Raw genomic sequence first — 56,565 nt, 5'->3', positions numbered from 1 at the left:
TGCGAGGTTGCCGCGGTCGTGGCTGTAGCGGTAGTCGCGTTTACGGACTCCACCCGAGGCGGTGGTGATCTGGCCGTGGAGGCTGGCGCCGTAGGGCGGAGAGGTCACCAGCAGCCCGACGCGGGCGGTGTGGGCACCGGCGAGGCGGGTGAGGGTGTGGCGGGCGTCGCCGTGCAGGACGTGTCCGGTGCCGGTGGCGCCGGATTGGGCGGCCAGGGCGAGGTTGGCCTGGGTGACGTCGACCCAGCGTTGTTCGTATTCGACGCCGAGGGCGTCGCGCCCTTGGTGGACGGCTTCGACGAGGGTGGTCCCGATCCCGCACATCGGATCGAGCACGTGGTCGCCGGGGGTGGTGAAAGCGGTGATGGCGTGGGCGGCGATCGCGGGCAGCATCTTGGCGGGGTGGGCGGTGGATTCGGGAATGTAGCGTCCCCGCCGCTGGGTTCGCGCGACGTGCTGGGCGGTGGGCCACACCGTCAGCGGCAGCTCGCGCAACGCGGTGCTGCTCCGGGGAGTTGGCATGGACGGTGGGTGGATGTGGTTCATGCCTGGCCTCCGGTCGGGTCACCCTGGGCGAGGAAGATCAGGACATCGGCGTGCGCCGGAACGTGGACCGGGTTGCGCGCCGACACGCGCTCGGTGGCCGCGCCGTGGTCGTCGGGGATGAGGAGGCGGTTGCCTTCGATGTGGGCGAGGACGGCGATGATGTGCTGCAGGTAGGCCAGGCCGGCGGTTTCCGCGGCGGTGATGATCGCGCCGGTGTGGTTGGCGAACCGTCCCGGGCCAGCGGGGTTGGCGGTGATCACGGCGAGTGCTCCGCCGGGCCGCAGCCACCGCGCCCAGGACGCGTACGGTTCGCCGGCCGAGGTCAGTACCGGCGCGGGAAGCTGGCAGGCCACCACCAGATCCACCGACCCCTGCGGCGGCATGTGCCCCGCGCGTTGCCGAGACCTGGGGGACCGGTGACGGATCGGCGGGGTGCCATCGGCGGATGTGGTGGGAATCGGTGCGGTGCGGAGGTGTCGGCCGGTCGCGGAGTCGAGGTGGGAGGCATACGCATCGGTGTCGGCCGAGGTAACGACGATGCTTTCTCGGTCGGGACCGAATTCCTCGATTACGCGATCGGTCAGCCGCTGGGAAATACTTCGGGTTTCTCCGGGTGAGGTGTTCGGCTGGGGGCCGCACAGCCAAATGCCCAAGGGAACGGGAGCACCGTGACTCCGAGGTTCCTCTCTGTTCTGTGGCGGCGCTGGCGGACCCGTGAGAGTGGCGGAGTTCGGGGGCATGGGTGTCATGCGTGGTTACTCCGTGATCGGCTACGGCGAAAGGTTCTGACGCCCTTCTAAAGCGCACCCGAGCCGCTGGATTCACATCACACTGAGCCTTTCCGGGTAACGGTTGGTCGCTGTGGGTGATCATGTTGTGCGGTCGTGTTCGGTGTGAAGGATGACGAGGGCGGCTTTGACGATGGTGCCGATTTTCCGGGGGCACAGGCTTATGTTGCGGAGTGCTTTGAAGGTCGTTTTGAGCACGGAGTTTCCGCGTTCCCCGATGGCTCGTTTGCCGTTGTGGGTCTTGTTGTGGGCTTTCTGGTCGTCGGTGAGTTCGCCGCCTTTCGGTTTCTTGAAGGCGACGGTGATGGTGCCGGATTCGCCTTCGTAGCCTAAATCGCCCAGGACGGGCAGGTCATCGCTGGTCCAGGCGGTGAGGGCGGGCATGATTTCGGGGTGGGCGCGGAGCGCGGTGGTGTCGTGCTCGCGGCCCGGGCGCACCTGGGAGGTCCATAGCGGCCAGCCGTCGGGGGCGGTGATGACCTGGATGTTGCCTCCGTGGTTGGAGTGTTTTCCCGACCACCACAGGTCCACGCCACGAGTGGGGCCGGGTGTACGGACCCGATCGGTTTCGATCAGGGTGCCATCGATGGAGATGTGGCCGTGGCCTGCGATTTTCGCTGCCAGCAGTGCTGATTCCAGTGCTGGAGCCTGGGCGGCGAGCACTGCGAATCCCTCATGGAGATAGGTGTATGCGGTGGAGGAGCTGATCGTGTGATCGACGGCCAGCTGTTTCACGCGAGTGCCGTCGAGAAACCAGCGCAGCACCAGGATCGCCTGCTTGTATGTGCTCAGCGATCTCCGGTGCTTGCGGGTGCCGCACCGCAGGCGTTGGGTGTGCAGCAAGCTCGACAGGTACAGCACGGTCAGGTCGCGTACCGGCAACGTCGCGGTGTATGTCACACTCATCAGGCGCGGAACTCCTATGAAGTTGATCTGTGGTAGGACCAAATTCATACCCGGGGTTCCGCGCTTTAACTTTGCATCACAACAACTTCGGCGTGTCACCGCCACACGCACCAGCCGCAGCCACGACGACTACCCAGAGCCACAGATGCTTACCCGGAAAGGGTCACTGCCCATATTTTTTTTGAATACGACCACGTCCGGTATCTCTATGCCGGTGCGGGCATGGTCTGGAGTGCTGTCTTCGACGCCGTGATCGATACTGCGCTGGCGCGCCCCGCTCTTCTCGGATCTCTGCGTCCAGCAGCGTCTGATCACCAACCACCGACCATGTGCTGGTGGTGCGTTGCGGATGCCGGCACCGCGACCGAACTTGGCCCCGTCGGTGTGGGCGGCTGATCATTCGCGCCGTCGCGGGCGGAGCGCTGGACCCTTCCGGGCAAGACGAGAGAGTGGTCCCGCCGCACACCACACTCGTGAACCACAAACGCAGCTACGTGATCGAGTTCCGTGCTACATGACGCGTCGAAGACCGAATGGCAGCCCTTGCCGGAGGAGCGGGTCCGTCTCCGCGGCGCGGTGGCAGTGCGGTGCGATGCCAAGGGCAGCCTGGACGTCGACTGAGGTCTCGCGGCTAACCCGCAGCGTCTCGATGATCCCGCTGCGCGTCTCGGTACCCGGACATCTCTCGAGCGTCTGGAACGGAGGAAACGAGACAGGGGTCTGGTGGGGCGTCGGGTGGGCAGGGACGGAACGCGCGCCTCTACGACGCACCTGGTCGCGGCCTGGCAGGGGGTTCTGTCGGTTGCCCCGGCCACGGGGTACGGGTGTGGTTCGCGGTTGGCGCCGGCGGGGTCGGCAAGGGGCCTCCGGCAGGGGCGGTCAAGCCCCGGAGCCGGGTTTTCAAGATTTTTCTCTGGAGATCGTTGCTGTGGCTCAGGGGTCTTGTTGTCGCCTTACGGTGTCCTTGCATCGCAGGTCAACCCCACCCTTACATCCTCTTGCGGTGCTGGGTGTGCTGCTTACGGATGACCAACAGCGGTCCTTACACGGTTCGGGTGGTGATCGTCATGTGAGGGAAGGGTAGGTCGGGTTCGGCGGCATGGACGGTGTCGTTGTTCGCCCCGGCCGCCGGGTGTTGGTGGCCGGTTCGTGGGAGGGCCGTGCCGTCATGACCGAGATAGATCTCGACCTGGTGGAGACCGATCAGACTTTCCTCGACGTTGACTTCGGGGCGGCGCCGGAGTGCGGTGAGGAAACGGTGTGTGATCTCGACGAGGTCTACGAACCGCTACCACCGCTGTCGGTGCTGAACGCCGCGGAGAACGCCTTCCGTCTGCTGTCCAGCGGCCCGGATCCCCTGGCGGTCGATGGTGCTGTGCTGGGGCGTGGGCTGCCCGCTCGGCGGATTCCGTTGGGTGAGTTGCGGTCGGTGTTGCTGCATCCGGCGACCTCGCATGCCGCGCGGGAGGCCGCTTGGCGCGAGCTGGTGTGCTCGGCTCAGGAGCGGGGTGCGGCGTGGGTGGTGGGTGCGGTGGGGGTGGCGCTGCCGGGGTTGCGCAACATCGCCGGGCAGCTCGCCACCGGCTACACCGGTGATGTCACGGAGGTGGATGCGGCGGTGCTGGCCGGGTTCACCGAGCGGATCAAAACGATCGATCCGGATGCGGGCATGCTGGCGGCCCGGTTGGTGTGGGCCGCGCAGCGCGCGGGCGCGAAGACGCGGGCGGCCGAGTGGGATGTCGCTGGTCGCATGGTGGCGTTGCCGGAGTCGATCGAACCGCCGCCGACGAGTGGGCATCCCGATTTGGTGCTGGCCGAAGCCGTCCGGGACGGATGTCTCACCGAGCGGGAGGCCGCGGTTATCGGGGCGAGCAGGTTGGAAGGTCTGTATTTGCGGGATCTGGCAGGCCCGTTGGGGTTGACGTATCGGCAGATCTGTTATTTGCGGGAAAAGGCCGAACGCAAGCTCGTCGCGTATCTCACCGATGGCGCGGTGGAAAAGATCTCCGCCGCCGATTGTGAATCCGCGGCGTAGGACTCGCTTTAGAAGGGTGAGGGAAAAGCGGGGTCGTGGGATCCGTGCACGAATCCAGTCCGCCGATCGCGATGCGGAATGACATGGCTCTGCTTTTTCTGCCTGCCAGTGAGGGAGGAACTTCCGTGTCGCCGCTGCGTCGTTTTTTCGACTGGGGTGTGTGGTGCCGGGGGTCGTGGAAAGGGGACGTGAGCATGCTGTTGCCGTCACCGCGCCGCCGCGTTCTCTTCGCGGTGCTGCGCGGAAGGGTGCGCTGGTGCGTGATCGTTGTGGTGGTCGCCGCGGTGATCTGGAGTGCGGGGACCGGATGGGCGTGGGCCCAGGCGCCGAAACCACCGGGAGATCTGCATCAGGTTGTGGAGAACCTGCGCGGTTATCTGGTGGGGTTTCTGGTGGCGTTGGCGACGTTGTTCCTCACCATCGGCGGCGTCCGGTATCTCGCCGCGGATGGGGATCCGGGGCAGGTCGAGCGGGCGAAGAAGAGCCTGCGGAACTCGCTGATCGGCTATGCGGTCGCGGTGCTGGCCGGGCCGATCCTCTCGGCCCTGCAACAGGTGGTGGGCGCCCCATGACCCACTCCCATCCCGCTGCAGGGGTTTCGGCGGCCGGTCGCCGCATCACCGCCACCTCGATCCAGAACCTGGTGTTGATCCTCGCCGCAGCGGTGGCGCTGATGCTCACCGGTCACGCTCCAGCGCAGGCCCAGCCGACCCCTGCGCTTGGCGAAAACCATATCCGTGCAGGTCATGCTGCGTGGTGGTACTCGTGAAGGATGCCACTCAGCCGGTCGTGTCGACCGATGTTGAGGGGGGGCGAGTTGCTCCGGTTTGGCGGCTGACGTAGGCAAAGGATGTAGCGGGCGCGCGTTCGCGATGCCTTGGTGGGGTCGGTGGGAGTTGTAGAAGTTTTCGAACTCGCGCAGGGCATGGAGGAGATGCCGCTGGTTCCAGATCAGGGTGCGGTCCAGGAGTTCGCGGCGGCAGGTCTGCACCCATCTTTCCATGATTGAGTTCATTCTCGGCATCTGGACGCCGCTGAGCACGACCTCAACCCTCGAATCCGACAGGACGGTATCGAACAGGGCTGGGAATTTGCCGTCGCGGACCAGGAACCGCGCCCGGCAGTCGCCGTCCTCGAGGTCCATGACGAGATTCTTTGCGGCTTGGATGACCCACGGGGCCGTCGGGTGTGCGGTGGCGCCCAGGATCCGGATCCTGTGGGCCTCGGAGAGTCATCGCCGCAGGTTAAGCGGCGTATCGGTATTCGTTGATGATGCCGCCGAGGACCCGCGTGCGGAGGACTTTGCGGGCGTTGATGTCGGGCATGGGGGCGGGCTGCTGGTGTGCGTTCGGTGGTAGCTGGTTGCGGGCCCTGTGGGGTCGGTGCTCGTTGTAGTGCCGCTGGTACTCGGCGAGGACTTTTCGCGCGTGGGTCTCGTTCAAGATGAGGATTTGGTCGAGGATCTCGTCGCGCAAGGTTCTAATGATCCGCTCGCAGTGCGCGTTCATCCGCGGCGCCTGTGGAGCGCTTTTGATCACTTCTATGTCCTCGGCCTTGAGGACGGTGTCGAAGGACGGGGAGTACTTGTCGTCGCGGTCTCGTAGGAGGAAGCGCAGCGACTCGACGCGCGTGCCCAGGTTGACGGCGAGATTCCGCGCCTGTTGCACGGTCCACTCTCGGGTCGGGTGCGCGGTGACGCCGGCGATGTGCAGGCGGCGTGTGCCGTGCTCAAGGAAGGCCAGCGCGTATAGCCCCTGGCCGAGCGCGGTGTCCAAGTGGAGGAAGTCGCAGGCGATGATGGTGTGGGCTTGGGCAGTGAGGAATTCGCGCCAGGTCGGTCCGGATCGGCGTGGGGCTGGGTCGACCCCAGCGGCGCGCAAGATCTTCCACACTGTCGAGGCGGCGATCGGGTGTCCGAGCCGAGCCAGTTCGCCTTGGACTCTCCTGTGGCCCCATCGCGGGTTCTCCCGGGCCAGGCGGACGACGAGCTTTTTGAGTGTCGCCTCGGTGGGCGGGCGGCCGGTTCGCTTGCGTTGGGCGCTGTAGTCCCACTTGGCGGCGACGAACCTGCGGTGCCAGCCGAGCAGGGTTGCTGGGGTGATGGGGAAGACATGAGCCCAGCGGCGCCGCGGTATGAGTGTGGACAGCGCCGCAAACCAGAGCCGGTCTGCCGGCTCGTACCGGACGGACCCTTGGATCTGTCGGCGCAGCACCGAGTTCTCGTGCCGCAGGACGAGCAGCTCGGCATCCTTGGCCGTATCACGACGCAGGAGCACGGCCGGGACGGACAGCAACTTCCGGGTCACCTTGTACAGCAACGACACGATCACTCGGGAATGATCCCAGTGAATGCCGAGTTGTTGTTTTCACCTGCAGCGATGACTAAACGAGCCCCACAGGTGTTCCCGGTGTTGCATCGCGCGGAGGTAGGAGTTGGCCACCCGATCCGCGGCTTCGCCCCCTCCCCACTGGCACAGGGCTGCCCCACTATGCCCACCGCCGCTGCTGGTGGGGTCGTCTTGTTCGGTGTAGCCGAGGTGGTGGTCTTTGATCAGCACCGGCCGCTCGGCGCGCGGCTGCTCGATGAGTCCGGTGTGGACCGTTCCGTCAGGGTCGACCCGGCGGCGGGAGGTGTAGCGGCCGTGCACGTAGGCCCAGCGTAGCCGGGGTTCTTCAGCACACCCAACACGCGGGCGTGGGTGAGTTTTCCCCAGCGCAGCTGCCCGGCCCAGACCCCGCCGTAGGCGCGCAGCGGGAACCGCCGCTCGGTGAAGGCGGCCACTGCCCCGTAGGCCGAGCCGGTCCGCTCGAACACGGTGAACAGGTCACGGATCGCGGCCTGGACCTCGGCATCGGGTTCGATCACGACGTCGCCGGCCTCGTCGGCTGCGAAGACGGCGTCGCAGGCGTTGGTGCACTTCGCATCCCGGTCGGAGCAGGAAGCGCAGCGAGTCCATGCGGCACCCCAGCGTCGTGGAGAGATTCCTGGCCTGCTGGACGGTCCACCGGGCGGTGGGATGGGCGGGCTTCTCGCGGTGACAACGCTGTGACAAGTCCGAGGGCTTGGGCTGCTCCGGTCTGTCTGGAGGTGGGTGTCTGTGGCCCGGTGCGGAGCGCGCCGGGGTATCACGCTGTCAGTCCTGTTGCTCTGGATGTGGGGATCTTTGGGCAGCGGGGAAGTTTAGGGTGAAGATCGCGCCGCCGCCGCTGGCATTGGCGGCGGTGGCGTGCCCGCCGTTTCGGTGGGCTATGAATGGGAAATCGTGACCGTGGCGTCGAAATCGATCTGCAGCAACCCGTTCAGGTCCGCCGCCCGCACCCGCCGCCCACGCCCGCCCCCGTGCCGCCGCTCTCGCGGACAGCACCCCCGGCAGATGCGCTTCGTCGATCCGGTCGAGCATTCGCCAGGTGGTCGGCATACTGGCCACCGGCCCGCACACTTGGTGCTGGTCACCGAAGACCTCAATATGCGAGACACAGTCCGCGCCATCAGCGATGGCCACCGCCATATCCGTGAACACCCGCCCGGGCGCATGCACCCACGGACCGGCATAGGTATCGGCCAACGCCTCATTCACCCCTGCGATCAGTCCGGTGTCCTCGGCCAACTCCCGCAACACCCTCTTTGTCAGGCTGGTGTGAGACACCCTGAGTGAGTCCGGGGTCTTGAGCGAGGGCGGGATCGGAGATCCTTGAACACGTGTCCACACCACCTGGCAAGCAGCCCCGGCCGTCCACCCCTGCCAACCAGGCCGACCCCGCACCGCGTCCCACGCGGCGAGTGTTCAGCACGGAGTACAAGCTGGCGATCGTCGCTGAGTACGAGAACGCCCCGAATGGGGAGAAAGGCGCGCTCCTGCGGCGGGAAGGCTTGTATTCCTCCCACGTCATCGAATGGACGCGAGCCCGTGACGCCGGTGTCCTCACGGTGGCACCGGACACACCGTCGGGCCCGGCGCGACGGAGGAAGTCCGCCGAGCAGATCGAATTGGAGAAACTTCGCCGCCAGAACGAGAAATTGAAGGCGGAACTGGCGAAGACGCAGATAGCGCTCGATATCATGGGAAAAGCGCGCATGCTCTTGGAAGGACTCTCCGAGAGCACGGACAACGACGGGCCGCCGAAGACATCATGACGACCGCGTTCGCCGAACTCCGCGATGCCGGAGTGTCAGTGAAGAAATCGTGCGTGCTGACGGAAATATCCCGCGCCACCCACTATCGGCACGCCCACCCGCAAGGCCGGCCGCACGGACCGTGGTTGCCGCGCACACCACCACCGCAGGCGCTGACCGACTCCGAGCGGGCGCAGGTGCTGAACCTGCTGGCCAGTCCCGCCTACCTTGATCTTGCGATCCCGCAGGTCTGGGCGCGTGAGCTGGACGAGGGCCGCTACTGATGCTCGATGTCCACGATGTATCGCATCGCCCGCGCCGCGGGCCAGGTCCGCGAGCGTCGCAAGCAGGCCACGCATCCGCCCCGGGTACGCCCAGAGCTTGCCGCTCGCGGTCCCAGCGAGGTGTGGTCCTGGGATATCACCGCGTTGAAAGGACCACTGAAAGGAGTTTGGTACAAATGTTACGTCATCATCGACATTTTCTCCCGCTATGTTACGGGGTGGTTGGTGGCCGCGGCTGAGGATGCGGTGGTGGCGAGAGATTTTCTCTGCGATGCCGTCCGTTGCAACGGGATCGAGCCGCACACGATCCACGCTGACCGGGGCGGTGCGATGGTGTCCAAGCCCGTGTCCGAGCTGCTCGTCGAATTAGGCGTGTTGCGGTCGCATTCCCGACCCCGTACGTCGAATGACAATCCGTACTCGGAAGCACAGTTCAAGACCATGAAGTACGTGCCGGATTTTCCTGAGCGGTTCGGGTCGCTGGAAGACGCCCGCGCCTTCTGCGATGGGTTCTTCCTTGCCTACAACCACGAGCATCGGCATTCCGGCATCGGGATGCACACCCCGGCCTCGGTGCATTTCGGCACCGCCGAGCAGGTCCATGTCCAGCGGCAACTCACCCTCGATCGGGCCCACGCGGCGCACCCCGAGCGGTTCGCCCGCCGTCCCAGGCCACCTCAGTTACCCGAGGTCGCCTGGATCAACCAGCCAGTCGATCAAGAACAAACCATCGAGTAGGCACACCCTGTCTCACTTGACTTGACAACTACGTGCGCCGTGGAAAGCGCTGCGTGACCGAGTGGAGGTGGAAGACCTGCACCGCGAGCCCCGTCGCAGCAGGGCTCGCGTAGCTGGCGGCAGCCCGACCCGAGGGGTGTCGGTGAGGGCGGGAGCAGCCGTGACAAAGCCGGGGCGGTCCAGTACTGCCAGATGGATCGGGCCCGGCGAGCGCGACGCAGAGGTGTACGAGAGGAACCGGCGTTTACGTCCCGTAATGAGTCACCGGCCCGAAATCTGGCGGATCTGGGCCGGTCGCGGCGCGCACCCGCTCCCTCATCGCGGAGCGGGGAACTCCTGGGCAGGTCTGTGTTTGCAGGCTCAGGAGGCCACGGTGAATAGCCTGCGGCGTAACCGTGGCGAGGCCGCCGGGACAGAGTCGGGCACCTACTGCGATGAACGGTCAGCAGTGAACACGGGAACCGTTCCGGTCCTCGCCACCTGCCGTGCTGCCAGCGCGGTCGGAGTGGCTGGGTCCACCGCCGGCTGATCGGGCCGGAACGGGGCGGAGCCGCTGTAGTACTCGGAGCCAGGGAAAACCTGGCACGTGGGGAAGGGCGGCAGCGGTTTCGAGAAGGGACGGAGACTGCAATGTCAGAAGACGCGCCGCCGAACGGCAGCGCTCCGGCTGGAGAGGTCCCTGCGGGGGCGTCGGGCCGGGTACTGGAGATGCAGACCAAGCTTCACCGTTGGGCGGCGGCCGATCCTGGCCGCAGGTTCGACGACCTGTTCAACCTCGCTGCGCCACGAAAGCGCCTTGTCATATCCCCGGTCAAGCCGGGAGGAACTCGGAGGGAGGTTCCTGGGTCCGATGGCTAACCTGAATCCGAAAGGTGCAGGGAACAATAGCATGCCAGGAAAGTAACGCTCGCGTTCAGGCGTATGAAGCGAGGCGTTGCGGGACCCGTGCGATACGGATAAAGCTAAACTGCCTAGACCTCAATCTCCAGAAGGTGCAAGAGCACGCCCACCGGAAATAACGCCTGATACCGGTGCCGCAACCTGCATCGGCATCACGAGGTGGCCGATGCAACCTCCGGGATGTGGAGCGATGCCCAACGAGGGCATTCAAGGAGATAAGTGAGGATCCTAAGTCGCACTATTACGTATGACAGGGACGAACGTGGGATCACCTAAGGGGCGCGAGCCCTAAGGTGACAGAGGCCCCGCAGTAGTCGTAGGAGTAACGCCCTACCAAGGAGGACGGGAAGGCCGTCCGCAGGGCCAAGGGGGCCAGGTGATCGGATACTCGAAGGCTGGGAGGTATGCGAAATTGCAGAGCGCCGAAACAGTGCTGGGTGTCCTCCGTGAACGCGGTAGGCGTGGCCTGCCGTGCAATGAATTGTTCCGACAGCTTTTCAACCCGCAGATGTACTTATTGAGCCTTTCCGGGTAACGGTTGGTCGCTGTGGGTGATCATGTTGTGCGGTCGTGTTCGGTGTGAAGGATGACGAGGGCGGCTTTGACGATGGTGCCGATTTTCCGGGGGCACAGGCTTATGTTGCGGAGTGCTTTGAAGGTCGTTTTGAGCACGGAGTTTCCGCGTTCCCCGATGGCTCGTTTGCCGTTGTGGGTCTTGTTGTGGGCTTTCTGGTCGTCGGTGAGTTCGCCGCCTTTCGGTTTCTTGAAGGCGACGGTGATGGTGCCGGATTCGCCTTCGTAGCCTAAATCGCCCAGGACGGGCAGGTCATCGCTGGTCCAGGCGGTGAGGGCGGGCATGATTTCGGGGTGGGCGCGGAGCGCGGTGGTGTCGTGCTCGCGGCCCGGGCGCACCTGGGAGGTCCATAGCGGCCAGCCGTCGGGGGCGGTGATGACCTGGATGTTGCCTCCGTGGTTGGAGTGTTTTCCCGACCACCACAGGTCCACGCCACGAGTGGGGCCGGGTGTACGGACCCGATCGGTTTCGATCAGGGTGCCATCGATGGAGATGTGGCCGTGGCCTGCGATTTTCGCTGCCAGCAGTGCTGATTCCAGTGCTGGAGCCTGGGCGGCGAGCACTGCGAATCCCTCATGGAGATAGGTGTATGCGGTGGAGGAGCTGATCGTGTGATCGACGGCCAGCTGTTTCACGCGAGTGCCGTCGAGAAACCAGCGCAGCACCAGGATCGCCTGCTTGTATGTGCTCAGCGATCTCCGGTGCTTGCGGGTGCCGCACCGCAGGCGTTGGGTGTGCAGCAAGCTCGACAGGTACAGCACGGTCAGGTCGCGTACCGGCAACGTCGCGGTGTATGTCACACTCATCAGGCGCGGAACTCCTATGAAGTTGATCTGTGGTAGGACCAAATTCATACCCGGGGTTCCGCGCTTTAACTTTGCATCACAACAACTTCGGCGTGTCACCGCCACACGCACCAGCCGCAGCCACGACGACTACCCAGAGCCACAGATGCTTACCCGGAAAGGGTCATTGGCCTACGGGCGCCTGTACTCTAACCACGGAGCCATGACACCTGGGGTCGATGGAGAAACCGCGGATGGCATGTCAATGGCTAAGATCGAGCGCGTCATCGACGCGGTGCGCCACGAGCGCTTCCGATTCAAGCCAGCCAAGCGCATCTATATCCCAAAAAAGAACGGGAAGCAGAGACCACTTGGCCTGCCTTCATGGTCGGATAAACTCGTCGGCGAAGTGATCCGTCTCTTACTTGAGGCATATTACGAGCCGCGATTATCCGACCGTTCGCACGGTTTTCGTCCAGGCAAGGGATGCCATACCGCGCTCAGTGAAGTGGCGGATCTATGGACTGGCACGACCTGGCTTATCGAGGGTGATATCTCAGACTGCTTCGGGAGTTTCGACCATGAGGTCATGCTCTCTACGCTGGCCGAAAGAATCCACGATAACCGGTTCCTCCGGCTGATCAAACAGATGCTGCAAGCCGGATATCTGGAGGATTGGGTGTGGAACGAAACGCTTAGTGGGGCCCCGCAAGGTGGTGTGGTTTCACCAATCCTCTCCAATCTGTACTTGGATCGGTTAGACAAGTTCGTCGAAACAGTTCTGGTACCGCAGTACACCCGAGGAGAGAGCAGGGCACCCAACCCTGCATATGCAAGGGTGAGAATGGCGGCGGTGCGCGCTCGGAAACGCGGTTTCGCGCCCGCGGCACGCGAGTTGCGTAAGCAGTTGCGGGGCACGCCTAGCAAGGACCCTCAGGATCCGGGCTACAGGCGGCTTCGCTACTGCCGTTACGCCGATGACACCCTTCTCGGGTTCGCTGGCCCGAAGGCCGAAGCCGAGCAAATCAAGCAGTGCCTGGCGCAGTTCCTGCGGGATGATCTCAAGCTGGAACTGAACCCGGACAAGACGCTGATCACGCACGCCCGTACCGAGGCTGCGTCGTTCCTCGGCTACGAGATCACTGTCCAGCACAGCGCGACCCGTCCGTCCGTCAACGGCAGTGTCGCACTGCGCGTTCCACGGCAAGTGATCAAAGCCAAGTGTGCCCCTTATCTGAAGCACGGAAAGCCCGAGCGCCGAACCGAGTTGCTGAATCGTAACGACCTCACGATCGTCAGCACGTACGGAGCGGAATTTAGGGGACTCGCCCAGTATTATCTGCTGGCCGGCGACGTCTGGAGACTGAGCCGGCTGAAATGGGTCGCACAGACCTCGATGCTCAAAACGCTGGCCGCCAAGCACCGTTCGACGGTGTCAGCGATGGCCCGCAAGTACAGGGCCAAGATCTCGACACCAGATGGACCCCGGACGTGCTACGAAGCCAGCGTCCCACGAGCAGGCAGAAAACCACTGGTCGGAAGGTTCGGCGAAATCCCGCTGAAACGGCAGAAGAAGGCGGTTCTGCAAGACCGCCCGGTAGTCCGGCCCGTTGCCCGCAAAGAGCTGATCACACGGCTCCGCATGGGCAGATGTGAACTATGCGAGCAGAAGGACCAGGTGGAAGTCCATCAGGTCCGAAAACTCGCCGACCTCACCGAACCTGGACAACCACAGCCCCCGTGGGCGCAACACATGGCCAAGAAGCGGAGAAAGACCCTCGTGGTCTGCCCCCGCTGCCATGAGGACATCCATACGGGGCAACCAACCGCGTTATTAACGGAGTAGTCACTGGAGAGCTACGTGCACCGAAAGGTGCCCGCGTGGTTCGGACCGGGGGCCGCTGGAGCAGGACCGTGGCGACACGGCACCTCGCCAGCGGCCTACCGGTGTTGCACGACCCGGCGACGCTGATCGTGGCGTTCAACCGGGTCGCGGGCAACCAAGGAGCCCGGACCGCCGGCGTGGATGGCTTGACGGCCTTCGACGTCGAACGGGACATCGGCGCCTTGGAATTCCTCGACGGTCTGCGTTCGGACGTGAAGTCCGGCGAATTCCGGCCCCTGCCGGTGAAGGAGCGAAAGATCCCCAAACCAGGTGGGTCAGGGAAACTGAGAAACCTCGGTATTCCCACCGTGGCCGACCGGATCGTCCAGTCTGCGCTGAAACTGGTGCTGGAGCCCATTTTCGAGGCCGACTTCCTGCCGATCTCCTACGGGTTCCGGCCTAAGCGGCGTGCTCAGGACGCGATCGCCGAGATCCAACGCTTCGGCACCAAGGGCTATCTCTGGGTGCTCGACGCCGACATCGAAGCGTGCTTTGACGAAATTTCGCAACCCGCTCTCATGGACCGGGTGCGAGCCAGAGTCAAGGACAAGCGGGTCCTGGCATTGGTGAAAGCGTTCCTCAAAGCCGGGATCATGACCGAGTCCGGCAGTACACGAGAGACGCACACCGGCACGCCGCAAGGCGGCATCCTCTCGCCGTTGCTGGCCAACATCGCGCTGTCTGCGCTCGATGAGCATTGGCACCGCGACTGGTTGCCCGGTGGGCGGATGGAAAGCCCGTACCAGCGCAGGAAACGTCGTCGGCACGGCCAGGCCAACTGGCGGATCGTCCGCTACGCGGACGATTTCGCGATCTTGGTCCACTGCTCCGCCGAGGACACCCGCAGCATCCAGGACGAAGTGGCCCAAGTACTCGAACCCCTGGGATTGAAGCTGTCACAAGCGAAAACCAGGATCGTGAACATGGCCGATGGGTTCAGCTTCCTCGGGTTCCACATCCAGTGGCGCCGCAAACCAGGAAGTACCAAATGGTACGTCTACACGTTCATCGCCGACCGGCCCATCCGATCGGTGAAGGACAAGATCCGTGCCCTGACCCGCAGGACGTCACAGGCAGACCCGAAGGACGTGCTGATCCGGCTCAACCAGATCGTGCACGGCTGGGCCAACTACTTCCGGCACGCAGTCGCGAAATACACCTTCCACATGCTCGGGGATTTCCTCTGGCGTCGCGTGATCATGTGGCTCAAGACAAATGCATCGCTGGTCGTGGAAGGACATCCGCAAGCGGCTTCTCGGCCCGCACGGGGCTTGGTTGCCGATCACCGCGGACGACATCGAGTTGATCAACTTGTCGCGGACACCGCCGATCACCCGGTACCGCTACCGCGGCAACACGATCCCCAGCCCTTGGCCAACCTGACAACCACCCGACCACAGCAACCGTGGAGAGCCCGGTGCTCAGTAATGGGCACGCCGGGTTCGGCGAGCGGCCTGGAGAAACGGACCGGCGGCAACACCGGCACCGCGCTCCAGGCCGACTCAACCGACATCCCCACCCCGGCATGCGACACCACACCACGCCCATCGGCGCTGACCCTGACCCGCTTCGGCCGCTTGCTACCCTTCACCCGCGAAGTGCCTTCCCGTTCGGCGGACTGGACCCTCAACAAGTCCCAGTTTCCCTTACGAGACAGGCACTTCGCCCTACTCCCGATCCATGTCACACCAACCCGCGCGAAACAGCTGGGCTAACAGGACGCTTGCAGTCATAGTGTGGTAGCTACTCATTCAAGTGGGTGTCACTGGGTTGACGACCCGCCTACCCCTGACCGGCTACTCGGAAGGGTAGTTGCAGTCGTAATGGCGCTGGCGGAGGCTTTCTGTGGAAGCTCGTTCGCGCAACTTTCGACCTTCACATGGACGTTGGGGCACGAGGATGGCCGCCAATGGATGTGGTCATCGACGGATGCGTCCGCATCACCACAGATGGAGAGGTTTAACAAATGACAGAAGCGCCCCAGGACGCAGTAGCATTCCGCAACGAAGCGGAGCTCAGACGACGCAATCGGGCCACCGTCGAAGAATATCTGCGAGTTACCGAAGGTGAGCCTCGCTTGCAACGTCATCATTTGTTCACCGATGACGGCACCGAGCGCGGCGGCCTGTGGACGACGGACACCGGTGAGCCGGTATTCGCGACCGGGAAGGACAACCTGTATTCCATGGCCGCCTGGTCGTTGGAGTGCTTCCCGGACTGGAAGTGGATCAATGTGGAGATCTACGAGACGCAGGATCCGAACCGGTTCTGGGTCGAATGCGACGGCGAGGGGCAAATTCTCTTCCCCGATTACCCACCAGGGCATTACAAGAACCATTTCATCCATTCGTTCCTGCTGGAAAACGGCAAGATCAAAGAGATCCGCGAATTCATGAACCCGTGCCAGCAGATGCGCGCGCTGGGGATCGAGGTACCGGTGATCAAACGAGGTGGTATACCCGCATGAGACCTCCACATCGCGGTTACAACACGAGGGTGCCGTGTGCGACCACGACCGCCGCACCGACCACCTCCACCTGATCGATCAGCTCGCCTGCGCCCTCGACCGTCGCGTACATGGTCGAGGGCCGGCCGATTTCGACACCCTGGCGAATCGTGATCTGGCTGCCGAATGCGATCCGGCCGTACCGGGCTAGGTGGACCGCCAGTGGACCTGCGGCCGAGCCGGTGGCCGGGTCTTCGGCGACCCCGTACGCGGGTGAGAACATCCGCAACCGCCAATTGGTGCCCGCGCCGGCGAAGCAGAGCGCGGCCATGTCGGGGAATTTGGCGAGCACCCGGAGGTCCGGGTGGATCGCCTCCAGCGCCGCCACGTTGCCGAGCCCGACGTAGACGTGCCGAGGCCCGTTCCGGTAGGCATCGACCGGTAGCTCGGAAGCCGGGACGCCAAGACCTTCCAGCAGTTCGTCAGCATGCTCGTACGGTTGCCAACTCGGGATCGGCTGCAGCATCCTGGCGGCGACGATCTTCCCGTTCGCGCGCTCGAACCAAAAGGTGATCACCCCGACTTCGGTCTCCAGTCGGATCGTGTCCTGGTTCGTCTCCGCACCAAGCACGATGGCAGTCCCAAGCGTGGGGTGCCCGGCGAAGGGCAGCTCGTTCACCGGTGTGAAGATCCGGACCCGCGCGTCGGCAACCTCGCGGGCGGGAAGCACGAACGTGGTTTCCGACAAATTCATCTCCCTGGCGATGCGTTGCATCTGCTCTGTGGACAGGCTGGCGGCGTCGATGAAAACAGCCAGCGGATTGCCCTCCAGCGGAGTTGCGGTAAAGACGTCGGTGATTACGTAAGCGTGGTTCGGCACCGTTCTCCTCGTCGTGCGTTGTCCGGAAGTTGCGCATCAATGCCTCAGTCGCCTGCGGCGGCTTCGCCAGCCAGGGCGCCGAAAACGAGTGCTTGCCCGAGAGTGCCACCGGTACCCGGGTAGGCGAACCCGAACGGACTGGCCGCGACATTGCCCGCAGCGTAGAGCCCGCGAATCACACCACCTTCGACGTGCAGTACCCGCCCGTGCGGGTCGGTGCGGGGACCGCCTTTCGTCCCGCCAACCCCGGCATGAACCGGCAGGGCGTAGAAAGGCGGTTCGGTGAGCGGCCGCAGGGTGGGATGCGTCGCCTGTGGATCTCCCATCGCCCGGTCGTACGCGTTGGTGCCGCGCCCGAACTCCGGGTCGAGTCCGTCCTTGGCCGCCGCATTGAACCGTTCGATGGTCTGGATCAGCGTCTCGGCGTGGACGTCGATGAGATCGGCGAGTTCGGCGAGAGTACCTCCGCACGGAAGCCAGTCCGGGGCATAAGCATCTCGCCGGACCGGGCCGACGGTGTAGTCGCGCCGGTGAATCGCGTCGAAGATCAGCCATGACGGGTCCCGCTCGAAGCAGAATTCCGTTGGCTCGAACGCGTGCAGCGCCCGGCCGACGTCGTTGTAGTTCTGGGCTTCGTTGATGAACCTGCGGCCACGCCGATCTACCATGAGCGTGCCAGGGCGCGCGCGTTCGGCGAACAGCATCCGGTGCAGCGATTCCCCGTCGATCTCCGCGTCGGGGTCAGGCGTCGTTGGACACCACCACGCCTCGGACATGTTGCCGAGTGAGGCCCCCATGGACATCGCCATTCGCAGGCCGTCACCACGCGCGCCGGGTGCGCCCACACAGCCAAGCACCGGCATCCGCAAGAACGCGTTGACGAGTGCGGTATCCCGCTCGAAACCACCGCTTGCCAACAACACCCGACCACGCAGCCGCTGACCACGGGCGTCGACACCGGTCACCGTGCCATCGTCGCAGACGAGTTTCGTAGCCCTTGCTGTAGTCCGAAAGCTGACACCCGCCGTGTGGGCCGCGATCAGCAGCGCGGCCACGAGTGCCTGCCCTCCGGTGACCGTACCGGTTCGCCGTCGTTGGTTGACCACATCCAGCGAAAGCTGGCCAGCGGCCAATTCGGCGAGCATCGCAGGCAGGCGCCACGGCAGCGGCGGCCGCAGTTGGTGGGTGAGGCTGGGCTCGATCTGCAGCGCGCACGGTTCGAGGGAGCGACCGCCTTCCATGCCGCCAGGCAGCTCGGAATGGCAATCCGGATATGGCAGCAGGCTCCATTGCAGCGGGGACGTGCCTTCCAACCACCGTAGTATTCGTGGTCCCGCGTCGAGGAACCGGTTGACGAGGCGGGGGTCGACGTCGCCGACCGCGAGCGAGCACAGATACCTGTGCGCCTTCTCCGCGCAGTCGCGGCCTCGCCCTGCTGCTTCTACATGGTTGTTCGGCACCCACACCGCACCGCTGGAGAGCGCCGTCGTCCCGCCCAAGGTCGACGTCGCCTCCAGGACGGTGACGTCGGCGCCAGCCGCCCGCGCGGCGAGGGCCGCGGACAGGCCGGCCGCGCCGGAACCGATCACGATGACGCCAGGACGCATGACCGGCCTCCGAGACGTGATTCCAACTGCATGCTGCGCGTCCTCTCAGCCCGTGCTTGTCCGCACGCCGGTCCGCGCAGGACCAGAAACGCCCGACAAGCCACGTTGTGCGGGCACAGACCCGGTAGCCGGCACCAGGGTGCCGAGAAGATCGCCGAGAATACTCATTCCGTCGATGGTCAACACCGACTCCGGGTGGAACTGAATCGACCGGAAACCCGGCCCGCACAACGCATGCACCCGCCCTGAATCGGGCTCCCGGCTGATGACGACCGGCCCCGGAAGATCCCGGTGGTACAGGTGGTCGCTACTGGACTTGGCGACGAATGTGTTGTAGAAAGCGACAGTTCTTCGTTCCCCGAGAAGGTCGATGTCGATCTGCTCACCCTGGTTCGGAACTACCTCGGGGACCACGTCCAAGCCCAGCAGTCCGCAGAGGACCTGGTGCCCTAGGCACACCGCGAGAAATCGACGTCGATCGTGAAGGAGCCGCCGGGTGATCCGGCGCAGCGTGGCGATCTTCGGGTCATCGAGCATCCGGGGATCGCCTGGCCCGGGGCCGAGCACGATGAACTCGTCGTCGTCCATCTCGAAAGACTCGTCATAGCTGCGGATGGAGACGGTCAGTCCCAAAGCGGTCAGCTGGTGACCCAACATAGCGGTGAATGTGTCCTCGCCATCGATCACGAGCACGCGACGGCCGACCAGTTCTGGCACCGTGCGCACGTGACCGCGATCCGTTGTCAACCAGAACCGCGCCAAGTTCTTGTTGCGTCCGTCCAGCGCTTTTCGAACCAACGGATTCGCGTCGAGGGACAATCCGCGTTCTCGCTGATGCGGCGCGTCGACTCCGCCCTCGAACGCCGCGAGCATTCCGGCCAACTTCGCTCGGGTCTCAGCGACTTCGGAACCCGGGTCGGAGTGCCGGACGAGCGTCGCGCCGACGCCAGCCCGCAACCGACCATCGCGTTCGATCTCCGCGGTGCGGATGAGGATCGCTGAGTCCAGTGTCTGGTAACCCGCCCCATCGTGACCGATCAGTGCGATTGCCCCGCTGTAGTAACCGCGTCCCGACGGCTCGTACCGCTTGATCACCCGGCAGGCGTTTTCCAGCGGACTTCCGGTGACCGTTGGCGCGAACAACGTTTCCCGTAGAATGTCCCGAACGTCCAGCTTCGTCTGGCCCTCGATCAGGTATTCGGTGTGCGCCAGACGGGCCATCTCCCGCAACCGCGGGCCGACCACGGTGCCACCCCGGTCGCAAATCCTGGCCATCATCTTCAGTTCTTCATCGAGAACCATGTGCAGTTCGTCTTCTTCCTTGCGATCCGCCAGAAAACGCAGCACGTCCTGCGCCGACGGCCCCTCCGGCGGATACCGGTAGGTGCCGCTGATCGGATTCATCACCACCGTGCCCCGATCCAGGCTGACGTGCTTTTCGGGGCTAGCTCCGACGAACGTTCGGGAACCCGTGTGGACCACGAAAGTCCAGTACGTACCCTGCTCCGCAACGAGCAACCGTCTGAACAGACTCAACGCGTCGCGTGGCGAGAAGTCGGCGAGAGTGGCCGTGAACGACCGCCTAATGACGAAGTTCGAGCCAGCGCCGCTGCCGATCTCGTCGCGCAGGACGCTCCGGACGACCTCTGCGTAAGTCTCGTCGTCGGTGTCGAAGCGGGCGTCCTTCAACTCCACCGGCTCGTCAGGTAGTGCGCCCAATGCTTCGGTGACGTTGACCGTTCCTTGCGACCGGACCACCATCTGCAGCATGGGTGCGCCATCATCGACGCATTCGAAGCCGCGTTCGGTTAGCTGTCTATACGGAACGAGCACGAGCAATTCCTGGCGCGCTGGCCCCGTGGAAGATGGTGGGATCCCCAAGTCTTCGATCGAACAGACCTCGGTGACCTCGCCAAGCAGAATCTCGAGACTGTTCCCCATTTCCGGCCGCTGCAGCACGGCGAAGGGGGGCGGGTTCGAAACGAGCAGTTCTTTCAACCCGGCGACTACGCGTTTGGCCATGAAAACTCCTTGACTACGGTCCTACGCGAAACGGCGCGCAGCACGTACTCGCACCGTGCACCCAGTCCTCCAGGGCCGCCAGCGACTGCTTACCGCATCCAAATCTTCCGTTGACGGCATGCAAGATTTCGGCGTCTTGACTCTACATTGCTCGGCGACCGGAACCAACGCCGAAAAAAACAACTACTCGTTTTAGCGGTGTTGCGAGGCTCGTATCTATCGCAACCCGTCGGACGCCAAGACACGGGCTACCCGTTCGAGTAGTGCAACCGAAAAGGGCATTGCGCGCACCCGTAGATGAATTATGTTCGCAGTGAGTTTTCACATTGAGAATCGCTGTCCGGGCGAATCGAGAAAACCGCGCCGAACATCCTCGGCACCTGCGCGATGGGGCCGGGAAACCCACCGTTGAGGAGGCTTCCGTGAGCATACCGCCGATCGGCGCATACCCCATGCCAACAACTAACGATGTGCCGCGCAGCATGGTCGATTGGAACGTTAGCCAGTACCGAGCAGTGTTGCTGATCCACGACATGCAGAACTACTTCTTGGCGAAGTTCCCCGGCGATTCTCCGACCCTGGACTTGGTGCGAAACATCGCGCGCCTGCGTGAGTGTTGTGCAGATCTGGGCATTCCCGTAGCATATACGGCGCAGCCAGGCGGGATGAACAGCAAGCAGCGCGGCCTGCTCAAAGACTTCTGGGGGCCGGGAATGACGGTGGATTCGGCCGACCGCGAAATCGTGGCCGAACTGGCGCCAGCCGACCACGAGCGCGTATTCACGAAGTGGCGATACAGTGCCTTTCACAATTCCGGGTTACTGGATTATCTTCGTGACTGCGGGCGCGACCAGCTCATCGTCTGCGGCGTGTACGCTCACGTCGGTTGCCTAATCACAGCCTGCGACGCGTTCTCCCACGACATCCAACCGTTTCTGGTCTGCGACGCGGTAGCGGACTTCTCCCCGGAGGAGCATCGAATGGCTGTGTCGTACGCCGCGCAACGTTGTGCAGCTGTTCCGACGACAGATCAGGTACTTGCTGCACTCACATCAACTGCTTCCGTGCCGACCGGATGACCGGATTTCGCGTCGCACCGCGTAGCGCTCTTGGCTCGCGAGTTCCACGCGGGAATTTATCCCGAGTTTTCGGAAAATCCGCCTCAGATGGTAGTTGACGGTGTGCGGGGAGAGGAAAACGCGGTGTGCAATCTGACGATTGGTCAATCCTTGGCTGACCAACTCGGCAATGGCACGTTCGGTTTCCGTCAGCTCCGGCGGAATAAATTCCGCCTTGCCGGGCAACCCGTCAGTATTCTTAGCGTTGGCCGAGTCGTTTCGTCCGCTTTCGGCAACGTTTCTGGAGTCGGGCCAGTCGCTGGACCGAACGCCACCACCCAACAAGGCTCTTAGATCTTCTATCGCGGTTTCCCTGGCCCAAGCGTCTCCATATTCGGAGATGACATCCAGCAGTCCATCCAAATTCCGTTCGAAAAGGCTGCGAGCATGCAGCGCACCAGTGGCAACCGCAGGCGTACCGATGTTCGCGTTGGCTACGGCCTGCGCAGCTTCGATCGCCTTGATCGCAATCTTCTCGTCGCCCACGTCCATCGCGACACGTACGAACCACGCGGCAGCACCCGGCTCCTCCACGAACAGGGCGGGTCTGTGCAGCAGGTTGGTATGCAGTAGCGCTTCGATGCTCGACGGATCTTCCTTCGAGGTGTGCACCAGCAGCTGAATCCACTCGTCGCGCGCCGACCGCGCGGCGGAACCCTGCTCGTATGTCGAGGTTTCCCGGCAACGTCGCAGATAGGAACGAGCCAACGCTGCATCGCCGGAACGGAATGCGATCAGCGCGAGAACAGACTCCGCCGAAGGAACCACTCGCCACGTCCCCAATTCGAGTGCGCTGGACAAACATGCCTCGGCAGTCAACCGTGCCGCCGTCTGCCGTCCCGCCCGCAGCAGCAAGCGCGCACGTATCAGGTCAGCTTGTGCTGCGTGCATGGTCAACCCAAACTGGTCGATTTCCGCGCGGGCCTGGCGCAGGATCTTCTCGGCGTCGTCGAACTCGCCCAACTCGCCCAACATCTCGGCCATCATCAGCGGCGGATACCAGCGCCAATCCGCAGATTTCACGGACGCCGCGCAGGTCGCGGCCCGCCTCCCCCAACACAGCGCGCCAGCGACATTGCCGGCCGACCACTCGAGATGTGCCAATCCGGTCAAGGCGATCGCAGTCCGTGCCTGGCCGTGGCATGTCCGGTCCGGTTCCTGCAACACTTTCGAGGCGTGGTCGCTGGCGAAGTCGCCTTGCAGCACTAACGCCAGCATTCGACCTGCTGCGGTGTCGTCGAACGTGGTGGTCGCCAGGTCGGGGACAGCAAGCACTCGGTCGGCGATGGCGATCGCTTCGGCCGTGTGCCCGCTGGTGATCAACGGAGCGATCAGCGTGCATCGGAGCTCTGCCGCTAACCCTTCCGGCACACCGTCATTCAGGGTCGCCTCGGCCAACATGACCGCAGATTCGATCCAGCCTCTGGAGAGCAGTGCTCGCACCGCTGCCACGACTGAGGTGGGCCGATCCGGGTAATGCGAACGTATGGCCGCGTGCGTTGCTGGTTCATGCGATCCCGCCGAAAACGGGGCCTCGTCAACCGTGTGCGAACTGGTTGTCGTCAGAAGCGGGTCGGATTCGAAGGAGTCCGTCAAGCTCCATCGCTCATGGGGCCAGTCCAATCCGTGCACGGCACACGCTCCTCATGTTCTGTTAGTGCTGCAGCCCAGCACCGTCGCTGATCCAGACCAGTGGCGGGTTCTGGGCAGCATTCAGCGAGGCCGGGATCGGAGACTGTCGATCAGCCACCTTAGAGCCATGTGGCAGGGCTCCCTGCGCTTGCTGGTGTCCTGGTGATGTTCTGCGCGTTCACTGTCGCATCGGGACTCTGAGCAGGACCGCCATGTATGCTCGATCGGGCATGAAGAAGTGACCTTTCGTCCCTTGTCGGAGGCTGTACCGGTACGGGCGCCTCGGGGGAACACCTCACTGTGCTTCCCCTCGTAGCGTGGAGACCTGAACCAAGAGGGATGGTTGGGTTGTGGGAGATAAGAGACGCCGGTTTGATCCGGACTTCCGTGCGGGTGCGGTGCGTATCGTGGCCGAGACGGGTAAACCGGTCGCGCAGGTGGGCCGGGATCTGGGGATTATCTGAAGCTCTTTGCTGGGTGTCCTTGACGTGCGACATGGGGGTTGTTCGCGCTGTGATGCGCGTGGTGGAGGTGGTTATCTCCGGCTCGTCCAGTACGTAGATCACGTTGGAGGAGCAAGTGCGCGTTCAGGGCGTGGCGATGCCCGCGTCCCGGGAGTCGTCGTGGACGGTTCTGGGAGACGATGACATCCCGGTCGAGCCGATCGAGCGGTATTTGGCTTACTTGACTGACATTGAGCGGTCCCCAAACACGATCAGGGCGTATGCGTACGACCTGAAGGACTATTGGGTTTTCCTCGCTGTCCGTCGGTTGGATTGGCGGGAGGTGCGGCTGGAGGACATCGGTGAGTACGTCGCCTGGCTGCGGCTGCCTCCGACTGGCCGGGACGGGCAGGTAGCCGTGCTGCCATCGGTTGAGCCGCACGTGACCGCGTCGACGATCAACCGAAAGTTATCGGCGCTGGCGGCGTTTTATGCCTATCAGGTGCGTCACGGGGTCGATCTCGGGGAGTTGCTGACCACGTGGCAGCCGCCCGGCGGGCACCGCAGCGGCTGGAAGCCTTTCCTGCATCACATCTCCAAGAGCAAACCGCAGCCGCGCCGCGCGATCGTGTTGAAGACGCCGACGAAGCTGCCGCGCATTCTCACGGTTGTGCTTGCCGAAAACCATATCCGTGCAGGTCATGCTGCGTGGTGGTACTCGTGAAGGATGCCACCCAGCCGGTCGTGTCGACGGATGTTGAGGGGATCGAGTTGCTCCGGTTTGGCGGTCGGCGCAGGCAAGGGACGTAGCGGGCGGGCGTTCGCGATGCCTTGGTGAGGTCGGTGGGGGTTGTAGAAGTCTTCGAATTCCCGTAGGGCGTGGAGCAGGTGCCGCTGGTTCCAGATCAGTGTGCGGTCCAGGAGTTCGCGGCGGCAGGTCTGCACCCATCTTTCCATGATTGAGGTTATTCTCGGCATCTTGATGCCGCTGAGCACGACCTTGATCCCTGTCTCTGTCAGGACGGTATCGAATAGGGCGGGGAATTTGCCGTCGCGGTCGCGAATCAGGAATCGCGCCCGGTAGTCTGCGTCTTCGAGGTCCATGACGAGATTCTGTGCGGTTTGGGTGACCCGCGCGGCCGTCGGGTGTGCGGTGGTGCCCAGGATCCGGATCCGCCTGGTGGCGTGTTCGATGACGGTGAGGACGTACATCCTTGTACTGGATAGGGTGACGGTTTCGAAGAAGTCACAGGCCGGCAAGGCGTCGGCCTGGGACGCAGGAAGTCCGCCCATGTGCTGGAGTTCCGGTCAGGTGCGGGGTCGATCCCGGCTGCCTGCACGATTTCCCAGACGGTCGAGGCGGCCACTTTCACTTCCAGGACGAGCAGTTCGCCGTGGATTCGGCGGTATCCCCAGCTGGGGTTGTCTTTTGCCAGGCGCAGCATCAAAGCCCGGATAGAGCGAACGACGCGTGGTCGTCCAGGGCGCTTCGGCTTGGAGAGGGTCGCGTGACGGCGTGTGACCAGGTCGCGGTGCCAGCGCAGCACCGTGTCCGGGCGTACCAGCAACCGCAGCCTGCGCAAAAGATTCCTTGGCAGCGGGTACAGAAGCGCCGCCATGATCGCTCGATCAGCTGGGGTGAACCGCACCTTGGCTTGACCGAGTTGACGTTCTGGCACCGTGATCTGATGGCGCAAGGCCAGGATCTCGACGTCCTTGTCCCGGTCGCTCATCGGCAGCAGGCGCGGCATGGCGAACGTGTTTGTCACGCCCAGGTAGGCCAGTCGCAACAGCACAGTCGATCATCATGCCGTGATGCTCGACAGCAGCGAAAGCGTCCGCTCGAGCGACTACGGTCGACCTCCCCCTCCCCCGTGCCCGCCGCTTCTGAACAGGGCGGATGAGGTTTACGGCAAGGGCAGGCTTCGACACCAACATCATGATGGTGGACCTCCGCAGCATGCAGCCAATGACCGCCGATGCCGAGTACCCAAGCCCGAAGGTCCGCAGCAATCTCAAGCTCACGAAGCAGGCCCTCGACCCCGACGACCCGCAGGGAAACCTCCTGCGTGCCACCCGGTCGTCCCTCCTGAACGCAGGCCCGGAGAGCTGGCTGGAGTGGACACAGTACAGCCGAAACGACCGAGTTCACCGCGCTTCCCGCCTCCGCACAAGCATCATGACCCGTGACCGCAAGGTTGCCCGTCCGATGCCGCGCCAGCCCGATCATGCCGAAACTCTCGGCTTCCGCATGGCAAACGACGTCCGCAAGGTCCATCTCACCGAGGACGCGGTCACCACACTCGAGGGCGTCCTCGGGTCGATCAATGCCGCTGTGGTCGGCGTCATGGTCGCCTGCACCAGTCTCTGGATCAGGCGCAGGTCCCAGCCAGACCTCATCGCTCAGCCCGAGCGGCAGTGGACCTCAGCGAAGCCACCCCGGGTGACCACGTTCCCCGGCTACTCACCGGACACGATCTCTATGCAGAAGGACTCGGCCCTCGCAGTCAGCCCGAGCACCGTACGTCTTTTCCAGGCCGCCAAGGTCATGGACGGCGATCATCCGGCGACTACCTGACACCCCGGACGAGCCACTCGACGATCTGCGAGTCCTTAGTCCGGAAAAGGATACGAGGCCGCCAACGAACGGCGCCATGACCGGCCGGAGGGACAGGCCGAAGAGCCACAGCATGACCTCAGTGAGTGTCGGCCCCGCGAGTGTAGGGATCGTTCCGGCGGTTGCTCGGACGTACGTGTCTACCTCCCCGCCGGCGGCGTTGACCACGTGAGCAGGGCGGCTCGGTAACGTAGTGATACTGCGGGAGGGGCAGCTTCGAGGAACTATCGGAGTGGCTACGCGCTCGGGGGCCAACGCACCGAGCCCGTTAACGGGCCTGGTGTCCTAAAGCTTTGAGGACATCGGAGATCCACACTAGTGCGTAGGGCGGAACCGGTTCTCCGCGAGAGAGCAGCTGCGTGAGGTTGTTCCAGGACTCGGAAAGTTGGCCGATGGTCAACTGTTCTGGGTCCGGCTGGGTGTAGATGTCGTAGGCAGCTTCAGGTGGGATCGACCAGAAGTAGTCCTTGTCGAGTTCGACGGTCTCGCCTGCCTGTTGTTGTAGGTTGTCCAGTGCCTGGTTGAGCACCTGGCGTAGGACCTCGACCGACACCACGGACTCGTCGTTGCTCATCGTGCACCTTTGTAGATCTTGTCGATGTTCTCCCGGAACGTCTGGATCTCTTTCTCCAGATGCCTGACACGGCCGTCGATGATCCGCTGGCGGACCTCGTCGTTCGGGGCGTTCTTGAGAATACCTTTGTTATCGTAGGCTTCCGGATCGTGCTTGTAGGCGTCCAGCTTGTCTTCGTGTTCTTTGATGAGTCGTTCGTATGACTCGACGGAACGCCGGTCTGACTGCGATAGCTCTGACGGGTCCTGCGTTGCTTCTTCCGCCGCCGCGTCTGAGTCGTCGGTGTCGACGACTTCGCTGTAATCGTTGCCTGCCGCTTCGGCGCCCAAGCCGGCCATCGCGACCCCGATCATCCCCACGCCGGTTGCGATTCCAGCTGTGGAGACGGCGCCCAGTGGGACTCCGGCGACCGCGCCGACTCCGGTGGCGTCGAGTGCGACACCGGCGGTCTCCCCGGCGGCGCTGACAGCCGTGAGCGCGGCACCGCCCACGACGCCGAGGACCATTTCGGGGTGGTTGAGCGCGGCGTTGCCGAAGGAAGCAACGGCGTTGACCGCGGCGCCGGCGGCGTCGCCAATGATCTCCCCGGCTTGTGCCAGCCAGCTTCTTCCTGGGGCCTTGTCGCGTGCGCTACCGACGACGTCGGCCGCTTGTTCGGCCGCAACCTCGAGCTGGCTGCGAGCGTTGTTGAGGATGTTGCGGGCCTGTTGCCGTTTGGATTCGCCGGGGTCTTGGAAGGGGATGTTGACCGGGCCGGAACCCGGGGGCGCTTGTTGCTCGGCCTGCGAGACCGCGCGGTCGTGCTGTTTCTTGGCGTAGTTGGTTTGGGCCTCGCCTGTATCCCACAGCGCGATCGCTTCTCTGGCTTGCTCTTGTGCCCAAGTCAGGGCCCCGCTGTAGTGCTCCAACGCCTGGGCAGCTTGGTGAAAGCAGTCTCCGGCTTCGAGCCACTTCGTTGGCTCACCGTCGAACGCTGACCGGAACTGCTCGGCTGCCTCGCCTTCCCAGCCTTCGGAGCTGTCGATGCGTTTGAGTCCGTCGCCTGCCTCGTGCAGGCTGTCGCCGTACACCTTCATCGCAGCGGCGGTTTCGCCGACTGCGTCCGGAAAGCCGGGAACGAGGGCCTTGGGGTCAGTGGTGGTTCCGAGTTCGGCTGCCACTACTGCGCCGCCGGATCATCGCCACCACGCTGCAGGATGCCCTCGAAATGCGCTCGGGTGGCTTCGTCGGTGTGCCGGTATGCCTGGACGCAGTGGTCGAGTCGCCCGGAGATCTCTTTAGCGTCCTCGGTCAGGTTGCGGACGCCCTCGTTCCAGCGGTCGCAGAACTCTGCGACGGTCGTGGCTAGCCGGTCGTGGACGAAGGCGTCCGCTGGGCTGTCGATGTCGCTGACCTTGCTCCGGTTCATGGCGTTGATCGCGTCGCGCACGCCTTCCGATGCGTGGGTTAAGGCGGTCAGGTCGACGCGAAAGCCGTCCACGAACAAACTCCGTCCTCGGCTTGTCTCCAGGTCATGGCACACCCTAGCCTGAGTTTCCCCGCTACGTGATTCATCGGCGTGTCTTGCGTTGTGGTGCTTGGGTTTCATACCGGGTTGATGTATTACCTAGATATGCCTTCGATCGTGGGGAAACGCCAGGGTGGGAAGACCTACTACTACCTGGTGGAGTCCGCCAGGGTGGACGGCAAACCACGGATCGTGTCCCAGCAGTACCTGGGCAGCGCCGAGGAAGTGATGGCCAAACTGACCGGGGCATCGGCGGGTGAACCGGTCCGGACCCAGCACAAACGGTTCGGGGACCTTGCCGGGGTCTGGTCGATGCTGGAGCGCCTGGATGTGGCCGGGGTGGTTGATGAGGTCGTGTCGCGCCGCTCGGACGCCACCGCCACGGTCGGGACCTATCTGGCGTTGGCCACGGCGAACCGGATCATGGCTCCGTGTTCCAAGGCCGCGTTCGCTGACTGGTGGGCCACTACGGCCGGTTCACGCTGGGTGAAGATCCCGCACGCGGCGCTGGACCATCGCCGGTTCTGGAAGGCCATGGACAGACTTGGCGAGGACGACCTGCGCCGGATCGAGACCGAACTCGGGCGGCGGATGGTCACCGAGTTCGAGCTGGATGTGTCCGGTCTGGTGCTGGACATGACCAACTTCGCCACGTTCATCGACACCGGCAACGACCGGGCGCCGATCGCGCAGCGCGGCAAGGCCAAGCAGAAACGCACTGACCTGCGCCTGGTCGGGCTGGGCCTGGTGGTGACCCGCGACGCCGGGATCCCGGTGGTGTCCCACGCCTACGGCGGGGACCGCCCGGATGTCACCCAGTTCAGCACCGTCATCGACGAACTGGTGGCCCGCTACCAGGACCTGACCGCACAGGTCGAGTCGCTGACCGTGGTCTACGACGCCGGGCAGAATTCAGCGGCCAACCACGCGCTGGTCGAGGACGCCGGGATCGGGTTCGTCGGGTCGCTGCCGCCCAGCGACCATCCGGGACTGCTCGCGATCCCCAAGACCCGCTACACCCCGGTCGACGAGGACCGGTATCCCGGTGTGCGGTGTGTGGACACCGAAGTCACCGCACTGGGCGTGACCCGGCGTGCCGTGGTGACGTACTCACCGACCCTGCACGCCAAGCAGTCCCGCGGGTTCGACCAGACTCTCGCCAAGGCCCGCCGCCGCCTGGCTGAGTTGCAAGCGAGGCTTGCACGCGGCAGGACCCGCCGGGACCGCACGGCCGTGGAAGACGAGATCGCCGCGATCTGCCGGCCTCGCTGGGTCGGCGAGGTCCTCACCATCTCCCTGACCGGCCACACCCCGGCCGAGTTCCGCTTGGCGTGGCGCACCGACCAGAAAGCCCGCAAACGTCTGGAGAACCGGTTCTTCGGCAAGCGGGTCCTGTTCACCAACCGTACTGAGTGGACCGTCGCAGAGGTGGTCGCCGCCTACCGGTCGCAATCTGAGGTCGAGTCGGGGTTCCGGCAGATGAAAGACCCGCACGTGGTGTCGTTTTCCCCGATGCACCACTGGACCGACTCCAAGATCCGGGTACATGTCTTCTACTGTGTGCTGGCCCTCGCTGTCGCGCATCTGATGCGTCGCCAAGCAGAACACGCGGGCCTGCACCTGTCCGTGCGGGAACTGCTCGACGAACTCGGCGGCATCCAGGAAACCGTCCTGCTCTACCACGACGGCGGCAAAGGCCGCCCCCGCGCACAGCGCATGCTCACCGAGACAACCCCTACCCAGAAACAACTCGCCGAACTGTTCGACATCCACCGCTACGCGCCCACCCGCTGACCAGGCCACCAGCCGGATTAGGTAATACGTCCACCTCACCCGAAAACCCATCCTGGCCAGCACAAACACCACTCAAGAACGGACTAGCGGGGAAACTCCGGCTAGGCGCGCCGAGAACGGGGCACGGCCGGTTGGTGATCATTCGCACGAACGGCGGAGTGCTGGACGCATGCTGGCTGGGGTGTGCGCCAGGACGTGACGGCCAGGCTGATCCGGGAGCGACCCGACCAGCCACAGGGACACCGCGACCTCGCGCCCCCAGGCGCGCGACACCGAGGTCTGAGGCCAGCGGAGGAGGTGAACGAGACACGCAGGTGGACCAGCCGATCGGGGAGAAGACACGATGGTACGGAGAGCAGCACATCACCGTCATCGGTCCCGGGTTCGATGACCCGAGCGCGGCGCGGGAGCGGAGATGACCGTCATCGTCCTCATCGCCGCTCCCGATGGACTGCACGGACACCTCACCCGGTCCCGCGCATACTTGTTGTGGCCTCGTCGGGTCGATCCAGTTGTGGTGACCAGATCCAACCCGACGAGGTTCTTCACGTTCATAAGGGACTCACATCAGTTACAGACACAACTTCTGGCAACCTGCTTAGGCGATCGGCTTGGCCGCACGATCACCGAGGACGATCTTTGGCCGACTGCCAGCAGTGTGACTCGTGATCACGACGCTCTGGACGTGCAATCGTGTGCTGTCTCTGAGCTCCTGCATGAACTTGCTCAGCGCCGTTCCTGGCCCGAAGTCAGCGGACTTACGTTGACGGCGACCGCACTCGACGCGATTCGCCCAGCCCAGGCCCCGCATACCTTGACCAGTGCGTGGATAGCACCACGCCAGCAGGTTTCTGTCCTGCAGACCATGACATCCCACCTACGGGAGATGGACGACAGGCACGGGGGAAGTCTGGTCGCGCTTCGTCTGGTGAAGGAGCAGCTACGCGTTCCCGTGGCGCTGCTGCGGGACGGCTCGCTGCGCTATACCCCGGGTGAACGACAAGCGTTACTGGAGGCCGCCGCGCAGCTGGCGCAGCTGTACGGGTGGCTGAACTTTGATGCCGGCTTCGCTGTTGCTGCGCAGCACGCGTATTTCCGTGGCCTGCGTGCCGCGGCCGAGGTCGGCGACCAGGACGCGTTGATCAACATGCTTGGCATGCTTGCTTACATCTGTGCTTGCAGCGGGCAGGAGCGGGAGGCAGTGCAGCTTGCCGAGCACGCGTGCCTGCTCGCGCGTGGTCGGCCGCTGCTAGTGCGGTCACGAGCCGCTGGGCGCCTCGCGACCGCGTATGCCGCCGCGGGTGACGAACTCCGTCACCGCTGTGCGGCGGAGGAAGCCCGATCCCTGCTGGACCGTGGTCACGCCGATGGACCAACTCACCTGTACTACTACTCCGGCGCCCAGCTCGATGCGGAGATCGGGCAAGCACTGGTCCTACTCGCCGGCAAGGGTTCTGCACGGAGTCGCCGTCTGCACGGTGAGGCCACCGCCGCGCTCGGGCCGCTCGCCGCGTCCGGTCGTGACGTCACTCACCAGCGCAGCGCTACCCTGCACGGCGCCTACCTTGCACTGGCGCACCTCGCGCGCGCCGAGCTCGAAGAGGCAGCCGCAGCGACGGTCACAGCCGGGCAACGGCTCACCGTCGTCGACTCCGGTCGTTGTCATGCACTACTGCGACAAATCCGCAAGGCGTTTGAGCGTCACCGCCGGAATGACTGGGCCAGCACTGCCATTTCGGCACTTGCTGAGGCAGGGTTAGGCCCGTGACGATCACCATCGAGCCCGCCAGTCCCGACAGTGCACCTGCACAGAGGCTGCTCCAGGCACTCCACACTGAGCAGATCGAGCTGTACGGGCATGCCGACCCTGCCGAGGCCGTCATCGCTGAATTCACTCCACCTCACGGGGTCTTCCTGCTCGCCTACTTCGAGAAGGAGCCTGTCGGCTGCGGGGGGATCCGTACCTTCGCTCGCGGCGTCGCCGAGGTGCGCAAGATGTTCGTTCGCCCCGACCAACGCGGGAGCGGCATCGGTCGCAGAATCCTGGCCGATCTGGAGAAGTTCGCTGCGGATCCGGAGTTGATCGGGGCGAAGAGGATCCGGCTCGAAACCGGCATCCGCAACACGAGCGCGATCGGCCTCTACGACTCCACGTTCCTGGGCGCACAGAGGTCAACGTCGCCAGGGAGAAACAGATCGGCTAACCGCCGGTAGCGCCACTGCCAAGGACGAAGATCCTGCACACCACGACACCCACCACGGCAGCTCATAGTTCAAGGAATCCGGCTGCGAACCCCACGGTCCCCCCGGGGGGCACCACCGATGGCAGCGTCGACCCGGGATTCATGGTTGTCCGTTGTGATCCAACTCCACGAGGATGTGCTGGCCCGCGGCGAAACCCTTATCAGCGATCACCATTACTGGGCATGCCTCCTTGGCGCAACCAAGTTCTCCCGACACGCCAGTGCCGAGGGACACGGGCAGGCAAGGGCACGGGTGAGTTTCCAAGCCTGTAGGACAAGAATTTCGTACGCGTTCGATCATCCCGGTGGAGGGTCACTTGCGGTATAAGAAGATTGCCTAGTGGTGTCCCGGCAATCAGCCCGATGAGATTCGACATGCTTCTGTCGGCTTCTCCGAGCGAGCCGGGGACAACTCTGCAGTGGAGATGGTTTCTGGGAAGTTGTGCAAGGTGGTCTTCGCGATCTCGGCAGCCGTGTCTCGCATGGCCTCCAACCGATGACCTGCCTACTGTGTCCTTCAAGGTTCGGTGAGTGAGATTCCTCACGTCCGGGCTCGACGCGAGGCGATGTCACCGCCTGGTGCATAGGAGAATGCCGCCTCGGCAGTGGATGTGGAAGGCTCCCTTGCGAGTGATCAACTCGTGGAGCCGCTGGTGTGCGCGTTCCAGGGTGGCATTGAAAGGCACGCCAGCGGAGTCGGCCCAGGTGCGATAGGACGCCAGGTGGGCAATCACTGGTTCCGGCTCGGTCACGGTGATCATGCCGTTTAGCTCCAACACGCGGATCTCGGTGAAGTAGGGCTGCAACCGGTCCGGCGCATCGTCCAGTGCGAAGCGGTTGCTTAACGAGATCCGTGGTGGTCCCTGGTCAGTGCCGAGGACGTCGGCTGCGGCGGATGCCCAGAGGTCGTCGAGTTCCTTCTTGTCGTCGCGGGCGTTGGTCGAGGCGATGAAGGTGCCTCCGGGGCCGAGCACCCGGGCGATCTCGGAGAGGGTCGTGTTGAGATCGTCGACGTGGTAGAGCATGTGCATTGCTAAGAGCGCCGCGGCACAGCCATCTGCTGCGGGGAGAGCTGCGGCATCCGCGACGACCACGGGCTGTGCTAGACCTGCCAGGATGCCTGCAGAAATGTCCATCCCGACGACGGTGAGATCGGGACGGTGGGCGCGGATGCGGCTTACGTACTTGCCATTTCCACAGCCGACGTCGAGCACCACACCAGCCTCGGTCGGCAGGTGTTCCAAGACGATGCCTGGCAAGTCATGCCGTGGGTGTTGCCAGCTGTATAGGGACTGGCGGGCGGCTAGATGCCGCTCGTCGCTGTACGCGCTTCCGGCCAGGACTGCGCGGCTGGTGGTATCGGGACCGTTCACGCCTGCTCCATCCCCGTGGCGGTAGGCAAGGCTGGCTGGGTTGCACAGAAGGCTGTGATCGCTGACCGCATCTGCTGGCCCTGCGCAGCGTTAGCGTATCGAGAGCGATCGAGGCGCTGGCCAATGTCGGCTGCACGCTTGACGATACTGGCTGTCCGTCGAACCGGCGGGACATCCAACACCGTGTCGAGTTGGTCACGAAGGCCGTCCAGGTCATCCTGCAAGAGGTAGGCGGTGCCAAGGTCGAGTCGGGCCGCGAGTATGTCTCCCGACGAGCGATCAGATGGCGCTGCCGCTTCGTACAGCTCCAACGCCTGTGACGACTCATGCGCAGCCCTGGCCGCCGATGCTCGATCACCTAGGGCAAGCAGTGCGGTTCCGGTATAGACGGCTTGTTTGGCCCTGGGGAATGTGAACACGCCCGCGTCGTCGTCCTTGTCTATGGTGGCGCGGGCCCGATCGGTTCGATCGAGAGCCGCCAGCGTGTTGTCCTTTTCTCCCAGTGCCGCACACGCCCGTGCTTCAAGACTTGGTAGTCGAGCCGCCACCGAACCGTGGGCACAGTAGCCGGCACCGTCACGGGCGAACTCCACGGCAGCAGCCAGATCGCCGTCCCAGTAGGAAATCAAGCTCTGCAGCCCGCGGACCCACGCGCGCATTCCGTTGTGTCCAGCCAGGTCTGCGCAGAGAAAAGCGGTTAGGGCATGGGTGTGTGCCGCGTGATAGTGCCCGAGGTCCAGGCAGATGTGTGAGTGCAGTCCGGCCGCTCGGCTAGCGTCCAGATAGAGCTGCCGCAATTGCGTTGGGGACCGGTTGTTCTGAGCAAGTTGAAAGACTTCAAAGCGCAGCTCGCGGATATCGACGAAGAGTTCTGCCAGAGGCTTGAAAACGTAATTTACGGCAAATTGGTCAATCTCCGCACTGATCTGATCCAAGGTCTGCTGGCTAATCGTCGCCGCCGCGACCTCACGGGCGAAACGCTCCGCATCACGGGCGTCGGCGACGACCGCGATGCCGTCGAGTCGTCCGGCAAGCCCACCGAGCTGAGCCGCGTTGCGGTGCCGTGCACTGCCAGTGTCTGTGACCGTTGCTGTCAGCAACTCTTCCAAACGTTCCAGCGAGACGCCGAGTGCTCCTGCTATCTGGGAGCGGCGCCACGGCTGAGGTGTCAGCGTGCCTCGTTCCCATCGACCAACGGTGGACAGCTCCACACCGAGCCTGGTCGCGAAGCCTTCCTGCGTAAAGCCCATCGCCTCGCGACGGGCGGCAAATTCCTCACGCCGCTTCGCCACGGCTACCTCCCCCGAGCATGAACGTCCCCACCATAGCGGGTCACTATTAGTGCGGTTCACTCCCTTTAGGGTGGACACCCGTTTGGCCTACTGGCGCTGTATCGCGGGGCAAGTCATAACTCTTAGCGGTCAAAGGGTTGGTAGATGGACACGTCGGGAAATAATCCAGACCGTCCCTGTCCGTTTTCCCAGGAAAGTGCTCGCGATCGCTCCGGTGGCTGAACGTTGATGCGGCTTGAAGCGCCAGTGAACCCCGCGGTCGACGGTTACGGCCGGTTTGTGCTGCTCGCGAGAGATGACGCCGCGTCAGCGCCTCATTTTCGCCCTACGCGCGCTCTGGTGAGTCGGGCCGACTGACGATCTACTGTGCTTCGAATAGCGCTCGGCGGCCCTGTCATTGCCCCCCGACCTTTGGCAGGGCCGTCGATTCAATCCGAGGAAGCGATACGCAGGTGACATCCACTGGCGGGCACACGCCGCACATAGCCGCGATCCGGCCCAGCATGGACCGAACCTCCGACGGCCGAGCGGTCTGTGGGTGCCAGGTGAGAGGTAGTGCCGGACGCGGCGGAGGCGTGGCCCGCGCTGTTCATCGGATACCTGATCCATTGCGTGCGCCCCGCCAAGGCATGTCGACTCTACGCCGCTGGACATCGCTTTGCTTTAGCGGCCACGACCGCAGCGTGGCCATCGCGATCCGGTTTGCCGAGGCGTTCGAGCGTGCCGGAACACCCACGTTCGTCAAGCACCTTTCGTTCGTGCCGGGGGCCGCGACGATCCGACGCCTGGTGGCGCTGCTACGCCGCAAGAAGAACTGCGACGCCCGCTGGGCTCGATCGCTGGAGGCTCCCGGTGGTGGATGACCCCTACGAGAAGGTCGCGGTGGCGCGGCATCGGACGGCAGCGGTGCGGTATCTGACGATGGTCATCAGCGGCGACGAGCACGACCAGCGAGCGCGCCGCACGGCCCGGATTGGAGAGCACCGCGCGAACACGGGGTTGCCGCGCCCGATCTTTCTCGGCGACTATGCGCGCCTGCTCCTGCCGGTGCACACCACGACCGAGCACTACGAGCTGATGAAACTGTGGCACGCCAACCGCCTCACCCTTGGCCAACTGATCGCCGGGAGTGACGAAGGCGTGGCGATGGCAGCCGTTCTGGACCGTCCTTGGGCGGTGATCGACCGGTGAGCCGGTTACGGCAGGCTGCCCACGCTCTGCGGGCCGTGGCACTCCAGCTCCCACCCAGCACGATCGTCCTGCTCGACGACGAGTTGGAAGCGTGCCTGGCACTGGTGTCGGAGGTGCTGACCACCAGCACCCGGCACGACGAGATCTTGGGGGAACTGGGACAGCTCCGTACCTCGCTGATCGGGGAACTCAACGAGCTGTCAGGGATGGCGAAACAAGCCCTTGAGGACAAAGCGGCTGAGTTGGTCACACAGGACCGTGCGAGCGAGGCTCCGGCTCCCGTAACTCCCACACTCGGGCCGAAGGCCGAGCGGTTGCAGGGGCAGAAGCTTCCCCGGACCAACAACCGGGATGTGAACGCGGCGATCTCGGCGACGTCGGGGTCGCCGTGGGTGGTGGCGAAGCAGGGAAACAACCAAATCGCGTTCCTCGGCCCGAACGGAGAGGTCGAGCGGTTGCCGAGCACCCCGAGCACGGGGACCACCATGTGGCGAGCACGCAGGTTGATCGAACTGATTGAACGGAGCAAGCAGAAGTGACCGAGGAAAACCACGAACAGCCCGAGCAGCCCGAACCGTCGAACTGGGTTGCGATCATCACCGGTGAACCGACGTTGGATGACGCGCGGCTGCTTGCTTTCGCGACGGCGAGCGCGACCGATGGAGTGCCTGCGCGGGACGAGAAGAACCCGCCCGGCGATGCGGTCTTCGTGATGCTGACCCAGCGCTACCCCGGTGCGGACCGGGAGCTGCTGGAGAACATCTCCGACGCCTGGTTCGTCCATTCTGGACTGTACCCGGCGCTGGCGACCTTCGACCTCGAGGCGACGACGGTGACGTTCTTCAAGGCGGTGTCGGTCCGCGACTTCCACCACGCGGAGCGGATCACCTGGGAAGGCATTCGCCGGGCGCTGGAGGCCGTCGAGCTGGGCAAGGTCGTGCCGGTCGACGGCTACGTGGCCGACGTGTCCCGCGAGCGGGACTGGTGGCCGAAGGAAGACGGCAAGTGACCAGCGTCGAAGACCTCATCCAGTCGCTCGCGACGGCGCAGCAATCGCTGCCGTTCCCTGCAGCCGAGGCATACCGCGACGAACTGGAGGTTATCGGGCAGCAGGCCGCCGCCGCGTTGCGCACGAGCAAGGACGAGGCGGCGATCACTGGGGTGATCGAGCACGCCCGCGTGCACGGAGGCACGGTGATCACTGCGCACCTGGACCGGATGAGCGGGGTAATCGGATCAGCTTCGACGACCTGGTAAAGGCCTCGCCCCCGCGACCTGGCTGATGACCGATCGAAAACCGCCAGCACTGCGGCTGGCCAGGTTGGATCTTCCCCCGCGACCGCGACGACGCGCTTGACGGAGTGCAGGCGCATTGGCGGGAGCAGCCTCCTGAGCAGCCCCATGTCGACGCCTTCATCCGCAGCGGGTACGCCCACGCGGTCACACGGTGGCTCGCCGTCCCCGCCGATCCCATCGACGGCACTGATCACCCCGTGGCGGTTCGGGATCAGCGACGGATGGGCCAGCAGGATCTGCGCGAGCTGGGCGAGGCCGCCGATCAAGCCCGCGTATGGGATGCACAGTTCGGGGGCGGCGACTGGCGCGTGTCGTCGGTGACACAGTGCCTCCGCGACCGCGCGATCCCGCTGCTGGTCGGCTCACACACCGATGGCGTCGGGCGGCGGCTGTTGGTGATCAGCGCCGAGCTCTCCCGCGTGGTGGCCTGGGCTGCCTTCGACAGCGGCCACAGCGGCACCGCCCAGCAGCACTTCATCCAGGCGCTCCGACTGGCCCGCGCATCCGGCGACGTGGAGGCGGGCTCCTACATTCTGTCGACGATGGCCGTGCACTCCATGCTGGAAGGCGAACCGGATCAGGCACTCGACATGGCGCACGGGGCATTCCACCACGGTCGGGGGCGTGCGTCGCGGCGCGTGCTGGCGTTCGCCAAACTCGCCGAAGCCCGCGCACATGGCTGCCTCGGCGACGCCAACTCAGCCTCTACCGCGCTGAGCCGGGCAGAACGGTTGCTCGACACAGTCCAGCCCACCAGCGATCCACCCTGGCTGTCCTACGTCACGCATTCACGTCTCGCCGCCGACGCCACGGAGATCTTCCGTGACCTCCGGAATCCGGCAGCGGCGTTGCGCTGGAGCAAACAGGCCACCGACATGACCGCCGACCGCAACCCCCGCGCCGTCGGACTGCGCCTGGCCGTCGTGGCCACCGCCCACTGCCAAGCTCGAGATCTCGACCGAGCCCTCGACTGCGGGCACCAGGCCCTGTACACCCTGGCCCGGGTTTCGTCGGCCCGTGCCGGCCGCGCTCTGCACAGCGTGGCCTCTGCCCTGGCTGCGTTCGACGATCCGCGAGTACACGACTTCACGAGCTTGCTGCACCACCAACGCACCCTCACTCCGGCGAACGCGACTGTCCGATAAGGAGACATCCGGCTCGGCGACGCCAGCCATCGCCGGGTCAGCGAGTACGGTCGCACCGCACCGAGCAGGACAAGGACCACCGCATGACACTGCCCACCGACCTCGAACAGTGGGTCTCACGCTGCCTGGACGGCCCCGTCAGCGCGACCGACGTCTCCTGGGACCGAGGCGACTCACAGGTATGGCGGGTGACAGTCGGCACCCGCGACGCCTACGTCAAGCGCAGCCCCACGTCCGCGGCCTACTCGTGTGAGGTGCACGGCTACGACCACGCGGCACGCGCCCTTGCCACCGGGGAGGCTCCGGCTTTGCTGGCAAGCGACCCCAGCCTGCGTGCTCTGCTGACCTCATCACTTCCGGGACGAGTCGTGCGCGGCTACTCGCTCGAAGTCCTGGACGAACGGCGGGTCCACCACCTCGCCGGGCAATTCCTGCGCCGATGGCACGACACCACGGAGCCACCACCGGCCCAGGTGCGTGCGAGAGCGCGGCAGTCCGTGACCGAGCAGGCGAGCGAGGCCCAGACGTACTTGGAGGATCTCGCCGCGCACTTGGCCCCCGCTGAACACCGTCTCCTTCAGCGGGTCACCAGCGAACTGCCGGACCTGGCAGAAGCCCTCCCCGTCGTGTTCCGGCATGGCGATTACTCCCCCCGCAACTGGCTGTGGTGCAGCGAAAGCAGCCGGCTCTCGCTGATCGACTTCGAAGAATCCGCCCACGGCACCGCCGTCGAGGATCTGGCGTGACTCTACGGCGCCATCTGGCCGACCCGCCCTGACCTTGCACACGCCTTCCTCACCGGATACGGACGTGCATTGAGCCGGACAGAACAGCGAGCGCTGCATCTGCTCACGACACGGACGGCCGCGTACTACCTCCACGCCGGGATCACCAAGGCCGACCTCGTCCTGACCGAACGGGGCCGAACAGCGCTGGAGCACCTGCTGCGAATCGGCGAGGAACAGCCGAAATGAACACCGTTCTCGTCGTGGTGGCCCATCCCGACGACGCCGAGATCGGCATGGCCATGCGGATGCGCTGGTATGCACTCAACGGCGCGCGGGTCCGGGTGCACTGCCTGACCACCGGCGCCCCAGCCGGAGACGGCACTCCCGTACGCCGGGATGAATGTCTGGCTGCCGGCGCACTGCTAGGAGTCGACCAATACAGCTTCTCGTCCATCCCCGACACACAGTTCCTCGAACATCGCGGGCGCATCCACTCCGAGGTCGTCGCCGTCGTCCGCGAGACCTGCCCCGACGTGGTCTACACCCACCACCCCAACGACCAGCATCGCGACCACAATGTCACCGCTGAGGAAGTCACGAACGTCGCGCTCCGCGAAGCGCCCAACCTCTCCTACTTCCGCTCGCCCTACAGTCTCGACTTCGAACCGACGATGCTGTTCATCGGCACACCCGAACTCCTGGACGCCAAGATCCGCGCCCTGAACTGCTTTACGTCACAACACCAGCTCGACATGGGCCTCTTTCACCAGCTCGCCACCGTGACGCACCGACAGCACATCCACCACCGCGTCGTGAAGCGCTTCCCACCAGACTCCAACTGTGCCGAATCGTTCAGAATCGCACGACGCCTCGAACTCGCCACCCAGACAGACAATGACCGCCACCATGCTCATCCTCAATGAAGCGGCCAGCTCGATGACGGCCAGCAGGGCCCGCATCGTCACCGAGCTGGCCGCCAGATGCCCCGCTCGTCGCACATGGCGTCCCGACCGCTGCCGCCGGGTTGATGTCCACCCATAGTGACATCGCCGCCTGCCGAAGCCATTACCCCTGACCGAGGTCCAGTCGTGGTGGACTTTGACGCCCTAATGCTGGCGCCCGTCGGCGACGACCTGGCCAAACTCCTGGTCACTACCGCCATGACCTACGGTCACCTTGCTCGGTGTGGAGCCCCAACTTGCGTCATAAAAGGAACATCAGAGGCGCGGCTTTCATCACGAAACCATCGGATTGAGCCGGAAGGGAAGGACGTCACCGACTCCACGGCGCTCGCGGGTGGAGTCTCATAGGGTCTGCCACGGGTGCTGTCGACCGCGTAGCGCAAGGGCCGTCGTTTACTCCAACTCCATCGTGCGCTCGAGGTCCAGGGCCAGGCGTAGCGCCAGACTGGCGGGGTCGAGGTGGCGGCCGAGGATCGTCTCCGCGCGCTGAACGCGTTGGGTCACGGTGTTGGGATGGATGCCGAGGCGCTGACCGCACCGGGTCGGGCTCGCGTGTGCGTCCATGTAGTGCCGCAGCGTCTTGATCAGACGTTCGCCGTCTTCGTGGCTGCGCAGTGCCCCGAGGTGGTCATCGACGAACCGCGCGGCCATCTCCTGGTTCTGCGTGGCGAGCACGGTGACCGCGACGTCGGGGAACCGGGTCGGTGCGGGAGTGTGGAGCGCTGTCAGGTCGACGCACGACAGGGCTTCCCGGTGGGTGTGGTGGAACCCGCGGATTCCGCGGCGCGGGGTTCCGAGAGTCAGCCGGATGGTCCTGGGCAGCGAAACCGCGGCCAGGTCGTCGAAGGTCGAGTTCTTGCACGGGGTGAACCAGCCGTGGATGACCGAGGAATCGGTCGTCACGGAGACGTGTTGCCGAGCGAACCCGAGGAGCTCCCGTCGTGCGAGTTCGGATACGTCCTCGTGTTTCATGGGGTCGACGCTCCAGGCCACGTACCCGATGTGCACCTCATCGATGTGATAACCGAAGAGCTCTCTCAGCTCGCGAACGCCCCCGTTGCCCGTCAGCACGGCGCGGACGATCTCGTTGCGCCGCGAATTCGTGGCCCGCATGAGGCTGTCGCGAGCCCGGTTGTAGGTGGTGATCGTCTCGCCGGTCATGGACTGCACGTACTCGAACATGCGGATGGAACCCGACTCGAGCGCCTCGGCGCGACGCGCAACGGTCCACGACTGCTGTTTGCGAAGATGGCTGGTGAATTCGTTCCAAATGGCGGCGTGGCCCAGCTCGTAGGAACGAAGGACGGCCGACAGGGGAATGTTCGAGCGAGCCATCAGGTACGCGAAATCCTGCGCCGGTTTCGGAAGATGCGGGTCCGGGTTCGAACCCATGAGGGTGGCGCGCATGCCCGGCAGGTGCGAGACGATGGCCGCGCGCAACGCCTCCAGCGTGTCCGGATCGGCCGCTCCGAGCTCGGGAATCTCGGCGTGGAGCTGATCGGCGAGCCCGGAGAATTTCAGGCGTCCGTGCTGGTCGAGCCAGTTCACGAACGGCTCCAACGGTAGCGGGTTGCCGCCCACCTTCGCATCCAGCATTTCGACACTATGGAGGACACCGGGAGAGGCGTCCACCCCCGGTCGTTCCGTATGTGATCCCGCCACACAACGGTGTATCAGCAAATGGCATTGGCACTGCTTGAGTCTGTCGCAACGATGGCACGAGTTTCGCTCGAACCCAAGGAGAGTCCGATGTCGAAATCTTCTGGCGGTCTGCTATCAGGCCTCGAAGTCGCGGTCACCGTGGACGACCAATTCCAGTGGACCGGGATCCCGTTTCCCGAAGGGCATGGTCCGCACACCGTGTCGAAGAAGATGATGAAGGCTTTTGAAGCCTATGGGGTTCCCGGCGTTTACGCCTTCAACAGCACTGCGCCGACGGAGGAAGATCCGCGCGTGCTCGACATCCTCGATGACTGGTGCGCCGCCGGGCACTACGTCGGCAACCACACGCACCAGCACATCAGCCTCAACTGGCTGGACGTCGACACCTACCTCCGCGACATCGAGACCAGCGAGCGGCTGTTGAGCAGGTGGATAGAGGCATCGCCGTCGCGCTACTTCCGCTACGCCTTCGCCATGGAGGGCGACAGCGCGACCAAGACGAGCCAAGTCCGGACTCACCTGAGCCAAAACGGGTTCCTGTCCTCCCCGGTCACGCTCTGGTTCTACGACGCCCAGTTCATGGTCGCCTATGACCGCGCCCTGCGGCTCACGGACCGGGCGGCGCAGCGCTGGATCGAGGACACCTTGGTCGACACCGCGATCGAGCAGATGGAAAACCAAGCAGCCGCGGCTACTGCCGCGCTCGGCCGGTCACCGGCGCACATCATGCTGATCCACGGCACGACGGTCGCCGGTGCGACCATCGAGCGGATCCTCGGTCGGCTCACCGAGGAAGGCGTCGTGTTCGTCACCTCGGAACGGGCGATGGCCGACCCTGCCAACGTGATCGGTTCGCCGGTGACCACCCGCCAGTTCCGCAACTCGACGCAGAAGTGGGCCGAGCACGCGGGCGTGTCCATCCCGGATGTCCCGCCGGCGGTGCTCGCCGAGGTGGAGAAGGCGGCTCCCATCGAGGGCATGAGTTACGACGAGGTTCTTGGCCGGGCGATCCAGGAGTGGACGCGCCGGGTGTCCTTCACTCCGGTTCCGGCCGACTTCCACTGAGAAGGGACCTGGCATGAGCGAACCGCGAATCCACTCAGGCGGAACTTCTCAGTCGCTGGAGACGCTGCGCATCCGTGCTGCGCGGCTGGCATCGGCCCTCAACGCCGACGGGATCGGTCCGGGCGACCGCGTCGCCGTTGTCATGCGCAATGACATCGCGTTCGTGGAGGTGACGCTCGCGGTCGGGCTCGTCGGGGCTGCCCCGGTTCCGATCAACTGGCACTGGACGGGGGACGACCTCGCACACGCGCTGGCCGACAGCCGCTCCCGGCTCGCGGTGGTCCACACCGACCTGCTGCCGGCCGTGGAGTCCAGCGCACCCGGGCTGCCGATCATCGAGGCGGAGATACCGCCCGGGGTGCGGTGCGCCTACGGGCTGGCCGAACAGCCGTCCACCGGAAGGTGGCCGACGCTGTCGCAGCGCATCGACACCCACGAACCCCGCACCGAACCCTCACCTGCCGCCCCGATGAGCGTGATCTACACGTCCGGCACCACCGGGCGGGCCAAGGGAGTGCTCCGCGACCCGGTCGCGGTGGCCGACCGCCCGACGTTGCTGGCCAACATCGCGAAGCTGTGGCACCTGGCTCCAGCCGAGACGACCCTCATCCCGGCGCCGCTCTACCACTCCGCTCCGAACGTGCACGCCACCTTCGCCGTCGCGCTGGGCATGAACTTGCACATCATGCCTCGCTTCGACGCCGAGGAGTTCTTGCGGCTTGTGCAGGAGCACCGCGTCAACAGCGTGCAGATGGTTCCTACGATGTTCAACCGGCTGCTGCAGCTGCCCGAGCAGGTGCGGCGTTCCTACGACCTCTCCTCGCTGAAGGCCATCGTGCACGCGGCCGCGCCGTGCCCGCGGCACGTCAAGGAAGCCATGATCGGCTGGTTGGGTCCGATCGTGCACGAGTACTACGGCGGCGCCGAGGTGGGTGCCTTCACTGCCTGCGACACGGCGGAGGCCCTGAGCCGTCCGGGCACCGTCGGGCGCCCGATCCTTGATGCCGATGTGCGCATCCTCGGCGAGGACGGAACTGACAAGCCGGTGGGCGAGGACGGCATTGTCTACGGGCGCTGCTTCACCGGCTGGCCGGACTTCACCTACATCGATGACGAGCCCAAACGCCGTCGGATGGAAAGGGACGGCTACCTCACCCTCGGCGACATCGGCCACCTCGACGACGAGGGCTATCTCTACCTCAGCGACCGGCTCAACGACATGGTCGTCTCGGGCGGCGTGAACATCTACCCCGCCGAGGTCGAGGCGTGCCTGCTCGACCTCGAGGGGGTCGCCGATGTGGCCGTGTTCGGCATCCCCGACCCCGACCTGGGAGAGGTGCTCGCCGCCCACATCCAGCCGATCCCCGGCGCGATCCTCCACCCGGCCGAGATCCGGACCTACGTCGGCTCCCGCCTGGCGCGCTACAAGGTGCCGCGGGAAGTGGTGCTCGCCGACGAGCTGCCGCGCGAGGACACCGGAAAACTGTTCAAGCGCCGTCTCAAGCAGCAGTACCTCGAGGCGGCGGGGCACAACGGGGACGAGGGGGTTGCATGAGTTCGTCCGTGCTTCTCGAGAGCCCGGAGACCGGTATCGCGCGGGTGGTGCTGAACCGGCCCGAGCGTCGCAACGCGCAGAACCCCCAGATGCTCTACGACCTCGACGAGGCGCTGGCGATCGCGGTCCGGGACCGCACAGTCCGGGTGATCATCCTGGCTGGTGCGGGCCCCGACTTCTCCGCCGGACATGATCTCGACGAACGCGACTCGAGGATTCCCGGGCCGTCCGTGGCCACCCTCGAGGGCGCTTTCGACGCCGACGGGGTCGAGGGCAGGCACGCGTTCGAATGCGAGGCCTATCTGGGAATGTGCCGCCGGTGGCGCGATCTGCCCAAACCCACGATCGGCCAGGCCCACGGGCGTTGCATCGCCGGAGCGCTGATGCTGTTGTGGCCGATGGACCTGATCGTGGCCGGCGAATCGGCGACCTTCTCCGATCCGGTAGCGGCATTCGGGCTCAACGGTGCGGAGTACTTCACCCACGTGTGGGAGGTGGGCGCGCGCAAGGCCAAGGAAATGCTGTTCACCGGCGCTCCTGTGACTGCTGCGGACGCACATCGGCTGGGCATGGTCAACCACGTGGTCCCCGACGACGACCTCGCGGACTTCACCCTCGACCTCGCACGGCGGATCGCACGCATGCCCGAGTACGCGTTGCGGCTGGCGAAGTCCAGCGTCAACAACAGCCTCGCCGCCCAAGGCCAGGACGTGGCGCTGGAGTCGGCGTTTGCCTTGCACATCGCCGGGCACGCCAACAACCTCTCTCGCCACGGCGACATCATCGACCCCGGCGGTGTCGACACGATCCGGGCGCTGTCCCGCCAGGCGCCGGAGCGTGCGCCGTGACGAATCCATCCCGAACCAGCCCGCGGGAGGCAGCGTTGACCAGCGACACCCGTCCAACCATCGAAGGTTGGCTCGCCGAGTACGACGCACGGGACGCCGACGTCGCGTGGCTGCTGTGCGACCGGCACGACCCGAATGCGGTCGCCTTCACCTTCGTCGACGCCGACCTGCGGACGCACGACCTGACCTTCGGTGAGCTCGCCGAGCGTTCCCGCCGACTCGCCACCGTGCTCGCCGACCACGAATTGCGGCGCGGCAGCAGAGTGCCGGTGCTCATGGGAAAACGACCGGAACTCATCGTCACGCTCGTGGCGATCTGGCGCCTCGGTGCGGTCCACGTGCCGCTGTTCACCGCGTTCGCCACCGGAGCCGTCCAGCTGCGCGTCGAGGCGGCCGGCGCCGAGCTCGTGATCACCGACCCCGCGCAGCGTGCCAAGGTCGACCCGATTCCCGGGATCACGGCACTCGACGTCGACCAGTTGGAGCGGGCCGCTGCCGACCGTGAACCCCACACCGGGCGGGAGACGGTTGGCGGCGACGGCACATTCCTGCAGCTCTACACCAGCGGCACGACGGGGCGGCCGAAGGGCGTTCCGGTGCCGGTACGGGCGATAGCCGGGTTCCGGTCGTACATGCACTTCGCCATGGACGTCACGGCGGACGACGTGTACTGGAACGCGGCCGACCCCGGGTGGGCCTACGGCCTCTACTACGGCATCGTCACACCACTGGCCGCGGCCCGGCGCAACCTGCTGGTGGACGCCGGATTCACCCCCGAGCTCACCACGGAGGTCCTGCGACGGCAGGCGGTGACCAACTTCGCCGGTGCACCCACCATGTACCGGGCCATCGGCCGCAGAGGCCTCGTCGAGGGCGTGCGGCTGCGGCGTGCGTGTTCGGCGGGAGAGCCACTGACACCTGACATCGTGCGGTGGGCGCGCGAGACCCTCGACGTCGAGATCCGCGACCACTACGGGCAGACCGAACTGGGCATGGTCATCGGCAACTGCGCGCACGAGAACGTGGCACGTCCGCTCAAGGACGCGTCGATGGGACAGCAGCTGCCGGGCATCGTCGCCGACGTCGTCGACGGACGGATCGCGGTGTCGACCAAGAGTCCGCTGTTCTGGTTCACCGGGTACCGGGGAGAGCCCGAGCGCACCGACGAGCGCTTCACCGGGGACGGCGCCTGGTACCTCACCGGCGACACCGGACGTGTCGATGAGGACGGCTACTTCTTCTTCACCGCACGGGACGACGACGTCATCCTGGCCGCCGGATACCGGATTGGACCGTTCGACGTGGAGAGCGTGCTGATCACCCACCCCGCTGTCGCCGACGTCGCCGTGGTGGGGCAGAAGGACCCGGACGGTGTGCGCGGCGAAATCGTGGTGGCCTATGCCGTTCTCATCGAAGGTGCCGAGCCCGGAGACGACCTCGTTCGGGAGCTTCAGGCGCACGTGCGCGAGCGTTACTCGGCCCATGCCTACCCCCGACTGATCCGGTTCGTGGACGCGCTGCCCAAGACACCCAGCGGGAAGGTGCAGCGGTTCAAACTGCGTGAGCTTCACGCTGACTGACTAACGCACTCGCCAGCTTCCGAAACCCACGCGATTCCAGGAGAAACATGCGCATTGATCCGACAATGGCGGCTGTGGTGACTGGAGGTGCTTCTGGTCTCGGCGAAGCGACCGTGCGGCGCCTGTACCGCGAAGGCGCTTCGGTCGTCATCGCCGACCTGCCCTGCTCCTCAGGTCAGTCGCTAGCTGACGCCCTTGGAGAACGCGCGGTTTTCGTGCCCGCCGATGTTCGAGAAGAAGCGGGAGTGTCACGTGCACTCGATGCCGCTGAGGAATTCGGCGGGCTGCGAGTGGTCATCACGTGCGCCGGGATCGCGACACCGGGGCGGATCCTGGGAAGCGGCGGCCCGCTCTCGCTCGACGAGTTCAAACAGGTGCTGGACATCAACCTCGTCGGCACGGTCAACGTGCTCAGACTCGCCGCCGCGCGGATGTCCGCGAACGAACCGGTCGACGGCGACCGAGGCGCCGTGATCATGACCTCCTCGATCTCCGCCTACGACGGCCAGATCGGCCAAGCCGCTTATGCCGCCAGCAAAGGCGGTATCGCCGCGCTGACGCTCAGCGCCGCGCGTGACCTGGCCGAACACGGGATCCGCGTGAACACCATCGCCCCGGGCATCTTCGCCACACCCCTCATGCTCGGCCTTCCCGACAGAGCACGGAAAACCCTCGAACAGCGCGTACCCCATCCGCCCAGGCTCGGCACACCGGAAGAGTTCGCCTCGCTCGCCGCACACATCATCGACAACCAGATGATCAACGGCGAGGTAATCCGCCTCGACGGCGCCCTACGAATGCCACCGAAGTGACGGCGTGCAGGTTTCGGTGCACCGGTGCGATCCGCATCGCCGATCACCGCGCGGCGTGCAGTCGTTGCCGGAGAGGGGCCGACTGCCCCCGCAGCAGCGCGAGTCTGCTCGTGCGGAGATCGCTCTCGGGTAGTTCGGTGTGCAGGCGCAGTTCGCGGGAGAGCACCATGTCCTGGTTGATCACGAACGGCACCTGAATCCCCGCATCGCATACGAGGGTGTCGATTCGGTCCTGGGCGCCGGGAGTGGTGGCGAGGAGGGTGTGCAGGATCGCAAGGTCGAAGCCGGGCAGGAACAGGCCGGTGAATTCGAAGTCCAGCAGCGCACACTGTCCGGCTTCGGTGACTAGGAGGATGACTTGGTCGTGTGCGGCGAACCGCGGCACGGTGGCTGGCCACCGCGCGGCCGTGAACCCGCCGTGGTCGGTGTGCTGGGTAGACCTGCGCGTTGGGACGTGCGGAGTACTTCGTGCCCTGCGAGGTGGTTCGGGGGTGAATGGGTTTTGGGTGGAAGAATCTGTTCACCACCGGTGCCGCTGGGCTCGGCCTTGAGAAGGCACGGTTGGGGTGGCAGCGCAGGGAACAAGCGAGGATGAGGTTAGGGTCTGTTTCAGATGTCAGAGCCACTCGTTGATAGACGCGATGACCACCGTGGCCTCGTAACGGACAGCGAGTTTGTCGTACCGGGTGGCCACGGCCCGGTTCCGCTTGAGCCGGTTGATTCCGCATTCCACGGCATGACGCTGCTTGTAGATCTCCGTGTCGAACGCCGGCCGGCGACCACCGCGCGAACCTCGGTTCTTGCGGTGACGGATCTGGTCCGCTTTCTCGGGAATGGTGCACCGAATGCCCCGTCGCCGCAGGTACGAGCGATTGGCGCGCGAACCGTACGCCTTGTCGCCCAGCACCCGGTCCGGACGTGTCCGCGCCCGGCCCCGACCAGTGCGGGGCACGCTGATCCGCTCCAAGACCGGCTGGAACTGCGGCGAGTCACCCCGCTGCCCCGCCGTGACCACCAGCGACAACGGCTTCTGACCCTGCTCAGTGGCCATATGCAGCTTGGTGGTCAGCCCGCCCCGCGACCGGCCGATTCCGTGATCATCCGGTTCGGTGTCAACCCCGCCCGGCGGTTCCCGCTGTTCAGCCCCTTTTTTCGCGCACCGGCGGCGTGCTGGTGCGCGCGAGCGACAGTGGAATCCACGCTGACATCCCAGGTGATCAGGCCTTCGGCGTCGGCCTGGGCTTGCAGCCGCGTCAGGATTCGCTTCCAGGTCCCGTCGCGCTGCCAGCGCCGGAACAGCCCATACACGGTCTGCCACGGGCCGTATCGCTCCGGCAGGTCACGCCACTGCACACCCGTGCGCACCCGGAACCGGATACCGTTGATCAGCTGCCGTTTCGGATGCTTGGGCGGGCGGCCCGACTTCTTACCCTTGGGCAGCAACGGTTCCATCTTCGCCCACTGCTCGTTCGTCAGATCACCTCGACCCACACGAAGATCATCTCAAACCGAGATCAACTTCTGAAACAGGCCCTAGAAGCCGCCGGTCAAGCGGTGTGCACGCCGGGCGGCAACTGTCCTGTTGCGGAGGTCTCGTAGAGAAAGCGGATGATCTCATCCTGTAGGGCTTGTGCGGCGCGTGGTTGCGCCATGCCGCGCCGTTGTGCCAGGTATACGGTGCGGGTCAGGCCAGGGTCGGCGATCGGCGTTCCGCGGAACCGGTCTCGAACTACGGTCGCTGGCACGACGGCCAGTCCCATGCCGGCGTTGACGAATTCGAGCACGGCGTCCATCTCGCCTCCCTCGATGGCGAGGGTGGGTTCGAAACCGGCGGTGCGGCAGGCGGCGATGGTCGACTCTCTGAGGTCGTAGCCGCGCCGGAACATCACCAGCGGACGTCCTTGAAGTTCCTGGATGTTGATATGGGAGCGGCGTACCGGTCGTGGTGCACCAAGCGGCGACACCACGACCAGTTCCTCGATGAACAGCGGCATGGTCTCCAGTACAGGGTCATTTGCGAGGCGGGAGTCGATCACCAGTGCGAGATCGAGGGCGCCCTCGGACAGTTCGGTTTGTAAGTCGCGCGAACCTCCCTCGTGGATGATGAGCTCGATGCCCGGGTGCTCGCGCCGGAACGCCGCGACCATGGGAGGCAACAGTCCGGTGCAGAGGGACGGCGTCGCCCCCAATCGCACCCGTCCGGCGCGCAGTTCGTCCAGCGCGCGTATCTCCCGCCGGGCCGTGTCGGCGTCGGCCAGGATGCGCCGGGCGATGGGTAGCAGGGTCTCGCCGGCATCGGTGAGCGCGATGTTGCCGCGGGTCCGGTGGAACAGGCGGGCACCGAGGCTTTGTTCAAGTGCGCGGATCTGCTGCGACAGCGAGGGTTGGGCCACGCCCACCTGTGCCGCCGCCCGCGTGAAGTGACGTGCGTCAACTACCGCCACGAAATATTGCAACTGGTGGAGCTGCATGGAGGCATGATAGCGAGTGCCTATCCTGGTGAGAGGTTTCCTATCTTTGATCAATGCTGGCGAGCGATCTAACGTGCGGACCGTGATCAGCACTCTGACGCGCACCCAGTCCGCGCGCTCGCTATGGAGCACCACGATCGGGAAGAAGGCCGTAATGGCGGCCACGGGCCTGATCATGTTGTTTTTCCTGGTCCTGCACATGCTCGGCAACTTGAAGGTCTTCTTCGGCTCCTCCGACTTCGACCGTTATGCGGCCTGGCTGCGTATCATCGGCGAGCCCGTGCTGCCCTACTCCTGGTTCCTATGGATCCAGCGAGCGATACTGTTGGTCGCTTTGGTGTTGCACATCACAGCAGCGGCGCAGTTGTCCTTCCGCGACCGCCGGGCTCGTCCGGTCAGCTACGCGCATGGGCAACGTCTCCGAGCGACTTTCGCTACTCGAACAATGCGTTATGGCGGGGTCATCCTGGCGCTGTTCATTGTCTGGCATCTGCTCGATCTGACGCTGGGCGTGGTGAACCCGGATTTCAATCCGAACAGCCCTTACCACAACGTCGTCAAGGACTTCCAGGTTTGGTGGATCAACCTGATCTATATCGTGGCGGTGGTGCTGCTCGGCGTCCACATCAACCACGGCTTCTGGAGTGCCTCGCAGACGCTGGGCGTCAACCGGCCGACCCGCGACAAAGCCATCAAGGCGATCGGCTCGACGCTGGCGGTCGCCCTCACCGTGGGTTTCGTGTTCGTCCCCATCGGCGTCATGACTGGGTTGGTGAACTGACGTGATCGATTATTCTGTGGGCGACCCGATCGCCGATACCGCGGTCCCCAGCGGTCCTGTCGAGCGCCGATGGGACGAGCGCAGGTTCAGCGCCAAGCTGGTCAATCCAGCCAACCGCCGTAAGCACCGGATCATCGTGGTCGGTACCGGTCTGGCCGGCGGATCGGCGGGTGCCACTCTGGCCGAACAGGGATATCAGGTCATTCAGTTTTGCTTCCAGGACTCACCGCGTCGCGCCCACTCGGTCGCAGCACAGGGTGGCATCAACGCCGCGAAGAACTATCGCAACGACGGTGATTCGATCTATCGCCTGTTCTACGACACGGTGAAGGGCGGCGATTTCCGCTCGCGTGAGTCGAACGTCCATCGCCTGGCGCAGGTGTCGGTGGAGATCATCGACCAGTGTGTCGCGCAGGGCGTGCCATTCGCCCGCGAGTACGGCGGGCTGCTGGATACCCGCTCGTTCGGTGGCGTGCAGGTCCGGCGCACCTTTTACGCCCGTGGCCAAACAGGTCAGCAACTGCTCCTCGGTGCCTACCAATCGCTTTCGCGCCAGATCGACGCCGGGAACATCGAGATGCACCCGCGCACCGAGATGCTCGATCTGATCGTCATCGACGGGCGCGCCCGCGGCATCGTCGCCCGCGACCTGGTTACCGGCAAGATCGAAATCCATCTCGCGGACGCGGTGGTGCTGGCTACTGGCGGCTACAGCAACGTCTTCTACCTGTCGACCAACGCCAAGGGCAGCAATTGCTCAGCGATCTGGCGCGCGCACAAGCGCGGCGCGTACCTCGCCAACCCCTGTTACACGCAGATCCACCCGACTTGCATCCCCCGTTCGGGCGAGCACCAGTCGAAGCTCACCCTCATGTCCGAGTCGCTGCGCAACGACGGACGGATCTGGGTGCCCAAGCGAAACGACGACACCCGCCCGCCGAACCAGATCCCCGAGGACGAACGCGACTACTACCTCGAGCGGATCTACCCGTCGTTCGGCAACTTAGTGCCCCGTGACATCGCCTCGCGGGCAGCGAAGAACCAGTGCGATGCCGGGCGCGGTGTCGGTCCGGGCGGCCTTGGCGTCTACCTCGACTTCGCCGATGCCATCGCGCGCATGGGAGGCCCTGCGGTCGAGGCCAAGTACGGCAATCTCTTCGACATGTACGCCCGCATCACCGCGGAGGACCCTTATCGGGTACCGATGCGGATATACCCCGCCGTCCACTACACCATGGGTGGGCTCTGGGTGGACTACGACCTGCAGAGCACGATCCCGGGACTGTTCGTGATCGGCGAGGCGAACTTCAGCGACCACGGAGCCAATCGCCTCGGCGCCTCAGCGTTGATGCAAGGTCTGGCCGACGGGTACTTCGTGCTGCCGACCACGCTGAACCACTACATCGCCTGCACCGAATTCGACACCATCGACGCTGCGAGCCCCGAGGTGACGAAGGTGCGGAACGAGGTGCAGGAACGTATCCAGAAGCTGCTGTCGATCAACGGCGACCGCACCGTCGACTCGTTCCACCGTGAACTGGGCATGCTGCTCTGGGACCACTGCGGGATGGCCCGCAGCGAGAGCGGTCTCCGCAAGGCGCTGGAGCGGATTCCCCAGCTGCGCGATGAGTTCTGGAGTTCGGTCAGGGTGCCCGGTTCGGGTGCTGAGATGAACAAGGAACTCGAGAAGGCGAACCGGGTGGCGGATTTCTTCGAGTTCGGCGAGCTCATGGTCCTCGACGCGCTCCTGCGCGAAGAATCATGCGGCGGCCACTTCCGCGAAGAGCACCAGACGCCGAACGGCGAGGCGCAGCGCGACGACGAACACTTCAGCCACGTCGCGGCTTGGCAGTACAACGGCGACGGCGGGACCTCCGACGTCCCGATCTTGCACAAGGAAGCCCTCCAGTTCGACCACGTTCACCCAACCCAGCGGAGTTATGCATGAAACTGACCGTGCGTATCTGGCGCCAGGCGAGTCCCGACGCGCCGGGGAAGATGGTCGGGTATCCGGTCGACAACATCACCCCGGAAATGTCGTTCCTGGAGATGCTGGACGTCCTCAACGAGTCGCTCGTCCTCGCCGGCGAGGAGCCGGTGGCGTTCGACCACGACTGCCGTGAGGGTATCTGCGGCATGTGCGGTGTGGTCATTAACGGACGTGCCCACGGTCCCGAGCAGACGACCACTTGCCAACTGCACATGCGCGCCTTCCAGGACGGTGACGTGATCGACGTGGAACCCTGGCGTTCCAGGGCGTTCCCGGTGATCAAGGATCTGGTGGTCGACCGGTCCTCGTTTGACCGCGTCATCCAGGCAGGCGGCTACATCACCGCCCCGACTGGTGCGGCTCCCGAGGCGCACTCGACGCGAGTGGCGAAGCTCGACGCCGACGCCGCCTTCGAAAACGCGACCTGCATCGGCTGCGGCGCCTGCGTGGCAGCCTGCCCCAACGGCTCGGCGATGCTGTTCACGGCGGCGAAGGTCACGCATCTGAACCTGTTGCCGCAGGGGCAGCCCGAGCGTGAGTCGCGGGTTTTGGACATGGTGGCCGCAATGGACGCCGAGGGCTTCGGGGGCTGCACCAACAGCGGTGAGTGCGTGGCCTCCTGTCCGAAGGAGATCCCGTTCTTCAGCATCACCAACATGAATCGCGAGTACCTTCGCACACTGCGTAAGCACTGACATCGACAACCACTGCCCGAGCTGGTCTGTCCGGCGTTCACCGGCGCAAATGCCGCAGAGTGGCACAAGGTCTTGGACATTCGGGCCCTCACCGCGTCGTGAACACCAGCACGGCGTTCTGGCCCCCACACCCAAAGGAGTTGCTTCCTGCCACTCCACCCGCGTATCAAGTGCCTCCATCACGCCATCGATCTCCATCGACTCGTCCAGCTTCTCCAGTTCGCCGTCGGCGGACCGTAGCGTTCGACAGTCAGGCGAGAGCCCCTTCACCGACAGCGGTCGATCTCCCAACCGCCCTACACGCCGCTCACCAGGGTGGATGATGTTTTCGGCAAGGACAGGGCTTGGTGGGGCCGATGGGTGTTGAAGTGGCAGGCGTGTTCCTGGCGGATCTTCTCCGCGTGACCTCTGTCGAAGGTCAGCACTCGGTTGGTGCATTCTTCGCGAACGGAGCGTATGAATCGTTCCGCGTGCGGGTTGCAGTTGGGGCTGTGCGGCGGGATCTTCGTGACCGTGATGCCTTCGCTGGCGAAGATTGTGTCGAAGGCGGCGGTGAACTTCGGGTCGCGGTCGCGGATGAGGTGCGTGAATGTGGCGGCGCGGTCGCCGAGCTGCCACAGCAGCTGCCGGGCGTGTTGAGTGGCCCAGGCGGCGGTGGGGTGGGCGGTGACGCCGAGGATGTGAACGGTGCGGGTGCGGACTTCCATGACGAACAGGGCGTATAGCCGCTGGAGCCCGATGGTGTCGATGTGAGAGAAGTCCGTGGCGAGAAGACCGTTTGCCTGGGCTTTGAGGAATGTGGTCCATTCGTGGTGCGCTGCCTGTCGGCGTTGTCTGGGATGGAACCCGGTGGCTGGCAGGACGCGGCCGGGGGTGGCTGCGCTGACTTTGTATCCCAGTCGGCGTAGTTCGTCGTGTGCGCGTCGGGACCCCCAGGGGGTTGTCGGTGCCGGGTCGGGTGATCAGGTCGTGGAGCTCGTCGGGTACCGGCGGGTGTCCTGGTGGGGGTGGCTGGGTCCACTTCTGTTTGACCAGGCGCCGATGCCAGGCGAGCAAGGTGCGTGGTGGGACAATCCGGTGGCCGCGGAGTCGTTGAGGCAGGAGCCGAGCGAGCGCGGCCAGCGGCGCGCGATCCGGCCAGGCAGGCTTCGGCGGGGTGACCTGTCTGCGTAGCACTGTGACCTCGTGCCGCAGGATGAGTATCTCGGCGTTCTTCGCCGGGGTAGACCGACATAGTAGAGCGAGCCACGCGAAGGTCCGGGTAGCGAGCAGGTAGATCATCTGTACGAGCACAAGGACGGATCATGAAGTGGGATGGGAAGCTCAGTGAGCAGGCGGCGGGGATGGGGGCGTTTTCGGCGTTGGTGTCGCTGCCGTTGTCGGCGGTGGGTGGTCTGGTGAGCAACGCGTTGACGAAGGTGCTGGTGCGGGGACTGGGCGATGAGGTGGACGAGAAGATTCTGGAGGCAGCGGCCAGGAAAGCGGTGGACAAGCACGCGGAGTTGTATCCGGTGTCGGCGATGGCCCGCTTCGCCGACGTGGTGGGAGAGCATCTGGATGTGTATGCGGGGATGTCGGTGCGGGGCATGTGGTCGGCACGGTTCGGGCATGGCGTGGGGGAGGCGTTGTCCGAGGGCCTGGGTGAGTTGTTCGGCGAGGTGGGGTATCTGGCGGCCACGGGCCAGGAGGTGACCTGGAACCCGTTCTCGGTGACGGCGGGTGTGTTCGAGTCGGTGTTCAGCGGTGTGGGCAATCTGGCGGGGTTGGTGTGGCGGGGCAAGCTGCACCCGCAAGGCCCAAGCCCCTACCTCGACGACACCAGCCGGCGTGAGGGCACCGCCACCGACACCACCGATGGTGGCGGGTTCGGCGACGAGAAGGCCCCGCTGCTGGGGACAGGGTCTGGGTCGCAGACAGGGCACATCCCTGGCTCCCCGGACAAGGACGGCGCGTTCACCTCCTCCGATGCCTCCGATGCCTCGGAGGGCTCGGATGGCTCGGATGGCTCGAGACAGTCTGATGTGGACTCTGTTTTCCCGGTCGGGCCGGTGGATTCGGCTGCGGTGCCGGTGCCTTCCGGCAAAGACCCCGTGGTGTCCGCTGTTGTGGATGGCAAGGACAGTAAGGATGTTCAGGGCGGTAAGGAGGGTGCTGATGGCGGTGGTAAGGCGGGTGCTGGTGGCGGTGTGAGGGGCGGGGATGCGATGGGTGGTGTTCAGGTGATGCAGGGTTCTGGGCAGGAACGGCCGGGTACGCCGCCGCCTGCATATCCTGATGCGGTAGCGGGTTTTGGTTCGGGCCGGTCGGTGACATCGCCTCCGCCGTACAGTCTGGTTGCCGGTGATGATCAGGCAGTGGCGGGCGTGGATGGTGTGGATGTGCCTGGGAACCGGCCGCTGGAGGTGCATGCCTCGCAGACGCCGGACTCGCCGGCGGTGACCCCGAATGTTTCTGGTGTGCCCGCGAATGCGGCGCTGGCGGAGTCTGGCAGGTCCGGGTCTGTCGTGGACTCCGACGGTGGTGTGCCTGTGGGGCAGCCGACGTCGTCGAGTGGGGTGACCGGCCGCGATGGGGATTCCGGTGTGGACTCGGTTGCGGGGCGTGGGGATTCGCATCGTCTGGGTGTTGCTGCGGTGTCGGCGGATTCGGTGACACGGTCGGCGGAGGAGTTGCAGGTGGTC

General features: G+C 64.8%; 56 protein-coding genes and 2 pseudogenes (1 of these 58 cut by a window edge). 34 read left to right on the top strand and 24 right to left on the bottom strand.

What is annotated here, in order from left to right:
- From SSPN_RS0126400 to SSPN_RS0126390, 3 genes are all read right to left on the bottom strand, one after another.
- Nucleotides 1-546 carry the 5' portion of a TRM11 family SAM-dependent methyltransferase gene (locus SSPN_RS0126400; protein WP_010310942.1) on the bottom strand. 474 nt of this gene lie to the left of the window's left edge, so 546 of the gene's 1,020 nt are visible here — the first part of the coding sequence; its start codon is at nt 544-546; its stop codon lies beyond the left edge, outside the window.
- Complete coding sequence (locus tag SSPN_RS45865; protein WP_010310939.1) at nt 543-929, bottom strand: hypothetical protein; 387 nt, start codon at nt 927-929, stop codon at nt 543-545. Before SSPN_RS45865 ends, SSPN_RS0126400 begins: the two co-directional genes overlap by 4 nt.
- Nucleotides 930-1,415: 486 nt before the next feature.
- A complete protein-coding gene (locus tag SSPN_RS0126390; protein WP_029535146.1) occupies nt 1,416-2,240 on the bottom strand; it encodes an HARBI1 family protein in 825 nt (274 codons plus the stop codon).
- Between the two features lie 1,099 nt (nt 2,241-3,339).
- Between SSPN_RS0126390 and SSPN_RS0126385 the strand changes: the two genes are divergently transcribed.
- The 3 genes from SSPN_RS0126385 (at nt 3,340) to SSPN_RS55435 (ending at nt 5,044) form a co-directional block, all read left to right on the top strand.
- Nucleotides 3,340-4,275: a hypothetical protein gene (locus SSPN_RS0126385; RefSeq protein WP_010310937.1), complete on the top strand. Its 936-nt coding sequence runs from the start codon at nt 3,340-3,342 to the stop codon at nt 4,273-4,275.
- A 194-nt stretch (nt 4,276-4,469) separates the two neighbouring features.
- Nucleotides 4,470-4,847 (top strand): pilin, encoded by a 378-nt coding sequence (locus SSPN_RS45855; RefSeq protein WP_044575650.1) that lies wholly within the window; start codon nt 4,470-4,472, stop codon nt 4,845-4,847.
- Nucleotides 4,844-5,044, top strand: a complete 201-nt coding sequence (locus tag SSPN_RS55435; protein WP_010310930.1) for a hypothetical protein — start codon at nt 4,844-4,846, stop codon at nt 5,042-5,044. The genes SSPN_RS45855 and SSPN_RS55435 overlap by 4 nt, the downstream gene beginning before the upstream one ends.
- Nucleotides 5,045-5,191: 147 nt before the next feature.
- On the opposite strand, the pseudogene SSPN_RS60355 reads toward SSPN_RS55435, so the two are convergent.
- The 4 genes and pseudogenes from SSPN_RS60355 to SSPN_RS0126360 form a co-directional block, all read right to left on the bottom strand.
- Nucleotides 5,192-5,278, bottom strand: a pseudogene (locus tag SSPN_RS60355) (hypothetical protein); the annotation flags it as partial.
- A 241-nt stretch (nt 5,279-5,519) separates the two neighbouring features.
- Nucleotides 5,520-6,599: an integrase core domain-containing protein gene (locus SSPN_RS0126370; RefSeq protein WP_202798790.1), complete on the bottom strand. Its 1,080-nt coding sequence runs from the start codon at nt 6,597-6,599 to the stop codon at nt 5,520-5,522.
- A 227-nt stretch (nt 6,600-6,826) separates the two neighbouring features.
- Nucleotides 6,827-7,141 (bottom strand): recombinase, encoded by a 315-nt coding sequence (locus SSPN_RS57060; protein WP_010310929.1) that lies wholly within the window; start codon nt 7,139-7,141, stop codon nt 6,827-6,829.
- Between the two features lie 268 nt (nt 7,142-7,409).
- Nucleotides 7,410-7,883, bottom strand: a complete 474-nt coding sequence (locus tag SSPN_RS0126360) for a hypothetical protein (protein ID WP_143539706.1) — start codon at nt 7,881-7,883, stop codon at nt 7,410-7,412.
- Between the two features lie 173 nt (nt 7,884-8,056).
- On the opposite strand from SSPN_RS0126360, the gene SSPN_RS0126355 reads away from it, so the two are divergent.
- From SSPN_RS0126355 to SSPN_RS45845, 3 genes are read left to right on the top strand one after another with little or no spacing between them, the layout of a single operon-like run.
- Complete coding sequence (locus SSPN_RS0126355) at nt 8,057-8,410, top strand: hypothetical protein (RefSeq protein WP_010310196.1); 354 nt, start codon at nt 8,057-8,059, stop codon at nt 8,408-8,410.
- On the top strand, nt 8,407-8,673 hold the full coding sequence (locus SSPN_RS45850) for a hypothetical protein (protein WP_010310197.1): 267 nt from the start codon (nt 8,407-8,409) through the stop codon (nt 8,671-8,673). The genes SSPN_RS0126355 and SSPN_RS45850 overlap by 4 nt, the downstream gene beginning before the upstream one ends.
- Nucleotides 8,674-8,688: 15 nt before the next feature.
- A complete protein-coding gene (locus SSPN_RS45845) occupies nt 8,689-9,411 on the top strand; it encodes a DDE-type integrase/transposase/recombinase (RefSeq protein ID WP_158309649.1) in 723 nt (240 codons plus the stop codon).
- Nucleotides 9,412-10,866: 1,455 nt separating this feature from the next.
- Here the strand turns inward: SSPN_RS45845 and SSPN_RS0126345 are convergent.
- Entirely contained in the window at nt 10,867-11,691 is an 825-nt protein-coding gene (locus SSPN_RS0126345) for an HARBI1 family protein (protein WP_029535146.1), read from the bottom strand.
- Nucleotides 11,692-11,935: 244 nt separating this feature from the next.
- Here SSPN_RS0126345 and SSPN_RS0126340 point away from each other — a divergent pair, with 244 nt between their 5' ends.
- From SSPN_RS0126340 to SSPN_RS0126325, 3 genes are all read left to right on the top strand, one after another.
- Nucleotides 11,936-13,516 (top strand): reverse transcriptase/maturase family protein, encoded by a 1,581-nt coding sequence (locus SSPN_RS0126340; protein WP_202798913.1) that lies wholly within the window; start codon nt 11,936-11,938, stop codon nt 13,514-13,516.
- Nucleotides 13,517-13,584: 68 nt separating this feature from the next.
- Nucleotides 13,585-15,270, top strand: a complete 1,686-nt coding sequence (gene ltrA / locus SSPN_RS45840; protein WP_010310922.1) for a group II intron reverse transcriptase/maturase — start codon at nt 13,585-13,587, stop codon at nt 15,268-15,270.
- A gap of 251 nt (nt 15,271-15,521) precedes the next feature.
- Nucleotides 15,522-16,022, top strand: coding sequence for a PhzA/PhzB family protein (locus tag SSPN_RS0126325; protein ID WP_029535735.1), 501 nt, complete (start codon nt 15,522-15,524; stop codon nt 16,020-16,022).
- Between the two features lie 16 nt (nt 16,023-16,038).
- Here the strand turns inward: SSPN_RS0126325 and SSPN_RS0126320 are convergent, their stop codons facing one another.
- Genes SSPN_RS0126320 through SSPN_RS0126310 form a run of 3 tightly spaced genes read right to left on the bottom strand, consistent with a single transcriptional unit; the run spans nt 16,039 to nt 20,510 of the window.
- Nucleotides 16,039-16,881: a PhzF family phenazine biosynthesis protein gene (locus tag SSPN_RS0126320; RefSeq protein ID WP_010310917.1), complete on the bottom strand. Its 843-nt coding sequence runs from the start codon at nt 16,879-16,881 to the stop codon at nt 16,039-16,041.
- Between the two features lie 44 nt (nt 16,882-16,925).
- The gene (locus SSPN_RS0126315) at nt 16,926-18,488 is read right to left on the bottom strand and encodes an FAD-dependent oxidoreductase (protein ID WP_010310915.1); all 1,563 of its coding nucleotides are present in this window, start codon (nt 18,486-18,488) and stop codon (nt 16,926-16,928) included.
- 45 nt (nt 18,489-18,533) lie between these two features.
- Nucleotides 18,534-20,510: a phenazine-specific anthranilate synthase component I gene (locus tag SSPN_RS0126310; protein ID WP_010310913.1), complete on the bottom strand. Its 1,977-nt coding sequence runs from the start codon at nt 20,508-20,510 to the stop codon at nt 18,534-18,536.
- A gap of 422 nt (nt 20,511-20,932) precedes the next feature.
- Here SSPN_RS0126310 and SSPN_RS0126305 point away from each other — a divergent pair, with 422 nt between their 5' ends.
- Nucleotides 20,933-21,589, top strand: a complete 657-nt coding sequence (locus SSPN_RS0126305; protein WP_029535734.1) for an isochorismatase family protein — start codon at nt 20,933-20,935, stop codon at nt 21,587-21,589.
- Here the strand turns inward: SSPN_RS0126305 and SSPN_RS60350 are convergent.
- On the bottom strand, nt 21,563-23,071 hold the full coding sequence (locus SSPN_RS60350; RefSeq protein WP_143539705.1) for a LuxR family transcriptional regulator: 1,509 nt from the start codon (nt 23,069-23,071) through the stop codon (nt 21,563-21,565). The two genes, SSPN_RS0126305 and SSPN_RS60350, sit on opposite strands and share 27 nt — an antisense overlap.
- 539 nt (nt 23,072-23,610) lie before the next feature.
- Here SSPN_RS60350 and SSPN_RS62945 point away from each other — a divergent pair.
- Complete coding sequence (locus SSPN_RS62945; RefSeq protein ID WP_083822118.1) at nt 23,611-23,724, top strand: transposase; 114 nt, start codon at nt 23,611-23,613, stop codon at nt 23,722-23,724.
- 103 nt (nt 23,725-23,827) lie between these two features.
- On the top strand, nt 23,828-24,427 hold the full coding sequence (locus SSPN_RS45835; RefSeq protein ID WP_237710733.1) for a site-specific integrase: 600 nt from the start codon (nt 23,828-23,830) through the stop codon (nt 24,425-24,427).
- On the opposite strand, the gene SSPN_RS60345 is transcribed toward SSPN_RS45835, so the two are convergent.
- Together SSPN_RS60345 and SSPN_RS51950 are read right to left on the bottom strand one after the other, a co-directional pair.
- The gene (locus SSPN_RS60345; RefSeq protein WP_237710732.1) at nt 24,403-24,807 is read right to left on the bottom strand and encodes an integrase core domain-containing protein; all 405 of its coding nucleotides are present in this window, start codon (nt 24,805-24,807) and stop codon (nt 24,403-24,405) included. The genes SSPN_RS45835 and SSPN_RS60345 overlap by 25 nt on opposite strands.
- Nucleotides 24,768-25,499 carry a helix-turn-helix domain-containing protein gene (locus SSPN_RS51950; RefSeq protein WP_237710731.1) on the bottom strand — a complete coding sequence of 244 codons (732 nt, stop codon included), beginning with the start codon at nt 25,497-25,499 and terminating at the stop codon, nt 24,768-24,770. Before SSPN_RS51950 ends, SSPN_RS60345 begins: the two co-directional genes overlap by 40 nt.
- A gap of 173 nt (nt 25,500-25,672) precedes the next feature.
- Here SSPN_RS51950 and SSPN_RS0126285 point away from each other — a divergent pair, with 173 nt between their 5' ends.
- Complete coding sequence (locus tag SSPN_RS0126285; protein ID WP_143539704.1) at nt 25,673-26,281, top strand: hypothetical protein; 609 nt, start codon at nt 25,673-25,675, stop codon at nt 26,279-26,281.
- 307 nt (nt 26,282-26,588) lie between these two features.
- Here SSPN_RS0126285 and SSPN_RS0126280 read toward each other — a convergent pair whose 3' ends face one another.
- From SSPN_RS0126280 to SSPN_RS0126270, 3 genes are read right to left on the bottom strand one after another with little or no spacing between them, the layout of a single operon-like run.
- A complete protein-coding gene (locus tag SSPN_RS0126280; RefSeq protein WP_010310901.1) occupies nt 26,589-26,894 on the bottom strand; it encodes a hypothetical protein in 306 nt (101 codons plus the stop codon).
- On the bottom strand, nt 26,891-28,054 hold the full coding sequence (locus tag SSPN_RS0126275) for a putative T7SS-secreted protein (protein ID WP_010310898.1): 1,164 nt from the start codon (nt 28,052-28,054) through the stop codon (nt 26,891-26,893). Before SSPN_RS0126275 ends, SSPN_RS0126280 begins: the two co-directional genes overlap by 4 nt.
- Nucleotides 28,054-28,374: a hypothetical protein gene (locus SSPN_RS0126270; RefSeq protein ID WP_044575641.1), complete on the bottom strand. Its 321-nt coding sequence runs from the start codon at nt 28,372-28,374 to the stop codon at nt 28,054-28,056. Before SSPN_RS0126270 ends, SSPN_RS0126275 begins: the two co-directional genes overlap by 1 nt.
- Nucleotides 28,375-28,506: 132 nt before the next feature.
- Between SSPN_RS0126270 and SSPN_RS0126265 the strand changes: the two genes are divergently transcribed.
- From SSPN_RS0126265 to SSPN_RS0126250, 3 genes are all read left to right on the top strand, one after another.
- Nucleotides 28,507-30,195: an IS1634 family transposase gene (locus SSPN_RS0126265; protein WP_010307527.1), complete on the top strand. Its 1,689-nt coding sequence runs from the start codon at nt 28,507-28,509 to the stop codon at nt 30,193-30,195.
- A 415-nt stretch (nt 30,196-30,610) separates the two neighbouring features.
- Nucleotides 30,611-31,963 (top strand): NsdA family TPR-like regulatory protein, encoded by a 1,353-nt coding sequence (locus SSPN_RS0126255; RefSeq protein ID WP_044574953.1) that lies wholly within the window; start codon nt 30,611-30,613, stop codon nt 31,961-31,963.
- Nucleotides 31,960-32,409 (top strand): GNAT family N-acetyltransferase, encoded by a 450-nt coding sequence (locus SSPN_RS0126250; protein WP_010310889.1) that lies wholly within the window; start codon nt 31,960-31,962, stop codon nt 32,407-32,409. The genes SSPN_RS0126255 and SSPN_RS0126250 overlap by 4 nt, the downstream gene beginning before the upstream one ends.
- A gap of 598 nt (nt 32,410-33,007) precedes the next feature.
- On the opposite strand, the gene SSPN_RS0126245 is transcribed toward SSPN_RS0126250, so the two are convergent.
- The gene (locus SSPN_RS0126245; RefSeq protein ID WP_237710730.1) at nt 33,008-33,655 is read right to left on the bottom strand and encodes a class I SAM-dependent methyltransferase; all 648 of its coding nucleotides are present in this window, start codon (nt 33,653-33,655) and stop codon (nt 33,008-33,010) included.
- A 152-nt stretch (nt 33,656-33,807) separates the two neighbouring features.
- Nucleotides 33,808-35,103 carry a helix-turn-helix domain-containing protein gene (locus tag SSPN_RS45830; RefSeq protein ID WP_049887665.1) on the bottom strand — a complete coding sequence of 432 codons (1,296 nt, stop codon included), beginning with the start codon at nt 35,101-35,103 and terminating at the stop codon, nt 33,808-33,810.
- A gap of 683 nt (nt 35,104-35,786) precedes the next feature.
- On the opposite strand from SSPN_RS45830, the gene SSPN_RS0126230 reads away from it, so the two are divergent.
- From SSPN_RS0126230 to SSPN_RS0126195, 9 genes are all read left to right on the top strand, one after another.
- A complete protein-coding gene (locus SSPN_RS0126230; protein WP_010310882.1) occupies nt 35,787-35,966 on the top strand; it encodes a hypothetical protein in 180 nt (59 codons plus the stop codon).
- Nucleotides 35,956-36,294, top strand: a complete 339-nt coding sequence (locus SSPN_RS0126225) for a hypothetical protein (RefSeq protein ID WP_010310880.1) — start codon at nt 35,956-35,958, stop codon at nt 36,292-36,294. The genes SSPN_RS0126230 and SSPN_RS0126225 overlap by 11 nt, the downstream gene beginning before the upstream one ends.
- Complete coding sequence (locus SSPN_RS0126220) at nt 36,291-36,833, top strand: hypothetical protein (RefSeq protein WP_143539703.1); 543 nt, start codon at nt 36,291-36,293, stop codon at nt 36,831-36,833. Before SSPN_RS0126225 ends, SSPN_RS0126220 begins: the two co-directional genes overlap by 4 nt.
- On the top strand, nt 36,830-37,303 hold the full coding sequence (locus SSPN_RS0126215) for a hypothetical protein (RefSeq protein WP_010310875.1): 474 nt from the start codon (nt 36,830-36,832) through the stop codon (nt 37,301-37,303). The genes SSPN_RS0126220 and SSPN_RS0126215 overlap by 4 nt, the downstream gene beginning before the upstream one ends.
- Complete coding sequence (locus SSPN_RS0126210; RefSeq protein ID WP_010310873.1) at nt 37,300-37,551, top strand: hypothetical protein; 252 nt, start codon at nt 37,300-37,302, stop codon at nt 37,549-37,551. Before SSPN_RS0126215 ends, SSPN_RS0126210 begins: the two co-directional genes overlap by 4 nt.
- Before the next feature lie 260 nt (nt 37,552-37,811).
- Complete coding sequence (locus SSPN_RS0126205; protein ID WP_143539702.1) at nt 37,812-38,735, top strand: NsdA family TPR-like regulatory protein; 924 nt, start codon at nt 37,812-37,814, stop codon at nt 38,733-38,735.
- An 83-nt stretch (nt 38,736-38,818) separates the two neighbouring features.
- Nucleotides 38,819-39,481 (top strand): aminoglycoside phosphotransferase family protein, encoded by a 663-nt coding sequence (locus SSPN_RS45825; protein WP_010310869.1) that lies wholly within the window; start codon nt 38,819-38,821, stop codon nt 39,479-39,481.
- A gap of 69 nt (nt 39,482-39,550) precedes the next feature.
- Nucleotides 39,551-39,709 carry a hypothetical protein gene (locus tag SSPN_RS58645; RefSeq protein WP_010310867.1) on the top strand — a complete coding sequence of 53 codons (159 nt, stop codon included), beginning with the start codon at nt 39,551-39,553 and terminating at the stop codon, nt 39,707-39,709.
- On the top strand, nt 39,706-40,386 hold the full coding sequence (locus SSPN_RS0126195; protein ID WP_010310865.1) for a PIG-L deacetylase family protein: 681 nt from the start codon (nt 39,706-39,708) through the stop codon (nt 40,384-40,386). Before SSPN_RS58645 ends, SSPN_RS0126195 begins: the two co-directional genes overlap by 4 nt.
- Nucleotides 40,387-40,818: 432 nt before the next feature.
- Here SSPN_RS0126195 and SSPN_RS0126190 read toward each other — a convergent pair whose 3' ends face one another.
- Nucleotides 40,819-42,021: a PucR family transcriptional regulator gene (locus SSPN_RS0126190; RefSeq protein ID WP_010310863.1), complete on the bottom strand. Its 1,203-nt coding sequence runs from the start codon at nt 42,019-42,021 to the stop codon at nt 40,819-40,821.
- 153 nt (nt 42,022-42,174) lie between these two features.
- Here SSPN_RS0126190 and SSPN_RS0126185 point away from each other — a divergent pair, with 153 nt between their 5' ends.
- The 5 genes from SSPN_RS0126185 to SSPN_RS0126165 are packed head-to-tail and all read left to right on the top strand — an operon-like array spanning nt 42,175 to nt 47,947.
- Nucleotides 42,175-43,152, top strand: coding sequence for a polysaccharide deacetylase family protein (locus tag SSPN_RS0126185; RefSeq protein WP_010310861.1), 978 nt, complete (start codon nt 42,175-42,177; stop codon nt 43,150-43,152).
- A gap of 13 nt (nt 43,153-43,165) precedes the next feature.
- Complete coding sequence (locus SSPN_RS0126180; RefSeq protein WP_010310859.1) at nt 43,166-44,707, top strand: AMP-binding protein; 1,542 nt, start codon at nt 43,166-43,168, stop codon at nt 44,705-44,707.
- Complete coding sequence (locus SSPN_RS0126175) at nt 44,704-45,555, top strand: enoyl-CoA hydratase (RefSeq protein ID WP_010310857.1); 852 nt, start codon at nt 44,704-44,706, stop codon at nt 45,553-45,555. Before SSPN_RS0126180 ends, SSPN_RS0126175 begins: the two co-directional genes overlap by 4 nt.
- Before the next feature lie 35 nt (nt 45,556-45,590).
- Nucleotides 45,591-47,135: an AMP-binding protein gene (locus SSPN_RS0126170; protein WP_029535732.1), complete on the top strand. Its 1,545-nt coding sequence runs from the start codon at nt 45,591-45,593 to the stop codon at nt 47,133-47,135.
- Between the two features lie 47 nt (nt 47,136-47,182).
- On the top strand, nt 47,183-47,947 hold the full coding sequence (locus tag SSPN_RS0126165; RefSeq protein WP_029535731.1) for an SDR family NAD(P)-dependent oxidoreductase: 765 nt from the start codon (nt 47,183-47,185) through the stop codon (nt 47,945-47,947).
- 43 nt (nt 47,948-47,990) lie between these two features.
- On the opposite strand, the gene SSPN_RS0126160 is transcribed toward SSPN_RS0126165, so the two are convergent.
- From SSPN_RS0126160 to SSPN_RS0126145, 3 genes are all read right to left on the bottom strand, one after another.
- Nucleotides 47,991-48,332 (bottom strand): hypothetical protein, encoded by a 342-nt coding sequence (locus SSPN_RS0126160; protein WP_010310851.1) that lies wholly within the window; start codon nt 48,330-48,332, stop codon nt 47,991-47,993.
- Between the two features lie 231 nt (nt 48,333-48,563).
- Nucleotides 48,564-49,438 (bottom strand): IS5 family transposase gene (locus tag SSPN_RS51945; protein WP_170121539.1). Its coding sequence is split into 2 segments (ribosomal slippage): nt 48,564-49,091 and nt 49,094-49,438, totalling 873 coding nucleotides; the frame shifts between segments, so codons are not numbered across the junction.
- A 56-nt stretch (nt 49,439-49,494) separates the two neighbouring features.
- Nucleotides 49,495-50,418: a LysR family transcriptional regulator gene (locus SSPN_RS0126145; protein WP_029535730.1), complete on the bottom strand. Its 924-nt coding sequence runs from the start codon at nt 50,416-50,418 to the stop codon at nt 49,495-49,497.
- A gap of 154 nt (nt 50,419-50,572) precedes the next feature.
- Here SSPN_RS0126145 and SSPN_RS0126140 point away from each other — a divergent pair, with 154 nt between their 5' ends.
- The 3 genes from SSPN_RS0126140 to SSPN_RS0126130 are packed head-to-tail and all read left to right on the top strand — an operon-like array spanning nt 50,573 to nt 53,884.
- Nucleotides 50,573-51,199, top strand: a complete 627-nt coding sequence (locus SSPN_RS0126140; RefSeq protein WP_085982133.1) for a succinate dehydrogenase cytochrome b subunit — start codon at nt 50,573-50,575, stop codon at nt 51,197-51,199.
- A 1-nt stretch (nt 51,200) separates the two neighbouring features.
- Nucleotides 51,201-53,147 carry a fumarate reductase/succinate dehydrogenase flavoprotein subunit gene (locus SSPN_RS0126135; RefSeq protein ID WP_029535728.1) on the top strand — a complete coding sequence of 649 codons (1,947 nt, stop codon included), beginning with the start codon at nt 51,201-51,203 and terminating at the stop codon, nt 53,145-53,147.
- Nucleotides 53,144-53,884 (top strand): succinate dehydrogenase/fumarate reductase iron-sulfur subunit, encoded by a 741-nt coding sequence (locus tag SSPN_RS0126130; protein ID WP_010310842.1) that lies wholly within the window; start codon nt 53,144-53,146, stop codon nt 53,882-53,884. Before SSPN_RS0126135 ends, SSPN_RS0126130 begins: the two co-directional genes overlap by 4 nt.
- Nucleotides 53,885-54,180: 296 nt before the next feature.
- Here the strand turns inward: SSPN_RS0126130 and SSPN_RS58640 are convergent, their stop codons facing one another.
- The gene (locus SSPN_RS58640; protein WP_010310839.1) at nt 54,181-54,591 is read right to left on the bottom strand and encodes an integrase core domain-containing protein; all 411 of its coding nucleotides are present in this window, start codon (nt 54,589-54,591) and stop codon (nt 54,181-54,183) included.
- A 597-nt stretch (nt 54,592-55,188) separates the two neighbouring features.
- Here SSPN_RS58640 and SSPN_RS45815 point away from each other — a divergent pair.
- Nucleotides 55,189-56,565: pseudogene (locus SSPN_RS45815) on the top strand (hypothetical protein); the annotation flags it as partial.

The organism is Saccharopolyspora spinosa NRRL 18395, from assembly GCF_000194155.1.
In the GTDB taxonomy this organism is placed as follows: Bacteria; Actinomycetota; Actinomycetes; order Mycobacteriales; family Pseudonocardiaceae; genus Saccharopolyspora; species Saccharopolyspora spinosa.
This window is presented reverse-complemented; position numbering and strand designations above follow the sequence as displayed.

Coding starts and splice junctions, on each gene's coding strand:
- SSPN_RS45865 (WP_010310939.1), bottom strand. CDS start 929: ATGCCGCCGCAGGGGTCGGTGGATCTGGTGGTGGCCTGCCAGCTTCCC.
- SSPN_RS0126390 (WP_029535146.1), bottom strand. CDS start 2,240: ATGAGTGTGACATACACCGCGACGTTGCCGGTACGCGACCTGACCGTG.
- SSPN_RS0126385 (WP_010310937.1), top strand. CDS start 3,340: ATGGACGGTGTCGTTGTTCGCCCCGGCCGCCGGGTGTTGGTGGCCGGT.
- SSPN_RS45855 (WP_044575650.1), top strand. CDS start 4,470: ATGCTGTTGCCGTCACCGCGCCGCCGCGTTCTCTTCGCGGTGCTGCGC.
- SSPN_RS55435 (WP_010310930.1), top strand. CDS start 4,844: ATGACCCACTCCCATCCCGCTGCAGGGGTTTCGGCGGCCGGTCGCCGC.
- SSPN_RS45850 (WP_010310197.1), top strand. CDS start 8,407: ATGACGACCGCGTTCGCCGAACTCCGCGATGCCGGAGTGTCAGTGAAG.
- SSPN_RS45845 (WP_158309649.1), top strand. CDS start 8,689: ATGTATCGCATCGCCCGCGCCGCGGGCCAGGTCCGCGAGCGTCGCAAG.
- SSPN_RS0126345 (WP_029535146.1), bottom strand. CDS start 11,691: ATGAGTGTGACATACACCGCGACGTTGCCGGTACGCGACCTGACCGTG.
- SSPN_RS0126340 (WP_202798913.1), top strand. CDS start 11,936: ATGGCTAAGATCGAGCGCGTCATCGACGCGGTGCGCCACGAGCGCTTC.
- SSPN_RS0126325 (WP_029535735.1), top strand. CDS start 15,522: ATGACAGAAGCGCCCCAGGACGCAGTAGCATTCCGCAACGAAGCGGAG.
- SSPN_RS0126315 (WP_010310915.1), bottom strand. CDS start 18,488: ATGCGTCCTGGCGTCATCGTGATCGGTTCCGGCGCGGCCGGCCTGTCC.
- SSPN_RS0126310 (WP_010310913.1), bottom strand. CDS start 20,510: ATGGCCAAACGCGTAGTCGCCGGGTTGAAAGAACTGCTCGTTTCGAAC.
- SSPN_RS60345 (WP_237710732.1), bottom strand. CDS start 24,807: ATGGACCTCGAAGACGCAGACTACCGGGCGCGATTCCTGATTCGCGAC.
- SSPN_RS0126285 (WP_143539704.1), top strand. CDS start 25,673: ATGACCGCCGATGCCGAGTACCCAAGCCCGAAGGTCCGCAGCAATCTC.
- SSPN_RS0126280 (WP_010310901.1), bottom strand. CDS start 26,894: ATGAGCAACGACGAGTCCGTGGTGTCGGTCGAGGTCCTACGCCAGGTG.
- SSPN_RS0126265 (WP_010307527.1), top strand. CDS start 28,507: ATGCCTTCGATCGTGGGGAAACGCCAGGGTGGGAAGACCTACTACTAC.
- SSPN_RS0126255 (WP_044574953.1), top strand. CDS start 30,611: ATGACCGTCATCGTCCTCATCGCCGCTCCCGATGGACTGCACGGACAC.
- SSPN_RS0126205 (WP_143539702.1), top strand. CDS start 37,812: ATGGGCCAGCAGGATCTGCGCGAGCTGGGCGAGGCCGCCGATCAAGCC.
- SSPN_RS45825 (WP_010310869.1), top strand. CDS start 38,819: ATGACACTGCCCACCGACCTCGAACAGTGGGTCTCACGCTGCCTGGAC.
- SSPN_RS0126195 (WP_010310865.1), top strand. CDS start 39,706: ATGAACACCGTTCTCGTCGTGGTGGCCCATCCCGACGACGCCGAGATC.
- SSPN_RS0126190 (WP_010310863.1), bottom strand. CDS start 42,021: ATGCTGGATGCGAAGGTGGGCGGCAACCCGCTACCGTTGGAGCCGTTC.
- SSPN_RS0126185 (WP_010310861.1), top strand. CDS start 42,175: ATGTCGAAATCTTCTGGCGGTCTGCTATCAGGCCTCGAAGTCGCGGTC.
- SSPN_RS0126180 (WP_010310859.1), top strand. CDS start 43,166: ATGAGCGAACCGCGAATCCACTCAGGCGGAACTTCTCAGTCGCTGGAG.
- SSPN_RS0126175 (WP_010310857.1), top strand. CDS start 44,704: ATGAGTTCGTCCGTGCTTCTCGAGAGCCCGGAGACCGGTATCGCGCGG.
- SSPN_RS0126165 (WP_029535731.1), top strand. CDS start 47,183: ATGCGCATTGATCCGACAATGGCGGCTGTGGTGACTGGAGGTGCTTCT.
- SSPN_RS0126145 (WP_029535730.1), bottom strand. CDS start 50,418: ATGCAGCTCCACCAGTTGCAATATTTCGTGGCGGTAGTTGACGCACGT.
- SSPN_RS0126140 (WP_085982133.1), top strand. CDS start 50,573: ATGGCGGCCACGGGCCTGATCATGTTGTTTTTCCTGGTCCTGCACATG.
- SSPN_RS0126130 (WP_010310842.1), top strand. CDS start 53,144: ATGAAACTGACCGTGCGTATCTGGCGCCAGGCGAGTCCCGACGCGCCG.
- SSPN_RS58640 (WP_010310839.1), bottom strand. CDS start 54,591: ATGGAAGTCCGCACCCGCACCGTTCACATCCTCGGCGTCACCGCCCAC.